56 protein-coding genes and 3 tRNA genes (2 of these 59 running past the window's edge) are annotated in these 54,257 nt (G+C 69.4%); 31 read left to right on the top strand and 28 right to left on the bottom strand.

Going from position 1 to position 54,257, the window contains the following annotated elements; translation table 11 throughout:
* Positions 1–2,081, top strand: partial view of a M16 family metallopeptidase gene (locus tag ACJ7VY_RS14640; protein ID WP_409475924.1) — the 3' portion only. It extends 637 nt beyond the left edge of the window; 2,081 of the gene's 2,718 nt are visible here — the last part of the coding sequence; the start codon falls outside the window, past its left edge; it ends in the stop codon at positions 2,079–2,081.
* 99 nt (positions 2,082–2,180) lie between these two features.
* Here ACJ7VY_RS14640 and ACJ7VY_RS14635 read toward each other — a convergent pair whose 3' ends face one another.
* On the bottom strand, positions 2,181–3,731 hold the full coding sequence (locus ACJ7VY_RS14635) for a diguanylate cyclase domain-containing protein (RefSeq protein WP_409475923.1): 1,551 nt from the start codon (positions 3,729–3,731) through the stop codon (positions 2,181–2,183).
* A 112-nt stretch (positions 3,732–3,843) separates the two neighbouring features.
* Between ACJ7VY_RS14635 and ACJ7VY_RS14630 the strand changes: the two genes are divergently transcribed.
* Positions 3,844–4,476, top strand: a complete 633-nt coding sequence (locus ACJ7VY_RS14630) for an NAD-dependent dehydratase (protein ID WP_161614931.1) — start codon at positions 3,844–3,846, stop codon at positions 4,474–4,476.
* Positions 4,477–4,502: 26 nt separating this feature from the next.
* Here the strand turns inward: ACJ7VY_RS14630 and ACJ7VY_RS14625 are convergent, their stop codons facing one another.
* From ACJ7VY_RS14625 to pdhA, 8 genes are all read right to left on the bottom strand, one after another.
* Complete coding sequence (locus tag ACJ7VY_RS14625; protein WP_409475922.1) at positions 4,503–5,267, bottom strand: SDR family NAD(P)-dependent oxidoreductase; 765 nt, start codon at positions 5,265–5,267, stop codon at positions 4,503–4,505.
* Positions 5,268–5,319: 52 nt separating this feature from the next.
* Positions 5,320–5,706, bottom strand: coding sequence for a VOC family protein (locus tag ACJ7VY_RS14620; protein ID WP_240212403.1), 387 nt, complete (start codon positions 5,704–5,706; stop codon positions 5,320–5,322).
* Between the two features lie 30 nt (positions 5,707–5,736).
* The gene (locus tag ACJ7VY_RS14615) at positions 5,737–6,369 is read right to left on the bottom strand and encodes a DUF998 domain-containing protein (RefSeq protein ID WP_409475921.1); all 633 of its coding nucleotides are present in this window, start codon (positions 6,367–6,369) and stop codon (positions 5,737–5,739) included.
* Positions 6,370–6,400: 31 nt separating this feature from the next.
* Positions 6,401–6,739: a hypothetical protein gene (locus tag ACJ7VY_RS14610; RefSeq protein WP_312345864.1), complete on the bottom strand. Its 339-nt coding sequence runs from the start codon at positions 6,737–6,739 to the stop codon at positions 6,401–6,403.
* A gap of 207 nt (positions 6,740–6,946) precedes the next feature.
* Entirely contained in the window at positions 6,947–8,308 is a 1,362-nt protein-coding gene (locus ACJ7VY_RS14605; RefSeq protein ID WP_409475920.1) for a dihydrolipoamide acetyltransferase family protein, read from the bottom strand.
* 1 nt (position 8,309) lies between these two features.
* Positions 8,310–8,660, bottom strand: coding sequence for an SH3 domain-containing protein (locus ACJ7VY_RS14600; protein WP_182335426.1), 351 nt, complete (start codon positions 8,658–8,660; stop codon positions 8,310–8,312).
* Between the two features lies 1 nt (position 8,661).
* A complete protein-coding gene (locus ACJ7VY_RS14595) occupies positions 8,662–9,648 on the bottom strand; it encodes an alpha-ketoacid dehydrogenase subunit beta (RefSeq protein WP_104940285.1) in 987 nt (328 codons plus the stop codon).
* 82 nt (positions 9,649–9,730) lie between these two features.
* Entirely contained in the window at positions 9,731–10,819 is a 1,089-nt protein-coding gene (gene pdhA, locus ACJ7VY_RS14590; RefSeq protein WP_313248731.1) for a pyruvate dehydrogenase (acetyl-transferring) E1 component subunit alpha, read from the bottom strand.
* A gap of 277 nt (positions 10,820–11,096) precedes the next feature.
* Between pdhA and ACJ7VY_RS14585 the strand changes: the two genes are divergently transcribed.
* The 4 genes from ACJ7VY_RS14585 to ACJ7VY_RS14570 all read left to right on the top strand — a co-directional run bounded on the left by ACJ7VY_RS14585 (position 11,097) and on the right by ACJ7VY_RS14570 (position 15,519).
* A complete protein-coding gene (locus tag ACJ7VY_RS14585; RefSeq protein ID WP_312345852.1) occupies positions 11,097–11,978 on the top strand; it encodes a tryptophan 2,3-dioxygenase family protein in 882 nt (293 codons plus the stop codon).
* 199 nt (positions 11,979–12,177) lie between these two features.
* Complete coding sequence (locus ACJ7VY_RS14580) at positions 12,178–13,668, top strand: peptide MFS transporter (protein WP_104939743.1); 1,491 nt, start codon at positions 12,178–12,180, stop codon at positions 13,666–13,668.
* 19 nt (positions 13,669–13,687) lie between these two features.
* Positions 13,688–14,275 (top strand): thioredoxin family protein, encoded by a 588-nt coding sequence (locus ACJ7VY_RS14575; protein WP_409476821.1) that lies wholly within the window; start codon positions 13,688–13,690, stop codon positions 14,273–14,275.
* A gap of 119 nt (positions 14,276–14,394) precedes the next feature.
* Entirely contained in the window at positions 14,395–15,519 is a 1,125-nt protein-coding gene (locus tag ACJ7VY_RS14570) for a hypothetical protein (RefSeq protein WP_313248730.1), read from the top strand.
* Between the two features lie 97 nt (positions 15,520–15,616).
* Here ACJ7VY_RS14570 and ACJ7VY_RS14565 read toward each other — a convergent pair whose 3' ends face one another.
* Positions 15,617–16,111 (bottom strand): MarR family winged helix-turn-helix transcriptional regulator, encoded by a 495-nt coding sequence (locus ACJ7VY_RS14565; RefSeq protein ID WP_104939739.1) that lies wholly within the window; start codon positions 16,109–16,111, stop codon positions 15,617–15,619.
* 125 nt (positions 16,112–16,236) lie between these two features.
* Here ACJ7VY_RS14565 and hppD point away from each other — a divergent pair, with 125 nt between their 5' ends.
* Both hppD and hmgA read left to right on the top strand, forming a co-directional pair.
* Entirely contained in the window at positions 16,237–17,352 is a 1,116-nt protein-coding gene (gene hppD, locus ACJ7VY_RS14560; RefSeq protein WP_409475919.1) for a 4-hydroxyphenylpyruvate dioxygenase, read from the top strand.
* A 68-nt stretch (positions 17,353–17,420) separates the two neighbouring features.
* Positions 17,421–18,716, top strand: a complete 1,296-nt coding sequence (gene hmgA, locus ACJ7VY_RS14555) for a homogentisate 1,2-dioxygenase (protein ID WP_409475918.1) — start codon at positions 17,421–17,423, stop codon at positions 18,714–18,716.
* Position 18,717: 1 nt separating this feature from the next.
* Here the strand turns inward: hmgA and ACJ7VY_RS14550 are convergent, their stop codons facing one another.
* Entirely contained in the window at positions 18,718–19,224 is a 507-nt protein-coding gene (locus tag ACJ7VY_RS14550) for a hypothetical protein (protein WP_409475917.1), read from the bottom strand.
* Positions 19,225–19,641: 417 nt separating this feature from the next.
* On the opposite strand from ACJ7VY_RS14550, the gene ACJ7VY_RS14545 reads away from it, so the two are divergent.
* A complete protein-coding gene (locus tag ACJ7VY_RS14545) occupies positions 19,642–22,500 on the top strand; it encodes a TonB-dependent receptor domain-containing protein (protein WP_161615171.1) in 2,859 nt (952 codons plus the stop codon).
* Positions 22,501–22,560: 60 nt separating this feature from the next.
* Here ACJ7VY_RS14545 and ACJ7VY_RS14540 read toward each other — a convergent pair whose 3' ends face one another.
* The 6 genes from ACJ7VY_RS14540 to ACJ7VY_RS14515 are packed head-to-tail and all read right to left on the bottom strand — an operon-like array spanning position 22,561 to position 28,438.
* Positions 22,561–22,911, bottom strand: a complete 351-nt coding sequence (locus tag ACJ7VY_RS14540; RefSeq protein WP_409475916.1) for a Na+/H+ antiporter subunit G — start codon at positions 22,909–22,911, stop codon at positions 22,561–22,563.
* Entirely contained in the window at positions 22,911–23,153 is a 243-nt protein-coding gene (locus tag ACJ7VY_RS14535) for a K+/H+ antiporter subunit F (RefSeq protein ID WP_237723598.1), read from the bottom strand. The genes ACJ7VY_RS14540 and ACJ7VY_RS14535 overlap by 1 nt, the downstream gene beginning before the upstream one ends.
* Before the next feature lie 38 nt (positions 23,154–23,191).
* A complete protein-coding gene (locus tag ACJ7VY_RS14530; protein ID WP_104939734.1) occupies positions 23,192–23,698 on the bottom strand; it encodes a Na+/H+ antiporter subunit E in 507 nt (168 codons plus the stop codon).
* Positions 23,695–25,239, bottom strand: coding sequence for a monovalent cation/H+ antiporter subunit D (locus ACJ7VY_RS14525; protein ID WP_409475915.1), 1,545 nt, complete (start codon positions 25,237–25,239; stop codon positions 23,695–23,697). Before ACJ7VY_RS14525 ends, ACJ7VY_RS14530 begins: the two co-directional genes overlap by 4 nt.
* A complete protein-coding gene (locus ACJ7VY_RS14520; RefSeq protein ID WP_104939732.1) occupies positions 25,236–25,610 on the bottom strand; it encodes a Na+/H+ antiporter subunit C in 375 nt (124 codons plus the stop codon). The genes ACJ7VY_RS14525 and ACJ7VY_RS14520 overlap by 4 nt, the downstream gene beginning before the upstream one ends.
* Positions 25,610–28,438, bottom strand: coding sequence for a monovalent cation/H+ antiporter subunit A (locus tag ACJ7VY_RS14515; RefSeq protein ID WP_409475914.1), 2,829 nt, complete (start codon positions 28,436–28,438; stop codon positions 25,610–25,612). The genes ACJ7VY_RS14520 and ACJ7VY_RS14515 overlap by 1 nt, the downstream gene beginning before the upstream one ends.
* Positions 28,439–28,822: 384 nt before the next feature.
* Between ACJ7VY_RS14515 and ACJ7VY_RS14510 the strand changes: the two genes are divergently transcribed.
* Positions 28,823–29,683, top strand: coding sequence for an NAD-dependent epimerase/dehydratase family protein (locus ACJ7VY_RS14510; protein WP_409475913.1), 861 nt, complete (start codon positions 28,823–28,825; stop codon positions 29,681–29,683).
* A 94-nt stretch (positions 29,684–29,777) separates the two neighbouring features.
* Here the strand turns inward: ACJ7VY_RS14510 and ACJ7VY_RS14505 are convergent, their stop codons facing one another.
* Together ACJ7VY_RS14505 and ACJ7VY_RS14500 are read right to left on the bottom strand one after the other, a co-directional pair.
* Positions 29,778–30,257 carry a DUF962 domain-containing protein gene (locus ACJ7VY_RS14505; protein WP_161615166.1) on the bottom strand — a complete coding sequence of 160 codons (480 nt, stop codon included), beginning with the start codon at positions 30,255–30,257 and terminating at the stop codon, positions 29,778–29,780.
* Between the two features lie 58 nt (positions 30,258–30,315).
* The gene (locus ACJ7VY_RS14500; protein WP_161615165.1) at positions 30,316–31,242 is read right to left on the bottom strand and encodes a phosphoribosylaminoimidazolesuccinocarboxamide synthase; all 927 of its coding nucleotides are present in this window, start codon (positions 31,240–31,242) and stop codon (positions 30,316–30,318) included.
* A gap of 144 nt (positions 31,243–31,386) precedes the next feature.
* Here ACJ7VY_RS14500 and ACJ7VY_RS14495 point away from each other — a divergent pair, with 144 nt between their 5' ends.
* The 14 genes from ACJ7VY_RS14495 to ACJ7VY_RS14430 all read left to right on the top strand — a co-directional run bounded on the left by ACJ7VY_RS14495 (position 31,387) and on the right by ACJ7VY_RS14430 (position 42,126).
* The gene (locus ACJ7VY_RS14495) at positions 31,387–31,716 is read left to right on the top strand and encodes a J domain-containing protein (RefSeq protein ID WP_104939728.1); all 330 of its coding nucleotides are present in this window, start codon (positions 31,387–31,389) and stop codon (positions 31,714–31,716) included.
* Positions 31,717–31,727: 11 nt separating this feature from the next.
* The gene (rpe, locus tag ACJ7VY_RS14490) at positions 31,728–32,402 is read left to right on the top strand and encodes a ribulose-phosphate 3-epimerase (RefSeq protein WP_240212382.1); all 675 of its coding nucleotides are present in this window, start codon (positions 31,728–31,730) and stop codon (positions 32,400–32,402) included.
* A gap of 2 nt (positions 32,403–32,404) precedes the next feature.
* Complete coding sequence (locus ACJ7VY_RS14485; RefSeq protein WP_054667848.1) at positions 32,405–32,890, top strand: GNAT family N-acetyltransferase; 486 nt, start codon at positions 32,405–32,407, stop codon at positions 32,888–32,890.
* 328 nt (positions 32,891–33,218) lie between these two features.
* Positions 33,219–33,461, top strand: a complete 243-nt coding sequence (locus ACJ7VY_RS14480) for a hypothetical protein (RefSeq protein ID WP_409475912.1) — start codon at positions 33,219–33,221, stop codon at positions 33,459–33,461.
* 87 nt (positions 33,462–33,548) lie between these two features.
* Positions 33,549–33,815 (top strand): hypothetical protein, encoded by a 267-nt coding sequence (locus tag ACJ7VY_RS14475; RefSeq protein ID WP_409475911.1) that lies wholly within the window; start codon positions 33,549–33,551, stop codon positions 33,813–33,815.
* A 54-nt stretch (positions 33,816–33,869) separates the two neighbouring features.
* Entirely contained in the window at positions 33,870–34,550 is a 681-nt protein-coding gene (locus ACJ7VY_RS14470) for a winged helix-turn-helix domain-containing protein (protein ID WP_409475910.1), read from the top strand.
* Complete coding sequence (locus tag ACJ7VY_RS14465; protein WP_409475909.1) at positions 34,550–35,941, top strand: ATP-binding protein; 1,392 nt, start codon at positions 34,550–34,552, stop codon at positions 35,939–35,941. The genes ACJ7VY_RS14470 and ACJ7VY_RS14465 overlap by 1 nt, the downstream gene beginning before the upstream one ends.
* Before the next feature lie 226 nt (positions 35,942–36,167).
* Positions 36,168–37,643 (top strand): anthranilate synthase component I, encoded by a 1,476-nt coding sequence (gene trpE / locus ACJ7VY_RS14460; protein WP_409475908.1) that lies wholly within the window; start codon positions 36,168–36,170, stop codon positions 37,641–37,643.
* Between the two features lie 10 nt (positions 37,644–37,653).
* The gene (locus ACJ7VY_RS14455; protein WP_409475907.1) at positions 37,654–38,415 is read left to right on the top strand and encodes a hypothetical protein; all 762 of its coding nucleotides are present in this window, start codon (positions 37,654–37,656) and stop codon (positions 38,413–38,415) included.
* Between the two features lie 10 nt (positions 38,416–38,425).
* Positions 38,426–39,010: an anthranilate synthase component II gene (locus ACJ7VY_RS14450; RefSeq protein WP_104939721.1), complete on the top strand. Its 585-nt coding sequence runs from the start codon at positions 38,426–38,428 to the stop codon at positions 39,008–39,010.
* The gene (locus ACJ7VY_RS14445; protein WP_240212375.1) at positions 39,004–39,522 is read left to right on the top strand and encodes a DUF1543 domain-containing protein; all 519 of its coding nucleotides are present in this window, start codon (positions 39,004–39,006) and stop codon (positions 39,520–39,522) included. The genes ACJ7VY_RS14450 and ACJ7VY_RS14445 overlap by 7 nt, the downstream gene beginning before the upstream one ends.
* Before the next feature lie 13 nt (positions 39,523–39,535).
* Complete coding sequence (trpD, locus tag ACJ7VY_RS14440; protein WP_240212374.1) at positions 39,536–40,567, top strand: anthranilate phosphoribosyltransferase; 1,032 nt, start codon at positions 39,536–39,538, stop codon at positions 40,565–40,567.
* A 51-nt stretch (positions 40,568–40,618) separates the two neighbouring features.
* On the top strand, positions 40,619–41,413 hold the full coding sequence (gene trpC / locus ACJ7VY_RS14435; RefSeq protein WP_161614962.1) for an indole-3-glycerol phosphate synthase TrpC: 795 nt from the start codon (positions 40,619–40,621) through the stop codon (positions 41,411–41,413).
* Positions 41,410–42,126, top strand: a complete 717-nt coding sequence (locus tag ACJ7VY_RS14430; protein WP_409475906.1) for a haloacid dehalogenase-like hydrolase — start codon at positions 41,410–41,412, stop codon at positions 42,124–42,126. Before trpC ends, ACJ7VY_RS14430 begins: the two co-directional genes overlap by 4 nt.
* Before the next feature lie 30 nt (positions 42,127–42,156).
* Here ACJ7VY_RS14430 and ACJ7VY_RS14425 read toward each other — a convergent pair whose 3' ends face one another.
* Together ACJ7VY_RS14425 and crp are read right to left on the bottom strand one after the other, a co-directional pair.
* Positions 42,157–42,915 carry a sulfite exporter TauE/SafE family protein gene (locus tag ACJ7VY_RS14425; protein ID WP_161614961.1) on the bottom strand — a complete coding sequence of 253 codons (759 nt, stop codon included), beginning with the start codon at positions 42,913–42,915 and terminating at the stop codon, positions 42,157–42,159.
* A 214-nt stretch (positions 42,916–43,129) separates the two neighbouring features.
* On the bottom strand, positions 43,130–43,819 hold the full coding sequence (gene crp, locus ACJ7VY_RS14420; RefSeq protein WP_104940282.1) for a cAMP-activated global transcriptional regulator CRP: 690 nt from the start codon (positions 43,817–43,819) through the stop codon (positions 43,130–43,132).
* A 156-nt stretch (positions 43,820–43,975) separates the two neighbouring features.
* Between crp and speD the strand changes: the two genes are divergently transcribed.
* Together speD and sugE are read left to right on the top strand one after the other, a co-directional pair.
* Complete coding sequence (gene speD / locus ACJ7VY_RS14415) at positions 43,976–44,770, top strand: adenosylmethionine decarboxylase (RefSeq protein WP_054667806.1); 795 nt, start codon at positions 43,976–43,978, stop codon at positions 44,768–44,770.
* A gap of 161 nt (positions 44,771–44,931) precedes the next feature.
* Entirely contained in the window at positions 44,932–45,246 is a 315-nt protein-coding gene (sugE, locus tag ACJ7VY_RS14410) for a quaternary ammonium compound efflux SMR transporter SugE (protein WP_104939716.1), read from the top strand.
* A gap of 393 nt (positions 45,247–45,639) precedes the next feature.
* On the opposite strand, the gene coq7 is transcribed toward sugE, so the two are convergent.
* Positions 45,640–46,284: a 2-polyprenyl-3-methyl-6-methoxy-1,4-benzoquinone monooxygenase gene (gene coq7, locus ACJ7VY_RS14405; RefSeq protein WP_409475905.1), complete on the bottom strand. Its 645-nt coding sequence runs from the start codon at positions 46,282–46,284 to the stop codon at positions 45,640–45,642.
* Between the two features lie 195 nt (positions 46,285–46,479).
* Here coq7 and rplM point away from each other — a divergent pair, with 195 nt between their 5' ends.
* Together rplM and rpsI are read left to right on the top strand one after the other, a co-directional pair.
* A complete protein-coding gene (gene rplM / locus ACJ7VY_RS14400; protein WP_056932810.1) occupies positions 46,480–46,908 on the top strand; it encodes a 50S ribosomal protein L13 in 429 nt (142 codons plus the stop codon).
* 2 nt (positions 46,909–46,910) lie between these two features.
* Positions 46,911–47,303, top strand: coding sequence for a 30S ribosomal protein S9 (gene rpsI / locus ACJ7VY_RS14395; protein WP_054667799.1), 393 nt, complete (start codon positions 46,911–46,913; stop codon positions 47,301–47,303).
* A 185-nt stretch (positions 47,304–47,488) separates the two neighbouring features.
* On the opposite strand, the gene ACJ7VY_RS14390 is transcribed toward rpsI, so the two are convergent.
* The 3 genes from ACJ7VY_RS14390 to ACJ7VY_RS14380 all read right to left on the bottom strand — a co-directional run bounded on the left by ACJ7VY_RS14390 (position 47,489) and on the right by ACJ7VY_RS14380 (position 47,854).
* Positions 47,489–47,563: transfer RNA gene (locus ACJ7VY_RS14390), tRNA-Gln, on the bottom strand.
* A gap of 108 nt (positions 47,564–47,671) precedes the next feature.
* A tRNA-Gln gene (locus tag ACJ7VY_RS14385) sits at positions 47,672–47,746 on the bottom strand.
* A 31-nt stretch (positions 47,747–47,777) separates the two neighbouring features.
* Positions 47,778–47,854 (bottom strand) — tRNA-Met (locus ACJ7VY_RS14380).
* Positions 47,855–47,974: 120 nt separating this feature from the next.
* On the opposite strand from ACJ7VY_RS14380, the gene ACJ7VY_RS14375 reads away from it, so the two are divergent.
* The 3 genes from ACJ7VY_RS14375 (at position 47,975) to bfr (ending at position 49,528) form a co-directional block, all read left to right on the top strand.
* A complete protein-coding gene (locus tag ACJ7VY_RS14375) occupies positions 47,975–48,595 on the top strand; it encodes an RNA pyrophosphohydrolase (RefSeq protein WP_056932809.1) in 621 nt (206 codons plus the stop codon).
* 106 nt (positions 48,596–48,701) lie between these two features.
* On the top strand, positions 48,702–48,911 hold the full coding sequence (locus ACJ7VY_RS14370) for a bacterioferritin-associated ferredoxin (RefSeq protein WP_104940281.1): 210 nt from the start codon (positions 48,702–48,704) through the stop codon (positions 48,909–48,911).
* Between the two features lie 146 nt (positions 48,912–49,057).
* The gene (gene bfr, locus ACJ7VY_RS14365) at positions 49,058–49,528 is read left to right on the top strand and encodes a bacterioferritin (protein WP_104939714.1); all 471 of its coding nucleotides are present in this window, start codon (positions 49,058–49,060) and stop codon (positions 49,526–49,528) included.
* Between the two features lie 177 nt (positions 49,529–49,705).
* Here bfr and ACJ7VY_RS14360 read toward each other — a convergent pair whose 3' ends face one another.
* The 3 genes in view from ACJ7VY_RS14360 to ACJ7VY_RS14350 are tightly spaced (at most 31 nt apart) and all read right to left on the bottom strand, a layout consistent with a single transcriptional unit that may run on beyond the window.
* Positions 49,706–51,991: an ATP-binding protein gene (locus tag ACJ7VY_RS14360; RefSeq protein WP_409475904.1), complete on the bottom strand. Its 2,286-nt coding sequence runs from the start codon at positions 51,989–51,991 to the stop codon at positions 49,706–49,708.
* A gap of 1 nt (position 51,992) precedes the next feature.
* A complete protein-coding gene (locus tag ACJ7VY_RS14355; RefSeq protein WP_409475903.1) occupies positions 51,993–53,810 on the bottom strand; it encodes an EAL domain-containing protein in 1,818 nt (605 codons plus the stop codon).
* Positions 53,811–53,841: 31 nt separating this feature from the next.
* Positions 53,842–54,257, bottom strand: partial view of a DUF4126 domain-containing protein gene (locus tag ACJ7VY_RS14350; protein ID WP_161614956.1) — the 3' portion only. Its footprint extends 223 nt past the window's final position; the window shows 416 of its 639 coding nt (coding positions 224–639); its start codon lies off the right edge, out of view; its stop codon occupies positions 53,842–53,844.

Below are 54,257 nucleotides of genomic sequence, written 5' to 3'. Positions count from 1 at the left end.
ACAACGCGCTGCTGATCGTGGCCGGCCGCATCGACGCCGACAAGGCGCTGGCGCGCGTGGCCGCGCATTTCGGGCCGCTGAAGAAGCCGGCGCGCGTGCTGCCGGCGTTCCATACCGTCGAGCCGACCCAGGACGGCGAGCGCGAGGTGACGGTGCGCCGCAGCGGCGACCTGTCGCTGGTGGCCACCACCTACCACGTGCCGGCGCTGGCGCAGGCCGACAGCGCGGCGCTGGCGGTGCTGGGCAACGTGCTCGGGCATACGCCCAGCGGGCGCCTGCACAAGGCGCTGGTGGAAACCAAGCTGGCGGCGGGCGCGGGAGCCGGCAGCATGAGCATGCGCGATCCGGGGTTGTTCAACGTGATCGCGGTGCTGCCCAGGGACGGCGACGCGGCCAAGGCCGAAGCCGAGCTGCTGCGGCAGGCCGAAGCCATCGCGGCCCGGCCGGTGACCGGGGAGGAAGTGGAGGCGGCCAAGCAGCGCATCGCCAACGACCAGGAAAACCTGCTCAACAACGTCAACGCGGTGGCAATGGCGTTGTCGGAGTACCAGGCGGCCGGCGACTGGCGCCTGCTGTTCGTGCAGCGCGACGCCATCGCCAAGGTGACGGCCGCGGACGTCAACCGGGTGGCGGCGGCATACCTTAAGCCGAGCAACCGCACGCTGGGCCGGTTCGTGCCCACCGATGCGCCGGACCGCGCCGAGGTTCCCGCCGCGCCGGCGATCGCCAGCGTGGTCGACGGTTACACCGGCCGGGCGGCGGTTGAGGCGGGCGAGACGTTCGAGGCGACGCCGCAGAATATCGCCGCGCGCACGCGGACGTTCACCCTGGGCGAGGGCCTGAAGGTGTCGCTGCTGCCGCGCCGGACGCGCGGGCAGACGGTCACCGTCAATGCCAGTTTCGAGTTCGGCAACGAACAGGCCGCCACCGGGCGCGACACCGCCGCGCAGTGGGTGGGATCGATGCTGCTGCGCGGCGCGGCGGGGCTGAGCTACGAACAGCTCGTCGCCCGCTTCGACGCGCTCAAGACCGAGGCGTCCATCGGCGGCAACCTGCAGGGCGCGCAGATCCGCCTGAGCGGCAAGCGCGAAACCCTGGCCGAGGCGCTGGCACTGGCCGCGCAGGTGCTGCGCCAGCCGGACTTCCCGCAGGACCAGTTCGAGCAGCTGCGGCTGCAGGCCATCACCGGGATCGAGGCGCAGCGCAAGGAGCCGGGCATGCAGGCGTCGATGGCGATGGCGAGGTACTTCGATCCGTGGCCGGCGGGCCATCCGCTGCACGCCGATTCGCTGGACGAGTCGCTGGCCAAGCTCAAGGCGTTGAAGCTGGACGACTTGCGCGCCTGGCACCGCGATTTCTACGGGACCGCCAGTGGCCAGATCAGCGTGGTGGGCGACTTCGATCCCGACGCGGTGAAGGCGCAGCTGCAGGAACTGTTCGCCGGCTGGAAGTCGCCGGTGCCTTACGCGCCCATCGCCACGCGCTACCAGCCGCGCGCCGCGCACCGCGAGAGCTTCACCACGCCGGACAAGCCCAACGCGGTGCTGCTGGCGCGGCAGAACCTGTCGCTCAACGTGGCCGACGCCGACATGCCGGCGCTGAGCATCGCCGTGGACATCCTGGGCGGCGATCCGCTCAAGTCGCGCCTGGCCGACCGCATCCGCCAGCGCGAAGGCCTGAGCTACGGCGTGAGCGCCGGCCTGCGCGCGGACGACAGCCGCGTCGGCCGCGACGACAACGGCAGCCTCACCGTGCAGGCCATCGCCGCGCCGCAGAACATGGGCAAGGTCGAGACCGCATTGCGCGAGGAGCTGGCACGGCTGGTGGCCGACGGGGTGACCGCGCAGGAAGTGCGCGATGCGGTGGCCGCGCGCATCGTGCAGCGCGAACAGTCGCGCGCCAGCGATGCCGCGGTGGCCGGCCTGCTGCAGGGCCTGCTCGATTACGACCGCACCATGGCGTTCGTGATCGAGCGCGACGCGGCCTACCAGGCGCTGACGGTCGAGCAGGTCAATGCCGCCATCCGCAAGCACCTCAAGCCGGAGAGCCTGAGCGTGTTCGTGGCCGGCGACTTCAAGTAACGCCGCTTCAGGCAAAAGGATGCCGGGGCGGCCATGTGCCGCCCCGGTCGTATCGATGGAAGCGCGTCCGCGGGGCCGCGGTCCGCGTCGGCGGCAGGGTCAATCGGCGTTGCCGACCCGGTCGCGACCGGCCTGCTTGGCCGCGTAGAGCGCGCGGTCGGCGCGCTGCAGCAGGGCGTCGGCGGATTCGCCCGGGCGCCATTGCGCGACGCCAGCGCTGAAGCGCACGTGCACGCGCTGGCCCTCGTGCTGGAACGGGCGGTGGGCCAGTGCTTCCTGCAACCGCCGCAGCTGCGCGTCGGCCTGCTCCTGGGGCATGCCGGGCAGGACCAGCACGAACTCATCGCCGCCGAGGCGGGCGACCTGGCCGTGGCTGCCCAGGCGGGTCTGCGCGGTCGCCACCAGGTGGCGCAGCGCATGGTCGCCACCGGCGTGGCCATGGTCGGCGTTGGTGCGGCTGAAGTGGTCCAGGTCCAGCATCGCGATGCTGAGCAGCGGCTGCGCGCCACCCATCGCTTCGGCCAGGACGTCCTGCAGGCCCCGCCGGTTCAGCGCGCCGGTCAGCGGGTCGGTGCGCAGCTGGCTGCCGGCTTCCTCCAGCTCGCGCTCGAGCTGCTGCACCCGCTGTTCGGCGGCCAGCGCCTCGGCGCGCGCGCTGGCCAGGCGGTCGCGCGCGCGCAGCGCCTGCGCCTGCACGCGCGCGGTGTCCTGCAGTACGTTCTGCAGCAGCTGGCCCAGGTCGGCCAGGCTGCGCGCCTGGCGCACCGCCACCGCGTAGCTGGCGATGCGGTCGTGGTAATCGCCGGTTTCCGAGGCCATGCCTTCGACCTGCTCGACGAAGTCGACCATCAGGTCCTTCATCGCCGCCTTGGATTCCTCGATGCCCTGGCGCAGCACGCCCTGGCGGTAGATCACCTCGCGCAGGTCGTTGCGGGTGCGTTCCAGCGAGATGCGGTCCAGCGGCCCGGCCAGCACCTGCCGCACGTTGCCGATCTGGCCATGCAGCCAGCTGCCGCCGTCGATCAGCTCGGCGATGTTGTGCAGCAACAGGTCGAACAGGTTGAGCAGCAGGTCGTGCTGCTCGTGCAGGACATCGTTGCGCACGCCCACCTGGTGGCACAGCTCGCGCAGGTGCTGTTCCACCGGTTCCAGCGATTGCCCGGATTGCCAGCCGCGCAGTTCCTCGCCCATGCGCCGTGCCTGGGTCTCCAGTTCCGGCGCCTGCTGCAGCAGGCTGGACAGCACCGCGCCGAGGGTGTTGCGCAGCATGTCGCGCAGCCGCTCGGCTTCGCTGTTGCCGGCCTGCGCCGGTTCCAGGTCGATGGTGCGGATGTACTTGTCGATCAGCTGGCGCAGCAGGCGGCCGTAGCGTTCCCATTCCTGGCCGTCGTTGGCGCTCTGCAGCAGCCGCCCGAGATCGCCGAGCTCCCCGGGCAGGCTGGACATGCCCTGGGCGAACGCGTGCAGCAGCGCATCGGGCGCGTGGGCGTGGCCGAAGATCCCCTGCAGCGGCGTCGTGCCGTGGCCGTGCGCGGCGGCTTTCGGCGCCGGCGCGGCCGCTGCCGGGGCGCCGGCCATGACCTGGCGGCGTGACAGGATGCGTCCCAGTCCGGCAGGCTTGGAGGGCGGAATGTCGGTGCTGTCGGCCATCGCGAGGCGGTTCCGGACGGGCTGTGCGGACGGGCCGCGGGCGGGGGATCGATGTCCCCCATTATCGGCGAGGCGGATGCCGGCTTGAGCTGCCGGGCAGAGGAGGAGCGGGATGCGCGTACTGCTGGCCGGAGCGACCGGCCTGGTGGGGTCTCAGGTGCTGCAGCGGCTGCTGGCCGATACCCGCTGCACGGCGGTGGTGGCACCGGTGCGGCGGCCGTTGCCGCTGCAGCATCCACGGCTGTCCGCCCCGTTGCTGGATTTCGACGCGCCGCCGCTGCAGGCGCCCTGGTGGCAGGTGGATGCGGCGATCTGCACGCTGGGCTCGACCCTGAAGCAGGCCGGCTCGCGGCAGGCGTTCGCGCGCATCGACCATGGCTACCCGCTGGCCATCGCCCGCGCGGTGAAGATGCACGGCTGCACGGTGTTCGCGCTGAATTCGGCGATGGGCGCCAACCCGCGCTCGGCGTTCTTCTACAACCGGGTCAAAGGCGAACTGGAGCGCGACCTGCGCGCACTGGGGTTCGCGTCGCTGGCGCTGGTGCGGCCGGGGCTGATCGGCGGCGCGCGCTCCGAGCCACGCCCGGGCGAGCAGGCGGCGGCGCGGGTGCTGGGTGCGCTGGGGCCGGTACTGCCGCGCGCATGGCGCATCAACCCGGCCGGGCGCATCGCCGCGGCGCTGGTGGAGGCGGCGCTGGCGCCGGCGCCGGGGGTGCGGGTGATCGGCTCGGCGCAGCTGGCATAGCCGCCGCGCGCCGGGAGCGGCCGCGCTCAGGCCGGCAGCGACTGGCCGCCATCCACCGCCAGCACCTGCCCGGTGATCCAGCGGGCGGCGGGCGAGCACAGGAACACCGCGGCCGCCGCCACGTCGGCAGGGTCGCCGAAGCCACCGAACGGAATCCGGTCGCGGACGCTGGCGTACAGCGCCGGTTCGGAGGTGCGGCGCTGGTCCCACAGGCCGCCGGGGAACAGGATCGAGCCGGGGGCGATGGCGTTGACGCGGATGCGCTCGCGCGCCAGCTCGGTGGCCAAGGTGACGGTGTAGTAGTCCAGCGCGGCCTTCGCGGTGGAGTAGGCGGTCGCGCGCGGGGTCGGCACGCGCGCATTGATCGAGCTGACGTTGAGGATGGCCGGCATCGTGCTGCGCCGCAGGTATGGCAGCGCCAGGCGGTTGCTGCGCACCGCGGCCATCAGGTCGATGTCGAAGCCGGCCTGCCAGCTGGCGTCGTCGTTGCCGTTGCCAAACCCGGAGGCATTGTTGACCACGATGTCGATGCCGCCGAGCGCGGCGGCGGCGGCCTCGATCCAGGCTTCGATCTGTGCCGGGTCGGCCAGGTCGCAGGCGTGCACGTGGACGTGGGCGTGGGCGGCAGTGGCCTGGAGTGCTTCCCGTGCGTGCTGCAGGCCGTCGTCGCCGCGTGCGCACAGGCCCAGGCGCGCGCCGTGCCGCGCGAACGCGGTGGCGATGGCCAGGCCGATGCCACGGCTGCCGCCGGCGATCAGGACGCGGGCATCGCGCAGTGGGTGAACCGTCATCGTGGCGTCTTCCGCGGGAACCGGTGGGTATTGTCGCCGCAAAGGCCGCGGTTCACGGCCAGGTCGTGGCCGGCTGCCCGTTGTCGGGGTGCTGCATGCGCACCACGCAGAAACGGTGGCCGGTCGGCGCTTCCATCACCCACCAGCGCTTGACCAAGCCGATGCGGCGCGCGCCCAGCGCTTCCAGCCGGTCGGCTTCGGCGTCGATGTCGTCCGCTTCGATGTCCAGGTGCACGCGCGGGGGATGGCTGACGCGCTGCACTTCCACGTGCAGGCCGCCGGGGGCGCCGGACAGTTCGGCGTACTGCGCGCCGTCGGTGTCGGTCTCGGGGGTGCGCGGTGCCAGCCCCAGCGCGGCGCTCCAGAAGCGGGCGGCGGTGCCGGCGTCGGTGTCCTGGCAGTCGATGATGAAGCCGGCCAGGCGGCTGCGGTGGGCCATGCGCGTGCTCCTGCGGTGGGAACCGCGAGCTTACGCCCCTGCCATGGGCGGGTGCGTGGTGGCGGTGGCCCGCGCCGGCCCACCGAGCCGCCACGCGGCGCCGCACAGCACGCCATAGACCAGCCATTCGGCCAGCCGTTGCAGCAGCCCGCGCCAGGCCTGCAGTTCGGGCAGGGCCATCAGCACGAACAGCAGCAGCCAGCTGGCCGCCAGCCCGGCCCACAGCAGGCGGATGCGGGCCGGCAGTCGTGGCGCGGTGGCCAACAGCAGCAGGCCCAGCGCGGTTCCGCCGTAGGTGAGCATGCCCAGCAGGGTGTGCAGTTGCTGGTCGAGACTGCCGGTCGCCGGGCAGCCGAGATCGCAGGGCGCCAGCGCCGAGCCGATCCAGGCCAGTGGTTCGCACATCAGCAGCCAGTAGCCGAGCCGGCTGGCGCCACGGACCGGCGCCAGCCGCGCGCAGGCCAGCAGCAGCCAGGCGGCGAGCAGGCCCACCGGAACGAAGCCGGCCAGGCTGATCAGCCGCGCATGCGCGCTGCCGCTGGCGCCCAGTTCGCTGATGTACTGGGCCATGTGCGAATAACCGGGCTTGAGCAGCGCGCCGCCGAACAGCATGCCGAGGTAGGCGAGCACCAACAGCGGCACGATCCGGCGCGGGTGGGACATGGCGGCCGCGGGGTGGGTGCCGGAGGCCGGATCAGCGCGCTGCGCTGGCCAGGAACAGCTCGACCTTGCCGCAGGACGGGCAGGCATGCAGGTCGAACGCCTCGCGGTTCACCAGCAGTTCGCCGAGGTTGCCGAGCAGGAACGGCAGCGCCTGCGAGCCCTCGTGGAAGCGCTTGCGTCCGGCGAACACCATCGGCGTGCCGGGGCAGCGCAGGCAATCGATCAGGCGCGGCGGCCGGGCCGCCGGATCGGCGTTGTCGGGGCGGAAGTCCGGGTCCGCGCTGCCATCGACGCGGGTGCCGCAGTTCCAGCACTGCTCGAACGTGTCTTCGTTGCTTTCCCTGCAGTGGCTACAGATCCAATGGGTCATGGTCACGCCTGTCCTGTGCGATGCGCGCATCGTAGCGTGACCCGGGGCGTCGTGGTGACCGGCGCGCGGGCCGCGCCAGGGTAAGCGGCCGGGCGCATCGCCGGCGGTGCCCGCCGCGGTCGCGGGCGTTGTCGCCATCGAGTACGGAAAAAAAGCCCGCATTGCTGCGGGCTCAAGTTCTGCTGCAAAGCGTTCGCCCGGGGGCGCTCAGTGCGGCCGCGCCAGATCGTCGATCAGCACGCGCAGGAAGCGCGCGGCCTCGCCGCCGGTGCAGGCGCGGTGGTCGAACGTGACCGACAGCGGGATGACCTTGTGGGTTTCCACCCCGCCCATCACCGGCGTCACCTGGAAGCGGGCGCGCCCGGCGGCGACGATGGCCACGCACGGCGGCACCACCACCGGGGTGGCATAGCGGCCGGCGAACATGCCGAAGTTGGACAGGCTGATGGTGTAGCCGCTCAGTTCCGACGGGGCGATGCTGCGCTCTTCCACCTGCTGGCGCAGGCGGTTGATGCCTTCGCGCACGCCGCGCGCGTCGAGCATGTCGGCGTTGCGCAGGGCCGGCACGAACAGGCCGTCGTCGGTGTCCACGGCAATGCCGATGTCCACCTGCGCGTGCAGGGTGCGGGTGAGGGTGTCGCCATCGAACCAGGCGTTCATCGCCGGCACCGCCTGGCAGGCGGCGACGATGCCGCGCACCAGTCGCGAGGTCATGTCGTTGCCCGGTGCCCAGGCATGGATGTCGGCATCGTCGGTCAGCGTGGTCGGCACGACCTTGCTGTGCGCGTCGGCCATCACCCGCGCCATGTTGCGGCGCACGCCCTTGAGCGGCTCCGGCTGGCCCTTGGCGACCACGCCCGGGGGCGCGGTGCGCATCGGCCTGCCGGCGGCGGACAGCGGCGTGCGTGCGGCATCGGCACGCACGGCCGGCGCCGGCGCGGCGGCCTGGACCGCCTGCGGTGCCGCTGCCGGCGCGCTGCCGACCTTGGCGGTGCCGGCCTCGGCGGCCTGCTTCACGTCGCTCATCGTCACCGCGCCGTCGGCGCCGGTGGCACGCACCCGCGCCAGGTCCACGCCGAGCTTGCGCGCCATCGCGCGCACCGCCGGCACCGCCTTGACCCCGCCCACGGCCACGGCCTGTTCGGTGTGCACGGCGTTGGAGCTGACCATCGCCCCGACCACGGTGCCTTCATCGGCACGTTCGGCGGCAGCGGGAGCCGGCGCCGCGACAGGCGCGGGCGCCGCAGCGGCCGGTGTCGGTGCCGGTGCCGGTGCGCCGTGGTGGTGGCCGGTGTCCTGGCCTTCGGCGCGCTGCGGCAGGTTCGGATCGATCTCGAACTGGGCCAGCATGTGCCCGGTCACCACGATGTCGCCGGCGCCGCCGGCCAGCTTCAGCACCTTGCCGGAGACCGGCGACGGCACTTCCACCACCGCCTTGGCGGTCTCCATCGACACCAGCGGCTCGTCCAGCTTGATCACGTCGCCTTCCTTGACGAACCACTCCACGATGGTCGCGTCCGGCAGGCCTTCGCCCAGGTCGGGCAGGTTGAAGTTCTTGGTCTGGCTCATTTCAGGGGGTTTCTTCCAGTAGTTCCAGGTCGCGTGCCGGCAGCCAGCCGAGCGCACCATTGGCGCGTTCGGCCCACCACCAGCCACCGTGTTCGTGATGCAGTCGCACCATCTCGCCGCTGTCCACGTCCAGCTCCTGCGCGGTGTAGTCGCGCAGCGCCTCGGCGCGGCCGTCGCCGAGCACGCGCAGCCACGCCACCGGCGCCCAGCCGGCGCGGTTGTCGGCGGTGCGCACCCAGGCGAAGTCCGGCCATTCCTCGTCGCGCACGCCGAGCTCGACGATCTCCCCGGCGTGGAAACGCAACGGCACCGGGTACTGGCTGCGGTAGGCGTTGAGCAGTCGCGCGCGCATGTCAGCCGGCCGCCACCGCGCGCCTTGCCGCCGCCACGATCCGCTCCACGCTCGGCAGGTACTTCATTTCCAGCCGGAACAGCGGGATGTGGGTGTCGTAGCCGGTGACGCGCTCGACCGGCGCCAGCAGGTCGTACATCGACTCCTCGGCCAGGCGCGCGGCGATTTCGGCACCGAAGCCGGCGGTCTTGGGCGCTTCCTGCACGATCACGCAGCGGCCGGTCTTGGCCACCGACTCGGCGATGGTGGCGAAGTCCAGCGGGCGCAGCGTGGCGACGTCGATGACCTCGGCGCTGATGCCTTCGCCGGCCAGCTTGTCGGCCGCTTCCAGCGCTTCCTTGACCTGCGCGCCCCAGGCCACCAGGGTCACGTCGGTGCCGTCGCGCAGCACGAAGCACACGTCCAGCGGCAGCGCCTCGCCGTCGTTGGCGACCACTTCCTTGTACTGGCGGTAGATGCGCTTGGGCTCCATGTAGATCACCGGATCCGGCTCGCGGATCGCCGCCAGCAGCAGCCCATAGGCGCGCTGCGGGCTGGACGGCAGCACCACGCGCAGGCCCGGCACGTTGGTGAAGATGGCCTCGTTGGCCTCGCTGTGGTGTTCCGGTGCGCGGATGCCGCCGCCCCACGGCACGCGCAGCACCATCGGGCAGTGCAGGCGGCCGCGGGTGCGGTTACGCATGCGCGCGGCGTGGCAGATGATGTGGTCGACCATCGGGTAGACGAAGCCGTCGAACTGCGCTTCGGCCACCGGCTTCATGCCCTGCACGGCCAGGCCGACGGTGAGGCCGGCGATGGTGGTCTCGTCCAGCGGGGTGTCGAGCACGCGCTGCGCGCCGAACTTCTGCTGCAGGCCGGCGGTGGCGCGGAACACGCCGCCGTTGACGCCCACGTCCTCGCCCAGCACCAGCACCGACGGGTCGTGCTCCATTTCCCAGGCCAGCGCCTGGGTCACGGCTTCGATCAGGGTGATGGGGGTGGCGGTCATGGGGGTCTCTCCGCTGGCGCCGGTCGCGCCGTGGTCGCTGGCAAGGTCGTGGCCGGCCGGGACGCCGGTGCTGCGCTTGATGTCATCCATGGCGCTGCTCCAGGGCGATGGCCGCGGCGCGCTGGGCCAGCAGGTCCGGCGGCGGGTCGGCGTACAGGTGGTCGAACATGGCTTCCACCGGCTGCACCGGGCAGTTGAGGTAGGCATTGACCTCCTCGTCCACGCGCGCGCCGCATTCGGCGATCCAGTTCTTTTCTTCTTCCTCGCTCCACACGCCCTGCGCGGTCAGGTACCTGCGCAGGCGGATCAGCGGCTCCTTCAGCCACGCGGCCTTGACCTCGGCGTCGTCGCGGTAGCGGCGCGCGTCGTCGGCGGTGGTGTGGTCGGACAGGCGGTAGGTGAGGAACTCCAGCACGGTGCCGCCCTGGCCGGACAGGGCGCGCTCGCGCGCCTGTTCCATCGCCGCCAGCACCGCGATCAGGTCGTTGCCGTCCACCTGCAGGCAGAACAGGCCGCCGGCCAGGCCCTTCTGGGCCAGGGTCTGGGCGCCGGTCTGGGCCGAACGCGGCACCGAGATCGCCCAGCCGTTGTTGACCACGCACAGGATCAGCGGCAGCTGGTAGGCGCCGGCCGAGTTCACCGCGGCGTAGAAGTCGGTCTTGGAGCTGCCGCCGTCGCCGCACACGGTCACCGCCACCTGCGGCTTGCCCTGCAGCTTGAACGACAGCGCCGAGCCGGCCGCGTGCAGGCACTGGGTCGAGATCGGCACGCAGATCGGGAAGTCACGCGCGGCGTCGCTGTCGCGGTCGTAGTCGCTGCCGCGCTCGTCGCCGCCCCAGTACATCAGCACGTCGCGCGGGCGCACGCCGCGCATGAACATGGCGCCGTACTCGCGGTAGCTGGGGGCGAACACGTCGCCGGGCTTCATCGCCGCGCCGATCCCGACGTGGGCCGCTTCATGGCCCAGGCAGGAGGCGAAGGTGCCGAGCTTGCCGGTGCGCTGCAGGGCCACGGCCTTGGTGTCGAACACCCGGGTGGCCAGCATCTGCCGGAACAGGGGCAGCAGCGCGCGCGGATCGCGCAACGAGGCCGGCAGGTCGTCGCGTACCAGGGTGCCTTCGGCATCCAGGTACTGCAGGTAGTCGATGTGGAACTGGGCGGAAACCGTCATTGCAGCAACACCTTGGACAGATGGTTTCAAATGATAGGAATTGCGCATGGTAAGGAATCGGGCGGGAAAAGCCGTCCTGCGCCGCAGCACGAAATCCGTGCGCCGGCCCATGGGCGGCCGCCGCGGCACGTGGATCCAACGCATTCAGCCAGCCGCCGCGGCCACCGGCCGATTGTCGCGCCGGTTGCAATCGCAAGTGTTCGCTTTCCGTTTGCGCGGGCAGCGGCCGCCGCCCGGGCCGGGTTACCCTTTGCGCCCCACGCAGATGGCAAGGCCGATGACCGTAGAACAGAACCAGCGTGAGCTCGAAGCCGGCATCCACACCGACCTGCACGGCCGGCTCACCTATGGCGGCTACCTCTGCCTGGACCGGCTGCTGTCGGCGCAGCAGCCGTTGTCCAGCCCGGCGCACCACGACGAGATGCTGTTCATCATCCAGCACCAGACCTCGGAGCTGTGGCTGAAGCTGCTCGACCATGAACTGCGCGCGGCCATCGGCTTCCTGCAACGCGACCAGGTCTGGCAGTGCCGCAAGGTGCTGGCGCGCGGCAAGCAGGTGCTGCGCCAGCTGACCGAGCAATGGTCGGTGCTGGAAACCCTGACCCCGTCCGAGTACCTGGGCTTCCGCGACGTGCTCGGTCCGGCCTCCGGGTTCCAGTCGCTGCAGTACCGCTGCATCGAGTTCCTGCTGGGCAACAAGAACGCGGACATGCTGGCGGTGTTCGACTACGACCCGGAGGGGCAGGGGCGGCTGCGCCGGACCCTGGAGGCGCCGAGCCTGTACGAGGAGTTCCTGCGCTACCTGGCGCGCTTCGGCCATGCGCTCCCGCCGGAGTATGCCGGCCACGACTGGACCCGCCCGCATGTCAGTGATCCGGCGCTGCGGCCGGTGTTCGAGCGCATCTATCAGGACACCGACCGCTACTGGCGCGAGTATTCGCTGTGCGAGGACCTGGTGGACCTGGAGTCGGCGTTCCAGCTGTGGCGCTTCCGCCACATGCGCACGGTCATGCGGATCATCGGCTTCCGCCGCGGCACCGGCGGCTCCAGCGGCGTGGGCTTCCTCAAGCAGGCGCTGGAACTGACCTTCTTCCCGGAGCTGTTCGAGGTGCGCACCAGCATCCGCGGCGACACCGGGCCGGCCCCCGCCGGCGCCTGAAACGCCAGCGTATTCAGCATGTTGCGCGCGGCCGCCGGCGGTCACGGCCGCTGCCGGCGGCGCGCGGCCCGGGCCGCGGGCGCGGCGCTTGTGGATTTGACGTGAAGCCGGCGCTTCGGTGATCCTCGCGCGTCGTGCCGATTCCGGCCGACTTCCTTTGCATCATCTGCCCAACGAATCACTCAGGGGGAAACCCAGCATGAGCGCTGCCGCGCCGAATTCCGCATCCACCCCGGCGCCCGTGCCGGAGTTCAAGAACCTCCTCGGCCACCCGCGTCCGCTGTGGATGCTGTTCATGACCGAGTTCTGGGAACGCTTCGCGTTCTACGGCATCCGCTGGGCGCTGGCGCTGTACATCGTCGCCCAGTTCGCCGAGAGCCAGGCCGGGGCCAGCAAGCTCTACGGCGCCTATCTGGCGCTGGTCTACGCGGCGGCGCTGTTCGGCGGTTTCGTCGCCGACCGCATCATCGGCTACCAGCGCTCGATCCTGATCGGCGCGGCGGTGATGTCGCTGGGCCTGTTCCTGATCGCCATTCCCGACGACCGCGTGTTCCGCATCGGCCTGGCCACGATCATCGCCGGCAACGGCCTGTTCAAGCCCAACATCTCCAGCATGGTCGGGCAGCTGTACGGCATCAATGATTCGCGCCGCGACTCGGGCTTCACCATCTTCTACATGGGCATCAACGCCGGCGCGCTGGTCGCCCCGGTGCTGACCGGCATCCTGGCCGACAAGCTGTTCGGCACCGAGGCCATGCCGGCCTACAAGTACGTGTTCATCGCCTCGGGCATCGGCATGCTGATCAGCCTGGTGTGGTTCTGGATCGGCCGCCGCCAGCTGGGCAGCGTCGGCGCGGCCCCGGCCGGGGCGGGCATTGGCCGCACCATCGCGGTGCTGGTCGGCGCGCTGGTCGCGGTGCCGGTGGCCTATGGCCTGCTGACGATCGACGCCGGCATCCTCGGCTGGATCCTGGGCGCGCTGTTCACCGCGCTGTGCGTGATGATCCTGGTCGAGGGCATCCGCGAGGGCAAGGTGGCGCGCGACCGCTCCATCGCCATGCTGATCATCTTCGTGTTCAACGTGCTGTTCTTCATGTTCTTCGAACAGGCCGGCAGCTCGTTCAACTTCCTGGCGCAGAACATCGTCGACCGCGACCTGGCGGGCTGGATCTTCCCGATCGGCTGGTTCCAGTCGGTGAACTCGGTGGCCATCCTGGCGCTGGGCCCGATCTTCGTGTGGCTGTGGACCGCGCTGGGCAAGGCCAACCCGTCGATCCCGCGCAAGTTCGGCCTGGGCCTGATCTTCAACGGCCTGGCCTTCCTGCTGCTGATGTACGCGCTGTCCTCGCTGGTCGACGACGCCGGCAAGATCCCGTTCTGGACCCTGTTCATGGTCTACGTGATCCAGACCGTGGGCGAGCTGTGCCTGTCGCCGATCGGGCTGTCGATGACCACCAAGCTGGCCCCGCTCAAGGTCGTCGGCCTGGCGATGGGCGGCTGGTTCCTGTCCACCGCCATCGGCAACAACCTGTCGGGCATCTTCGCCGCGGTGGTCAGCGGTGAAAGCGGCATGACCGTCGAGTCGGCGCTGAAGGGGTATACCTTCGGCTTCTGGTCGCTGCTGGGCGCCGGCGTGCTGCTGTTCCTGATCGCGCCGCTGGTGCAGAAGCTGATGCATGGCGTGAAGTGAGGAAACGACGATGAAGCGGATGTCCGGTGGAATATCCCTGCTGCTGGCGGCGCTGCTGGGGGGCTGTGCGCAGCCACCGGCACCGCCGGCGGAGAAGGTGCAGCCGCTGGATACCTCCGAACAGAAGGCGCCGGTGGCCGATACCAGCCAGCCGGTCGCCTCGGGCAATACCCCGGCCGCGGCGGATATCGCCGCCGTGGCCGCGCTCAACGCGCAGTTCGATCCCGCGCGCGACCCGGTCGCCGACTTGGAGACGGCCAAGGTCGAGGCCCAGCGCGGCGGCAAGCGGATCGTGCTGGACGTGGGCGGCGAGTGGTGCTCCTGGTGCCACCTGATGGACGCCTTCATGGAAGGCGACTCGGAGATCCGCCGCTTCCGCGACGCGCATTACGTGTGGATGAAGGTCAACTACAGCGAGGACAACGAGAACGCGGCGTTCCTGTCGCGCTTCCCCGCCATCACCGCCTACCCGCACCTGTTCGTGCTCGACGCCGAGGGCCAGCTGCTGCATTCGCAGTTCACCGGCGAACTGGAGAAGGGCAAGGGCTACGACCGCGCCCGCTTCTTCGCGTTCCTCAAGCAATGGGCGCCGCCGGCCACGCCCTGAGCAGGGCGCGGACGAGGCAAGCGACGGCGCCGCAGGGCGCCGTTTTCGATCCACACTTCATTTCCGTGGCCAGCGGCCGCTAACGGGAGCATTCGCTTGCTCGCCGGGGCCGATTGCCGATGTCGCTTCCTTCCGATGCCACCCCCGAAACCAGCGTCCCGGCCGCCGCCGGGGCGACGGGCACGGGCCTGCCCACGGTGGACGCGCTGATGGACGAGCAGCCACCCGCCGATACCGATGCCGATGCGCCGGCGCCGCGCTACCGGCTGCCGCAATCGGCGGTGCCGCCGACCATCATGCTGCAGGCCGCGGTGGCGCGGCTGGTGGAGCAGAAGGAGCGCATCGACCGGCTGGCCCGCGAAGGCCTGCTCGACGGCCTGTTCCCCGCCGAGTGGAGCGCGGTGCCGGGCAACGAGCTGCGCGCGTTCGTCGCCTCGGTGGTGCCGTTCGCTTCGGACAGCGTGCGCGGCGAGACCGTCGCCGCGCGGGTGCCGTTGAAGTACCTGCTGGGCCAGTCGCATCGCTGGGGCAGGGATGACGTCGCCGAGCCCCGTTCGCTGAGTGCGTTCCTGGCCAGCGACGAACGCGCCGCCGCGGGCGCGGCCGATGCGGCCGAGGTGATGCTGCTGGGGCCGCTGGGGCTGGGCTGGGCCCAGGTCGGCCGCAGCCGGGTCGGCTTCCTGCGTGCGATGGGGGCCGAGTCGCTGGCCGCGCGGGTCACCGCGTTGCCGTACCCGGCGCCGGAACAGCTGGCGCTGTACCAGGTGAGCGTCGCCGGCGCCACGCAGGTCTGGTGCGTGCTGGACAACCGCAGGCTGCGCGCGCTGTCGGCGCCATCGCTGAGCGTCCCGTTGTTGACCGCCTACGGCGTCGTCGCGCCACAGGCGTGGCCGGCGCAATGGCCCGATCCGGTCGAGGTGGATGCCGAACTTGGCCTGGCCAGGGCTGGCAAGGGGGCCCATGAGGTTGACCTGGTCAGGCTGGTGGACAAGATCCAGCGCAGCCGGGCCGGCGAGGCCTGGAGCAGCGCGAGCCTGATGCAGCTGCATACCTGGGTGCCCCGCTGGCGCTTCTTCCTGGCCTCGTTCATCGGCCTGCCGGCGGCACTGCTGCTGATCGCGGCGCTGGCCCTGCCCGGCCGCGTCGAGGCCGCGGCGGTGGCGGCGGCGCTCGGCTTCGCCGGTGGCGCCATTGCCGCGCTGGCCGCGCCGTGGATCTACGCGCGCCGCAAGTTCCTGAGCTGAGCAGAGCGGTGGATGCGCAGCCTGCGCCGCATGGGCTGCACCGGGACCGTGTCCTGCCGGGCTTGCCCCGTCTCCACGGGAAAGGCCGCCAGGTGTCTCAATCCAGGGTCATCTGCGCCAGGCCGGCATCGGCCAGTCGGGTGATGAGCCGTTCCAGCACCTGCTCTTCTTCCTCGGTGAGCACCGACATCAGCTTGCGGGTGATCTCCATCACCATCGGCGCGACGGTCTCGTAGACCTCGAAGCCGGCCGCCGACAGCGCCAGCACCGAGCGGCGGCGGTCGTCGCCATGGGTCTCGCGGCGGATGAAGCCGCGCTCCAGCAGGCGCGCCACCGCGCGGCTCACCGCGACCTTGTCCATCGCCGTGCGTTCGGACACCTCGCTCGCCGAGGAGCCGGGGTACAGCGCCAGGATGGTGATCACGCGCCATTCCGGGATCGACAGGCCATAGCGCTCGCCGTACAGGCGCGCGATGTTGCCGCTGACCCGGTTGGACAGCACGCTGATGCGGTAGGGCAGGAACTGTTCTAGATCGAGCAGCACGTGCGAGGCACGGATGCTGGTGGACTTGCTGTAATCGGAAGCGCTCATGCTGCAGTGCACCTTGATGGTGGTTTCATGTGAAACTATAACCTTCGGTTCTGACCCGCGTTCGCCGCGTGTCTTCCTGTATTGCGCCGCCGGCTGCGGCGACGACCCACTTCCGGAGGCAACCCATGAACACCCACGTCCACGCCGCATCCAACGCGCCCAACCTGGGCATGCAGGTGACCACCTTCGAGAACCCGATGGGCATCGACGGTTTCGAGTTCGTCGAATTCGCCGCGCCGGCCGGTCAGGCCGCCGGGCTGCACGACTACTTCAGGAACATGGGATTCACTGCCGTGCTCCGCCATCGGCAGCGTGCTATTACCGTCTACCGTCAAGGCGGCGTCAACTTCCTGGTGAACGAGGAGCCGGATTCGTTCGCCGCCGACTTCGCCGCCAAGCACGGCCCGTGCGCCTGCGGTTTCGCCATCCGCTTCCGGAAGCCGGCCGCCGAGGTGCTGTCCGCGGCGCTGGGCAACGGCGCCGAGGAAGTGACCCTGCTGGCCGACACCCGCGCGGTGCCGGCGCCGGTGATCAAGGGCATCGGCGACTGCATGCTGTACCTGGTGGACCGCTATGGCGGGGCCGGCAGCATCTACGATGCGGACTACGTGCCGGTGGACGGCGCCGAGCAGGACCCGAAGGGCTTCGGCCTGACCTTCATCGACCACCTGACCCACAACCTGTACCTGGGCAACATGCAGAAGTGGTCGGATTACTACGAGCGCCTGTTCAACTTCCGCGAGATCCGCTACTTCGACATCAAGGGCGCCAAGACCGGCCTGGTGTCCAAGGCGATGACCGCGCCGGACGGCATCGTGCGCATTCCGCTCAACGAGTCGTCCGACCCGAAGAGCCAGATCAACGAGTACCTGGACGCGTACAAGGGCGAGGGCATCCAGCACATCGCCTGCTTCACCGACAACATCTATGACACCGTCGAGGCGATGCGCGCGCACGGCATCGAGTTCCTGGACACGCCGGACACCTACTTCGACGTGGTCGACCTGCGCATCCCCGACAATGGCGAGGACGTGCCGCGCCTGCGCAGGAACAAGATCCTGATCGACGCCGACCCGGAAACCAAGCAGCGCAAGCTGCTGCAGATCTTCACCCAGAACTGCATCGGCCCGATCTTCTTCGAGATCATCCAGCGCAAGGGCAACGAAGGTTTCGGTGAAGGCAACTTCCAGGCGCTGTTCGAGAGCATCGAGCGCGACCAGATCAAGCGCGGCGTGCTGTAAGCAAAGCGCTCCAGGCCCCTCTCCGGCAGGGAGAGGGCTCTGAAAACAGCAAACAGGCAGGCAGCTCCATGCTCAGCAACGATTATCAGACCGGTTTCGGCAACGAGTTCGCCACCGAGGCGGTGCCCGGCACCCTGCCGGTGGGGCGCAACTCGCCGCAGCGCGTGGCCCACGGGCTGTATGCCGAGCAGCTGACCGGCACCGCGTTCACCGCGCCGCGCGGCAGCAACCGCCGCAGCTGGCTGTACCGCATCCGCCCGGCGGCCATGCACGGCGAGTTGACCCCGTTCGCGCAGCCGTGCCTGCACGGCGATTTCAGCCACGCGGCGGTGTCGCCCAACCAGCTGCGCTGGAACCCGCTGCCGCTGCCGCAGGCGCCCACCGATTTCGTCGAGGGCCTGTACACCATGGGCGGCAACGGCTCGCCCGAGGCGCATGCCGGCGCCGCGATCCACCTGTACGCGGCCAACGCCGACATGCGCGGCCGCTACTTCTACAACGCCGATGGCGAGCTGCTGGTCGTGCCGCAGCTGGGCCGGCTGCGGCTGCGCACCGAGATGGGCGTGCTGGAGGTCGAACCGCAGCAGATCGCGGTGATCCCGCGCGGCGTGCGTTTCGCGGTGGAGCTGCCGGACGGGCAGGCGCGCGGCTATGTCTGCGAGAACTTCGGCGCGCTGCTGAAGCTGCCCGACCTCGGCCCGATCGGCAGCAACGGCCTGGCCAACCCGCGTGATTTCGAAACGCCGGTGGCCGCGTACGAGCACCTGGAGGGCGATTTCGAACTGGTTGCCAAGTTCCAGGGCCGGCTGTGGCGCGCCGCCATCGGTCATTCGCCGCTGGACGTGGTCGGCTGGCATGGCAACTACGCGCCGTACCGCTACGACCTGCGCCGCTTCAACACCATCGGCTCGATCAGCCATGACCATCCGGACCCGTCGATTTTCCTGGTGCTGCACTCGCCCAGCGACACGCCCGGCACCAGCAACCTGGATTTCGTGATCTTCCCGCCGCGCTGGCTGGTGGCCCAGGACACGTTCCGCCCGCCGTGGTTCCACCGCAACATCGCCAGCGAGTTCATGGGCCTGGTGCATGGCGCGTACGACGCCAAGGCCGAGGGCTTCGTGCCGGGCGGCTGCTCGATCCACAACTGCATGACTGGCCACGGCCCGGACGCGGCCACGTTCGACAAGGCCTCCGCCGCCGACCTGTCGCGCCCGGACGTGATCACCGACACCATGGCGTTCATGTTCGAGACCCGTGGCGTGATCCGCCCGACCGAGCAGGCCATCGCCGCCGCGCACCGGCAGCGTGACTACCAGGCCTGCTGGAGCGGGCTGCGCGACAACTTCGCGCCGCCGCGGTGACTCAGGCCGGCAGCGGTGTGTCCAGCACCGCTGCCAGGCAAGACTCGGGCAGTACTTCGCGCAGGCGCTCGCGCACGCGGCCGACGTAGCCGTCCGACGCCATTGCCGGCAACTGCGCCAGCGCCAGCCGCAGCGCATGCACGGTATCGTCTTCGCCGCGGGTGGCCTGCAGCAGCTGGTGCAGGCGCGCGGCGGCGGGGTGGCGCTGCAGTGCCAGCATGTCCAGCAGGTAGATGCGCGCGGCCACCAGCGAGCGGCGCCGTGCCGCCGCCGATGGTACGGCGTCGGGCACCGCTGCCGGCGCCGGTTCCGGCTGTGCCATGTGCAGGTAGCCGTCACGCTGCAGCCGCGCGATCAGGGCCGGGGCGTCGTCACCGAGCAGGGTGACCAGTTCGGCCAGATCGCGCTTGCCGTCGCACAGGATCAGGGCGCGGCGCTGGCGCAGGTCCAGCGGGGCACGGTGGGCCTGGAGGGCGGCATGCGCGAGGTCGGTCTTGCGCGGTTGCATGGGCGGAAGGGCGATGCGGCGCGGAGCCCCAAGCCTGCCCGTCGCAGGTGAAAGCGTGATGACATGGGCTATCGGGAACGCGCATTTGGTCAAGGTTCCAGCGGCACTGAAAGTCGTGGTGCTTTCGCCCTATATCCGTCATTTATTCCCGCCAGGTGGCTTGCCTGCAGTCCATGTCGATGGAGGCATGGCTCCGCAAGGTAGTGTGATGCTTATCACTTCTGGCGCGTTGGTCTTGGCCGGCCCCGTATCAGCCGGAGTTTGCTGAGTCAGGTTTGGGGTGTTAGCTTCCCATTAAGCGCTGCCATGTGGATTCGACGCTGCAATGGTGTCGAAAGGGGGCCATGCGCTGTCCGGGGGCGGCGAGGGAGATTCGCCGCAGAAGAGGTATCCATTCAAAGATCCAGGGGTTAATCGATGAAGACACGTAAATTGTGTGATGCGATTCTCGTTGCATTGATTGGTACGGCTGGGCTTGCAGGCACGGCAGCCGCGCAGGACGCGGAAACAAAACCCGACGCCAAGATGCTCGACACGGTCACCGTGACCGGCACCCGCATCAAGAGCCAGACCATGACGGCTTCCAGTCCCGTGGCGGAAATCGACCGGGAGGCCTTCAAGAACACGGGTGCGACACGTGCGGACGATCTGATCAACCAGTACCCGCAGATGGCGCCCTACTTCGACAATTTCGCGAATAACGGCGCGCAGTCGTATCCGACGGCGGATCTGCGCGGCCTGGGGCCGGGCCGCACCCTGACCCTGGTGAACGGGCACCGCCTGCCGCCGGGCACCTTCGAATCGCGCGATATCAGCATCGTGCCCGCGGCACTCATCAAGCGTGTCGATCTTCTGACCGGCGGTGCCTCGGCCGTTTATGGCTCCGACGCGATCGCCGGTGTAGTCAACTTCGTCCTGGATACCAATTTCGAAGGTATCAGTCTTAATGCCGGCACCTCGGCCTACCGGCACAAGAACGACAATTCCTATCTCCGCGGGAAAATGGACGAGGTCGGGTATACCTATCCGAGGGGCGATTCGGGGTTTGACGGAATCTCGCGGAATGTGGACATCGCCATCGGTGGCAAGTTTGGCGAAGGCAAAGGCCACGCGATGGCATGGATGACCTGGCGCGAGAACGACGCGTTGATGCAGGGCGATCGCGATTACTCTTCCTGTGCCCTGAATGCGAGCGGCACTGCCTGTGGTGGCTCGGGAACCGCGCCGATCCCCAATTTCTACATCTATGACGCCGACTACGTGCTTTCGGATACGGGCGGCGCCGCGCACTTCGATCCCACTACCGGCAAGTGGGCGCCGGACATGGGCCAGCTGTACAACTACGCGCCCATCAACTATTACCAGCGCCCCGATACCCGTTATAACTTCGGCGCATCGGTTCGCTATGACGTTAATGACTATTTCCGTCCCTACGCGGAAATGATGTACGTCAACAAGAAGAGCAGCATCCAGGTCGCGGAGTCCGGCACGTTCTTTGCTCAGACGCTTTCGATCGCGTGCGATGACCCGCTGATCAACACCATGTGTTCGGATCTGGGACTTTCGGACGCCGAACCGCTGGAGATCTATGTTGGCAAGCGCAACAACGAAGGTGGCGCCCGCAGGACCAGCGACGATACCAATTCATGGCGTCTGATCGGCGGTGCCGAGGGTTTCATCAACGACACCTGGAGCTACAACGCCTCGTACGCTTTCAGTCGTACCGAGAATACCAATATCGGGCGCGGCGACTTCCTGTCCGACCGCGTCGCGTCGGCGCTGCTGGGCTGCCCGGCGGGCTCCTTCGCCGGCTGCGTTCCCTACAACGTCTGGGTACCGAATGGGGTCACCAAGGAGGCGGCCGAGGCATTGCAGGGCGTCAGCATGGTGTCGACCAGTACCTCGATGAAGGTACTGAACGCCTATGTGAGCGGAGACCTGGGATGGGGTTTTCCCACGGCCGACAACGATCCGATCAAGCTCGTGTTTGGCTATGAATGGCGAAAGGAACATTACGAGGTCGAGGCCGACAGTAATTCCGCGTCCGGCAACTTCACGGGCGCTGGTGGACCCGTGACCGCGATCAATGGCGATGTGAGCGTGCGCGAACTGTTCATGGAAAGCGCGGTGCCACTGGCGCAGGACATGGGGCTGCTGCGGAGCCTGTCGCTGGACCTGGGCTTCCGCGCATCCGACTACAATCTGTCCGGTCGCGCCAATACCTATAAGGTCGGCGCCAATGCCGAGCTGGGCCCGGTGCGCCTGCGCGGTGGCTTCAACCGCGCCATCCGCGCCCCGAACATCGGTGAGCTGTTCTCGCTGCAGTCGATCTCCCTGTGGGAAGGCGAAGATCCGTGCGCTGGTTCCAACCCGGTCTATACCGCGGCACAGTGCGCCAATACCGGCGTGACCGGCGCCCAGTATGGGAACATCCCGGCCAGTCCCGCCGACCAGTACAACCAGTATGCGGGTGGCAACCTGGAGCTGACGCCGGAGAAGGCCAAGACCTGGACGCTGGGTGCGGCGTACAGCCCGATCGATGGCCTGGATCTCAGTCTTGATTTCTACGATATCAAGATGACCGATCGCATCGCCGATATCGGCGCCTCCACGATCCTCGAGTTGTGTGGCAGTACCGGCAACCCGACGCTGTGCTCGATGATCCACCGCCGTAGTGGAAGCGGTGATCTTTGGATCGGCAATGATGTGGCGACCACGGGTTACATCGAGAACCTGACCGGCAACTTCGGCAAATCGCATCACCGTGGGTTCGACTTCACCGCGGCCTATGGTTGGGATGCCCTGGGTGGCCGATTCAACACGACCTTCGTTGGTACCCGTACGCAAAAGGTTGAGATCGACAACCTGCCCGAGATCGCAGGCACGAAGTTCGATTGCGCTGGCAAGATCAATGTGTCCTGCCTGAATCCGAAGTGGCGCCATATCGCCAATGCCAGCTTCGCGCGTGACTGGTACAGCGTCAATCTGCGCTGGCGTTACACCGCCGGTGTCGATTATGTGAATGCCGTCACCGGCAGCAAGCTCAGCACGGACAAGCTGTTGGTGGCCAATGGGAACAAACTCAGCGCAGCCAACTACTTTGACCTGTCGGCCAACTTCGACATCGGTCCCATGGTGTGGACGATGGGCGTCAACAACATCGCGGACAAGGAACCGCCGATGGTCGGCAACGCGCTGGCGCTCAACGGCAATGCTCCGGGTGGCTACGACCAGGCCGGCCGCTACTTCTTCACCAGCGTCAGTGTGAAGTTCTGATGTGAGTTGGCGTCGCCGGCAGCGCGTGCGCTGCCGGCGACGCTCAGTGAAGCCGGGCGGCTAGCCGTCCTGTTTCCCATCGCCCGCGTCCTGGTTTTCGCCCGGCACTTCCGGCCGGCTTTCCATCATCAGCGACAGGGCCGCCTTGGCCATCATGTGGGCGCTCACCGGTGCGGTGATGAACAGGAACACGGTGATCAGCAGCTCGCGCGGCTGCGGATCCTCGCCGAGGAAGATGTGGTACGCCACCGAGCACACCAGCACGCAGCCCACGCCCAGCGTGCTGGCCTTGGTGGGGGCGTGCAGGCGCTTGAAGAAGTCCGACAGCCGGACCAGGCCGAGCGCGCCGACCAGGATGAAGAAGCAGCCGAACAGCAGCAGCGCCGACAGCACGAAGGGCAGCACGGCCATCATTCGACGATGTCCCGGCGCAGCACGAACTTGCTCAGCACCACGGTGCTGCAGAAGCCGAGCATGGCGATCACCAGCGCGGCCTCGAAGTAGACCGCCGAATTGAGGTACATGCCGAACAGCATCAGTTCGGCGATGGCGGTAACCGAAAGCGTGTCCAGGGCGAGGATGCGGTCGGGCACCGTCGGCCCGCGCAGCAGGCGCCACAGCGCCAGCAGCATCGCCAGCGCGACCATGTGCATGCACACCACCACGGTGGTCTGGAAAACCAGGAGTCCGGTCACGGGAAGATCTCCATCAGCGGCGCCTCGTAGCGGGACTTGATCTCGGCGATCAGGGCCTGCGGGTCCTCCAGGTGCAGCACGTGCACCAGCAGGTAGCGGCGGTCGTCGGACAGGGCGGAGGACACCGTGCCCGGGGTGAGGGTGATGAGGCTGGTCAGCGCGGCGATGCCGTGGATGTTGCCGATGTCCAGCGGCACCCAGATGAACCCCGGGGTGAGCCTGCGCTCGGGCCCCAGCACCTGCGCGGCGACGCGGAAGTTGGACAGCAGGATGTCCCACAACATCACGCATACCAGCCGCGGCAATGGCCGCAGCGTGCCGATGCGGGCGAACTCGCGGTCAAGGCGCGCGGCGAACAGCGGAATCACCACGCCCAGCAACATGCCGAGCAGCAGCTGGCCGAGGTCGAAGCTGGCGGACATGACCAGCCAGAACGCGACCACGGTGATCGACAGCGCGGGCGAGGGGAACAGCCGCCGCAGCAGGGGCCGGCGCGCGCTCATGGCAGCCTCGATTGCGGCGTGGCGCCGCGCACGTCGTGCAGGTATTGCTGCGGCGCCAGCAGCTGCGCGGCAATGGCGTCGGTCTGCCGCATCAGCGGCGCGGCGAACACGCTCATCGCCAGTGCGCAGGCCAGCAGCGCGGTGGTGGCGGCGGTCTCGAACGGTCGCGCCGGCACTTCGCTCGCGGGTGCTGGCGGCGCGTCGTCCTCGCCGGGCACGTGCCAGAACAGGCGGATGCCGCTGCGTACCAGGCCGATGATCACCAGCAGGCTGCTGCCCAGTACCGCCGCCCAGACCAGTCCGGTATGCGCGTCGGGCACCGCCGACAGCAGCGCGGCCTTGGCCAGGAAGCCGGCCAGCGGTGGCAGCCCCGCCACCGCCACCGCGCCGACCAGGAACAGCAGGCCGGGGATGGTCTTGCCCGGCAGCGCGGCGGCCAGGTCGCGTTCGCCGCGTTCGCCGGCGCGCCAGCGCCGGCGGCGGATCAGGTCGGCGACCAGGAACAGTGCGGCCGCGGTGAACGTGCTGTGCGGCAGGTAGTACAGCCCGGCCGAGATGGTCCCGGCGTTGCCCAGCGCGAAGGCGATGAACAGGGTCGCCGCCGAAACCACCACCAGGTACGCCACCTGCGCCCGCAGCCGGGTCGCCGCCAGTGCGCCCAGCGCGCCCAGCAGCAGGGTGCCGATGCCGGCCCACAGCAGCCAGCCGGCGCCATAGCCGGCCAGTGCGCCGGCGCCCTCGCCGAACCACAGCGTGCCGACGCGCAGCACCGCGTACAGGCCGACCTTGGTCATGATCACGAACAGCGCCGCCACCGCCGCCGGTGCGCGCGCATACGATTCGGGCAGCCACAGGTACAGCGGCAGCAGCGCGGCCTTGGCGCAGAACACCACCAGCAGCAGGCCCAGCGCGGCCTTGGCCAGCTTCAGGTGGGTCGGCGGAAGCTCGGCGATGCGCTGCCCGATCTCGGCCATGTTGAGCGTGCCCAGGGTGGCATAGAGCATGCCCAGTGCGATCAGGAACACGGTCGAGGCCGAGACGTTGAACACCACGTAGTGCAGGCCGATGCGCAGGCGCAGGCCGCGGCCGCCGGACAGCAGCAGGCCGTAGGAGGCGATCAGCAGCACCTCGAAGAACACGAACAGGTTGAAGATGTCCCCGGTCAGGAAGGCGCCGTTGAGACCGACCAGCTGGAACTGGAACAGGGCATGGAAGTGCGGCGCGCGGCGGTCCCAGCCGGTGCACGCATGCAACAGGCAGGCCGCGGCCAGCAGCAGCGTGGTGCCAAGCATCCAGCCGGCCAGGCGGTCGGCGACCAGGGCGATGCCCAGCCGCGCCGGCCAGTCGCCCAGCAGGTACACCATGGTCTCGCCCTGGCTGGTGGCGGCGATCAGCAGCCCTTCGACCAGTGCCAGTACCACCATGCTGGCCCAGGCCACGCTGCGCTGCACCTTCGGCCCGTAGCGCCGGTGTTCGACGAACAACGACAGCGACGCGCCCAGCAGCGGTACCAGGACCGGCAGAATCGGCAGGTGGTTCATGCGCCCTCCCGGTTGCCGGCGTCGCGGCCGTCGTCGGGCTCGTGCGCGTCGACGTGGTCGCTGTGGTTGTCGCTGCGGCTGCGTATCGCCAGCACGATGCTGACCGCGGTCATGGCGAAGGCGATGACGATGGCGGTCAGCACCAGCGCCTGCGGCAGCGGGTCGGTGTAGTGCGCCAGGTCCGGGGCCACGCCGTCCTTGAGCACCGGCGCCTTGCCGCTGGCCAGGCGCCCGGCGCTGAAGATCAGCAGGTTGGTGGCATAGGACAGGAAGGTCATGCCGAGGATGACGTCGAAGCTGCGCGCGCGCAGCAGCAGGTACACGCCGATCGCGGTGAGCACGCCAATCGCGCTTGCCAGGGCCAGTTCCATCAGTGCATCTCCCCGGTGCGCGGCGAACGGCGGTGGATGTCGATCTCGCCATGGCGCGCGCTGCGCGTGCGCGACGGCTTGACCGTGCCCATCATCGACAGGATCAGCATCACCCCGCCGAACACCACCAGGTACACGCCGGTGTCAAAGCCTATCGCGCTGGCCAGCGGCAGCTCGCCGATCAGCGGCAGGTGCAGGTCGAGGTGGCCGCTGGTCAGGAACGGAACCCCGAACAGCATCGACGCCATGCCGCTGAGCACGGCGACCAGCAGGCCCACGCCGATGCAGCGGATGTAATCGAAGCCGAAGCGCGATTCCACCGACACCGTGCCCTGGATCACGTACTGGATCAGCAGCGGCACCGCCAGCACCAGCCCGGCGATGAAGCCGCCGCCCGGGGCGTTGTGGCCACGCAGGAACAGGAAGATCGACACGGTGAGGGTGAGCGGGAACATGATCTGCGCCAGGTCGGCCGGCACCGGCAGCTTGATCGGCGGGCCGGGCATGATCTGCTCGGGCGCCATGCGCGCGCGGCGCAGCAGCGCATGCACCACCAGCGCGGCGATGCCGAACACGGTGATTTCACCGAAGGTATCGAAGCCGCGGAAGTCGACCAGGATCACGTTCACCACGTTGCGGCCGTAGGCCTCGGGCAGCGCGCGCTGCAGCATCTCGCCGGCCACGGTGTTGGGCGGCAGGGTCATCATGGTGTAGGCCAGCGCGGCCAGGCCGCCGCCGGCGACCACCGCGATCAGCGCGTCGCGGCGCTTGCGCCACGGCGTGCGCTCGGGTGGCGACTGCGCCGGCAGGTAGTTCATGCCCAGCAGCATCAGCACCAGAGTCACCATCTCCACCATCAGCTGGGTCAACGCCAGGTCCGGCGCGGACAGGAACACGAACGCCAGCGCCACCATCAGCCCGGAACCGCCCACCACGATCACCGCCAGCAGGCGCTGCCGGTACAGGAACAGCGCGCCCAGGGCGCAGGCCAGCATCACCAGCCACAGTGCCCAGCCCAGCAGCGGCATCGGCTGCGCCGCCGGCCAGGCCGGCCATGCCGGGGCGGCGGCGTACGGCGCACCGGCCACGATCACCGCCACCAGCACCAGCGCCAGCAGCATGCGCTGCAGGCTGCCGTCCGCCAGCGCGTGGGTGATGCGCTGGGCCAGCCCGAACAGCGCGTCCATGCCGCGCTGGAACAGCAGCTTGCCGACCGGGCGGTTGCGCGCGGCATACAGGTCGGTGCGCCGGCGCAGGCCGGCATACAGCGCGATGCCGCCGGCCACGCCGACCGCGCTCATCGCCAGGGGCAGGTTGAAGCCGTGCCAGACCGCCAGGCTGTAGACGGGCATCGCAGCGCCGAGGATCGACTGCGCGGCGGCGTGCAGCACGGGGGCCACGGTCAGCGCCGGGGCAATGCCGACCGCCAGGCAGATCAGCACCAGCACCTCCACCGGGACCTTCATCCAGCGCGGCGGTTCGTGCGGCACCCCCTCGATGTCGAGCGGGCCCTTGCCGAAGAAGGTGTCGTGGACGAAGCGCAGGCTGTAGGCGACGCCGAGGATGCCGGCCAGCAGCGCGGCCGAGCTCATCGCCGTGCGCATCCACTGCGGGCCGCCGGTGGCCAGCGCCTCGGCGAACAGCATTTCCTTGGACAGGAAGCCGTTGAGCAGCGGGATGCCCGCCATCGCCAGCGAGGCGATGATCGCCAGCGTGCTGGTGATGGGCATCAGCCGCCGCAGGCCGCCAAGGCGGCGCATGTCACGGGTGCCGGTTTCGTGGTCGATGATCCCCGCGGCCATGAACAGCGAGGCCTTGAAGGTGGCGTGGTTGAGGATATGGAACACGCCGGCGACCACGGCCATCGGCGTGGACAGGCCGAACAGCAGGGTGATCAGGCCCAGGTGCGAGATCGTCGAATAGGCCAGCAGGCCCTTGAGGTCATGCTGGAAGATCGCATTCCAGGCGCCGACCAGCAGGGTGATCGCGCCAATGCCGCTGACCAGGTAGAAGAACAGTTCGCTGCCGGCCAGCGCCGGGTGCAGCCGCGCCAGCAGGAACACACCGGCCTTCACCATCGTCGCCGAGTGCAGGTAGGCCGATACCGGGGTGGGCGCGGCCATCGCATGCGGCAGCCAGAAATGGAACGGGAACTGCGCGCTCTTGGTGAAGATGCCGGCCAGGACCAGCAGCAGCGCCCACGGATACAGCGTGCTGCCACGGATCAGGTCGCCCGAGGCCAGCACCACGTCCAGGTCGAAGCTGCCGACGATGCGGCCGATCAGCAGTACGCCGGCCAGCAGCGCCAGCCCGCCGCCGCCGGTGACGACGAACGCCATGCGCGCGCCCTCGCGGGCGTCGCGGCGGTGCGACCAGAAGCCGATCAGCAGGAACGAACTGATGCTGGTCAGCTCCCAGAACACCATCAGCAGCAGCAGGTTGCCGGACAGCACCATGCCCAGCATCGCGCCCATGAACAGCAGCAGGCAGCTGTAGAAGCGGCGCGTACTGTCCTGCGCCGAGAGGTAGTAGCGCGCGTACAGCACCACCAGCGCGCCGATGCCCAGCACCAGCCCGGCGAACATCCACGCCAGCCCGTCCAGGCGCAGGGTGGCCTCCAGCCCGATCCGCGGCAGCCAGGGCCAGCTTTCGCGCAGTACCGCGCCGTCGAGCACGGCCGGGGTCATCGTTCCCAGCAGCACCAGGCCCAGCAGGGGTGCGGCACCGGCCACCCACGCCGCGGCCGTGCGCGACAGGCGGCCATGCAGGGCGATGAGCGCGGCCATCAGGAATGGCAGCGCGAGCAGCAGGGGGAGAACGGATGTCATGCAGGGAATGCGGGATTCGCGAGCAGGTCCAGCAGTCTAGCAGGCGCTTTTTTGCCGCCGGAACCCCGTAGATGAACGAGCCGTTCGGGTTCGCGGTCCGCGCCGGGCGCCCCGGGTGGCCGGCGTCCGCGCCCCGGCAGCAGGCCCGGCCGCCCCCGGCGGAACGGGCCGGCGCGGCGCTGCCGGAGGGCGGACGCGCGTGCGCTGCGGCGCGCCTGGCAGGCGCGGTGACCGGCCCGCCAGGCACCGGCAACGGCGCGTCGGGTGTTCGCGCCGCGGATGCCATCGCGGTGCCCGTGGCGATGGCCGTGCGCGGACATGGCGCGTCGCTGCGCCGCCATCGCCTATGCTGTCCGCATGGAAGCAGGGCAACACGCAGAAGACATGCCGCGGCGGGCACTGGTGTTCGGCGGCAGCGGGCAGATCGGCGAACGGCTGCTGGCCGGGCTGCTGGCCGATGGCTGGAGGGTGCAGGCCGTGTCGCGCGCGCGGCGTGCGGCCGCGCCGGGGCTGAGCTGGCGACAGGGCGACCTGTCCGGCGACTGGCGGGACGATGGCCCGTTCGATGCGGTGTTCAGCTGCGGCCCGCTCGACCACTTCGCGCGCTGGTACCAGGCCGCGGACATCGCCGCGCCGCGGGTGGTCGCGTTCGGCTCGACCAGCGTCGAGGTCAAGCAGGACTCGCGCGAACCGGCCGAGCGCGATGTCGCCCGCCGCCTGCGTGAGGCCGAGGCCACGCTGTTCGCCGCCGCACGCGCCCGTGGCGTGGCCGCCACGGTGCTGCGGCCGACCCTGGTCTATGGCGCCGGCCGCGATGCCACGCTGACCGCGATCGCGCGGCTGGCCACCCGCAGCGGCGTGTTCGTGCTGCCGGCCGGGGCCGACGGCCTGCGCCAGCCGGTGCACGTGCAGGATCTGGCCGACGCCGCGCTGCAGGTGTTGCGGCATCCGGCCACCGCCGGGCACGCCTATGCGCTCGGCGGTGGCGAGCGCCTGGCCTATGCGGAAATGGTGCGGCGGGTGCTGGCGTCGCTGCAGCCGCCGCCGCGGCTGTTGCGGGTGCCGGCGCCGCTGTTCCGCGGGGCGTTGGCGATGGCCCATGCCATGGGCCGCCTGCGCGGCATGAACGCCGCCGCGCTGGCACGCATGCGCGAGCCGCTGGTGTTCGATATCGACCCGGCACGCCGCGACTTCGGCTATGCGCCACGCCCGTTCCATCCCACCCGGGACATGTTCGGGCTGTAGTGCGGGGCTTGCCCCGCACGGGCTTTGGCGCGATGTCGCATGCGCGGCGGGCCCCGCATCCACGGTCCCGGGCCTGCCCGCGGGTGCGCGCCGCTCAGTACTTCCAGCCGAACTGCCGGTACAGCTTGGCCAGCACCCAGATCGGCCCGATCAGCAGATAGGTCAGGTCGGTGAGAAAGCTGGGCCGGCGGCCTTCAATGTGGTGGCCGATGAACTGCGCGATCCAGGCGACGACGAACACGCCGACGCCGGCGTACAGCAGGCCGCGCACGCCGATGCGGTCCTCCAGCAGCCGGCACAGGCAGCCGGAGACGAAGAACAGGATCAGCATGCCGATGCCCAGCGGCCGCGACAGGCGGTTGTAGTACGCCCATGCGCCGAACATCGCCAGCGCCGCCCAGATGCCGTTCTGGAACCAGGGCAGCAGCGGCGGGATGCACCACAACAGGGCGATCACCGACCACAGGATGGCCGGCACCGCGACCACGTGGATGGCCTGGTTGACGGGATTGCGGTGGTCGCCGGAATAGCTGGCGAACCAACGGTCGATGGGGCGTGCGGCACTCATGTCCATGCGGCCTCTTCTCCCGGCAGGGGCGGTGGCGCGCGCCCCGACGGGCGCGCGGGGGAACTCAGTCGATGTGGATGCCCGCCAGCTTCTGCAGGGCCTCGGCGTACTTGTCGCGGGTGCGCGCGATCACCTCGGCCGGCAGCGCCGGGCCCGGGGCGGTCTTGTTCCAGTCCAGCGTTTCCAGGTAGTCGCGCACGAACTGCTTGTCGTAGCTCGGCGGGCTGGTGCCGACCGCGTACTCGTCGGCCGGCCAGTAGCGCGAGGAGTCGGGCGTGAGCATCTCGTCCATGATGTACAGGCGGCCGTCGGCGTCGGTGCCGAACTCGAACTTGGTGTCGGCCAGCAGGATGCCGCGCTCGGCCGCGTACTCGGCGGCGAACTTGTAGATGCGCAGGGTCGCGTCGCGCACCTTCTCGGCAAGCTCGGCGCCCACCGCCTTGACCATCGCGTCGAAGTCGATGTTCTCGTCGTGGTCGCCCACCGCGGCCTTGGTGGACGGGGTGAAGATCGGCTCGGGCAGCTGCTGCGCCTGCTGCAGGCCGTCGGGCAGCTTGATGCCGCTGACCTGGCCGGTGCGCTGGTAGTCCTTCCAGCCGCTGCCGATCAGGTAGCCACGGGCGATGGCCTCCACCGGCACCGGCTTGAGCCTGCGGGTGACCACCGCGCGCCGGGCGTACAGCGCCGGGTCCACGCCGTCGGGCAGCACGCTGGCCACGTCGATGCCGGTCAGGTGGTTGGGCATCAGGTGCGCGGTCTTGGCGAACCAGAAATTGGACACCTGGCACAGCATCTCGCCCTTGCCCGGGATCGGGTCGGGCAGCACCACGTCGAACGCGGACAGGCGGTCGGTGGCCACGATGAGCAGGTAATCGCCGGCAGGCGTGTCGGCCGGCAGGCGTTCGCGCGGGATATCGAATACATCGCGCACCTTGCCGCGGTGGCGCAAGGGCAGGCCGGGAAGATCGGATTGCAGCAGCGTGGTCGGCACGGGCACTCCTGGAACTTGGCGATGAAGCCGTCGGCACAGGACCCGGGGGGCCCGCGGCGGGACGGCGGGCGGCCTAGTGTAAGGCCGTCCGGGGCGGCTGTGGCATAAAATACGGCCCCGATCTTCAAGGCCACGGCCCCGCCCATGCGCTGGTACGGAAAACTGCTGGGATTCATCGCCGGCGCCCTGCTGTTCAGGCCCAACCCGCTGTTCGGCGCGGTGGTGGGCATGCTGCTGGGGCATGCGTTCGACAGCGACTGGTTCAGGCTCGGCAAGGACCTGCCCTACCGCGAGCTGGGGGTGACCCGCGAGGCCAGCGATGCCGAGATCGACCTGGCCTACCGCCGCCTGATCTCCCAGTACCACCCCGACAAGCTGGCCGGTGCAGCGCCCGAACTGCGCGCCCAGGCCGAGAAGAAGGCCCGGCAGATCAACGCCGCCTACGACCGCATCAAAACCCTGCGCAAGCGCTGAAAGGCCCCGTCATGTCCAACTGCATCATCGCCCCGTCCATCCTCTCGGCCGACTTCGCCCGGCTCGGCGAGGAGGTCGACACCGTCCTCGCCGCCGGTGCCGACTGGGTCCATTTCGACGTGATGGACAACCATTACGTGCCCAACCTGACCATCGGCCCGATGGTCTGCCAGGCGCTGCGCAGGCATGGCGTGACCGCGCCGATCGACGTGCACCTGATGGTCGAGCCGGTGGACCGCATCGTGCCGGACTTCGCCGAGGCCGGCGCCAGCCTGATCAGCTTCCACCCGGAAGCGTCGCGGCACGTTCACCGCACCATCCAGCTGATCAAGGCACATGGCTGCAAGGCCGGTCTGGTGCTGAACCCGGCGACCCCGGTGGAAGTGCTCGACTGGGTGCTGGAGGACCTGGATCTGGTGCTGCTGATGTCGGTCAACCCCGGCTTCGGCGGCCAGGCGTTCATTCCCTCGACCCTGGAAAAGCTGCGCGCGGTGCGGGCGATGATCGACAAGCTCGGCAAGCCGGTGATCCTGGAAGTGGACGGCGGGGTCAAGGCCGACAACATCGGCCAGATCGCCGCCGCCGGCGCCGACGCCTTCGTCGCCGGCTCGGCCATCTTCAACGCCCCGGACTACGCGCAGGTGATCGCGCAGATGCGCGCCAACGTCGCCGCGGCGCGGGGTTGAGCATGGCTGCCGGCCTGCACATCCGTCCGGCCACCGCCGATGATGCGGGCCTGATCCTGCATTTCATCCGCGAACTGGCGATCTACGAAAGGGCCGAATCGTCGGTGCAGACCGACGAGGCCGGGATCCGCGCCAGCCTGTTCGGTGCCGATGCCAAGGCGCAGGCGCTGGTCTGCGAGCGCGACGGGCAGGCCATCGGCTACGCGGTCTACTTCTACAACTATTCCACCTGGCTGGGCCGCAACGGCATCTACCTGGAAGACCTGTACGTCAGCCCGGAACATCGCGGCTGCGGGGCGGGCAAGGCACTGCTGCAGCACATCGCGCGCCTGGCGGTGGCGCAGGGCTGCGGCCGCTTCGAGTGGTCGGTACTGGACTGGAACACGCCGGCGATCGACTTCTACCGCGCCGCCGGCGCGCTGCCGCAGGACGAGTGGACCGTGTATCGGCTGCAGGGCGACGCGCTGCGGCGGTTCGCCGAGGGCTGAGGCACGGCATGGGTGCCGGCGTCGCGGTAACCGCTGCGCCGGCCGGCACCGGCAAAAAGAAGGCCGTGGCATCGTTGCCACGGCCGGGGGAATTCGTGGGAGGCTGATCCTGCCTCCATCCATCGTCCCTGCTATGGCCTTCCATGCTCCGCCGGTTCGATGACGCGGCGATGACGGCCGCGTTGCGGTTGCGTGGCGGATGCACATTACAGCGCGTTCATGCCTGCGCCACGCTCCGGTTAGCCGGCGCGGCGCAATCTGTCGGCGATGGTTGGAAACGCCATCTTTCCGAACTTCCACGCTGTAGCCCGCCCAAAGGATCACGCACATGAAGACCTCCGCCCTGCTCCTCGCCGTCGGCCTGGCCCTGGGGGCCGGCACCGCGTTCGCCGCCCAGTCGACCCCGGCCACCCCCGCCACGCCCGCCACCCCGGCGGCCCCGGCCATGCAGATGGCGCCGGCGGCCAAGACCGCCACCGCGCCGGCCACCAAGCACCACGCCAAGAAGCACCACCACCACGCCGCCGTGGCCAAGCCGGCAACGCCCGCCACCCCGGCAGACGGCAAGTAAGTCCCCGGCCCGGGAGGGTCACGCCGGTCCGTCGGCCGGCGTGATCCGCCTGCGTCCGGTCGAGTCACCGTGACCGAGGGCAGGGCCATGAACACCAGCATCCATCACCCGTATTCGCTGGCGGCCCTGGTCATGCTGGCGGTCCTGGGGGGCACGGGGTTGCCCGGTACACCTGCGGCCCCGGCTACGCCCGCGGGCGCCAGTGCGCCGGCTTCCGCACCCCGCCCGGCAACGGCAAAAGTGCTGCCGCGCTGCCTCAAGCGCAGCGCGCTGGGCAAGTGCGAGCGCCGCGCGCCAGCCACGTCCGGCGGCAACCGCGCCGCCCCCGTGGCAACGCCCACTCCGACCCGCTGAACCGCGCCGCCGCCGGCGCTATGCTTGCCCGACCCAGGCCACAGCCACGCCGTCATGCGCATACTGGTCGTCGAGGACGATACCCAGATTTCGGCCTACATCGCCAAGGGACTGCGCGAGGACGGGCACGTCGTCGACTGCGTGGACAACGGCCGCGATGGCCTGTTCATGGCCACCACCGAAACCTACGCGGCGGTCGTGCTGGACCGCATGCTGCCCGGCCTGGACGGGCTCACCGTGCTGCGCACGCTGCGCGGCGCCGGCAATACGGTGCCGGTGCTGCTGCTGACCGCGCTGGCCGATGTCGACCACCGGGTGGAAGGTCTGCGCGCCGGTGCCGACGACTACCTGGTCAAGCCGTTCGCGTTCGCCGAACTCAGTGCCCGGCTCGATGGTCTGTCGCGGCGCGCTCCGGGGGCATCGCCGGCCGCCGTGTCGACGCGGCTGCAGGTGGCCGACCTGGAACTGGACCTGCTGCGCCGCACCGCCTCGCGCGCAGGCCGTGCCATCGAACTGCTGCCGCGCGAGTTCATGCTGCTGGAGTACCTGATGCGTAACGCCGGCCGCGTGGTCACCCGCACCATGCTGCTGGAGTCGGTGTGGAACTACCACTTCGATCCGCAGACCAACGTGATCGACGTGCACATCAGCCGCCTGCGGCAGAAGATCGACCATGGCTTCGCCACGCCGCTGCTGCATACGGTGCGCGGCGCCGGCTACCGGCTCGACGGCTGATGCGCCTGCTGCGCTCCACCACCTCGCGGCTGGCGCTGGCGGTGTCGGTCGCGTTCCTGCTGGCGTTCATCGTGCTCGGCACCGGCGTCTATGCCGCGGTGTCCGCCCTGCTCGAGCGCGACGCGCACGAGGTCGTGCGTACCGACGCGGCCGGGCTGCGCGATCTCTACCGGCACGCCGGCTACGCGCGGCTGCGCGAGGAACTGCAGGGGCGTATCGGCACCCCGGACGACCCGGACATGGTGTACATGCTGCTGGACGCGCGCGGCGAGGTCATCGTCGGCACGCTGGCGAGCGTGCCGGGCTGGACCGCGCATGCGCGCTGGCTGGAGTTCACCGACGTCGAGGCCGACGACGCCCCGCGGGTGGTCGCGCACCAGCAGCGGCTGGACAACGGCCAGTACCTGGTCGCCGGCCTGCGCATGCGTTCGGAGGACGGCTTCCTGCGCCTGATCCTGCACTCGGCGCTGGCCGCGCTGCTGGCGGCGGCGGTGATGGGGGCGATGGTCGGCGGCTGGACCTCGCGCTGGGTGGCGCGCCGGCTCGGCAGCCTGGACCGCACCGCCGAGCGGGTGGCGGCCGGCGAAATGGACCTGCGCGTGCGCAGCGATGGCAGTGGCGATGCCTTCGACCGCGTCGCGCTGCGCTTCAATGGCATGCTCGACCGGATCCAGGCGCTGCTCGACGCGGTGCGCCACGCCACCGATCACATCGCCCATGACCTGCGCACCCCGCTGAGCCGCCTGCGCACCCGGCTGGAGGCGATGCGCGCGGTACCGGCCATTGCCGCGTCGCCGGCGGCGCTGGCCGAACTGGAGTCGGGGCTGGCCGAGGCCGACGGCCTGCTGCAGTCTTTTTCCGCGCTGCTGCGGCTGTCGCGGATCGAGGCGCAGGCGGCGACCACCGACGATGCCACCGTGGTCGACCTGGACCAGCTGGTCGCCGACGTGGTCGAGCTTTACCAGCCGGTTGCCGCGCAGCGCGGCATGCGCCTGTGCGTCTCCGGCGTGCCACTGCAGGTGGCGGGCGACCCCGACCAGCTGTTCCAGGTGCTGGTGAACCTGCTCGACAACGCACTCAAGTACGGGCCCACCGGCGGTACCGTCAGCGTGGACACGGCGGTGGACGGCGAGCATGCCGTGCTGCGCATCCGCGACCAGGGCCCGGGCATCCCCGAAGGCGACCGCCAGCGCGTGTTCGATCGCTTCGAGCGCTTGCAGGCCGACCGCGGCCAGCCCGGTACCGGGCTGGGCCTGAGCCTGGTGCGCGCCATCGTCAGCCGCCATCGCGGCACCGTTGTGCTGTCCGCGGGCGACCCGGGCCCGGGCGGCACCCCGGGGTTGTGCGTGACCGTGCAGCTGCCACGGCGGCCGCCCGCTGCCCTGGCCTGAGGTCCGTGGAGGGGCGCCGCGCACCCCCAGGCGGGCTTGGACAGTTGCCTGTGCAAGCGTTCCGGCCGGGCGTCGCGGCCCCCCGCTGCGGCCCATTTGCGGTACAGTTGCGCGGTGTCCATTCTGACGACCAAGCGTTCCCTTTCTTCCGCTCGCCGCTGGTGGCGATGGTGGCCCGTTGCCGTCGTCCGTACCGCCACCGTCGATTCCCGGAAGGAAAGCCGTCTTGATCACGCAAGAGCAGTTCCAGCAGCAGGCCGCTGAAGGCCATACCCGCATCCCCGTCGTCCGCGAAGTGCTGTCCGACCTGGACACGCCGCTGTCGGTCTACCTCAAGCTCGCCGACGGCCCGCATACCTACCTGTTCGAATCGGTCGAGGGCGGCGAACGCTTCGGCCGCTATTCGATCATCGGCCTGCCGGCGCGGCGCATCTACAGCGTCCGCGGCCATACGCTGGAAGTAAGCGAACTGGGTGAAGTGATCGAACGCCGCGAGGTCGCCGACCCGCTGGCCGAGGTCGAAGTCCTGCGCGCGCAGCACTCGGTGCCACAGTTCGATGGTCTGCCGGGTTTCACCGGCGGCCTGGTCGGCTGGTTCGGCTTCGAGTGCATCCAGTACATCGAGCCGCACCTGGGCGCGGGCGACAAACCCGACGAACTCGGCACGCCGGACATCTACCTGATGCTCTCCGAAGAGCTGGCGGTGTTCGACAACCTCAAGGGCCGGCTGTACCTGATCGTGCATGCCGACCCGGCGCAGCCGCAGGCCTGGGTCTGCGCCAACCGCCGCCTGGACGAACTGGCGCACCGGCTGCGCCAGGGCGGGGCCGGCTACCCGCAGGCGCAGGTGTCCGATGCCATCGACGAGCAGGACTTCCAGTCGTCCTTCACCCGCGAGCAGTACCACGCGGTGGTGCGCAAGGCGCAGGAGTACGTGCTCGCCGGCGACATTTTCCAGGTGGTGCCGAGCCAGCGCCTGCGCGTGCCGTTCCGTGCGCGGCCAATCGACGTATACCGCGCCCTGCGTGCGCTGAATCCGTCGCCGTACATGTATTTCATTGATGTTGGCGGCACCCAGGTGGTCGGCTCCTCGCCGGAAATCCTGGCGCGGCTGCGCGATGGCATCGTCACCGTGCGTCCGATCGCCGGCACCCGTCCGCGCGGCGCCACGCCGGAGCAGGACAAGGCGCTGGAGGTCGAGCTGCTGGCCGATCCCAAGGAGCGCGCCGAACACGTGATGCTGATCGACCTGGGCCGCAACGACGTCGGCCGCATCGCCGAGCCGGGCACGGTGAGGGTGGGGGAGCAGTTCGTGATCGAACGCTACAGCCACGTCATGCACATCGTCAGCGAAGTCACCGGCACCTTGAAGGCCGGGTTGAGCTACAGCGACGTGCTGCGCGCCACGTTCCCGGCCGGCACCGTCAGCGGCGCGCCCAAGATCCGCGCGCTGGAGATCATCCGCGAGCTGGAGCCGGTCAAGCGCAACGTCTATTCCGGCGCGGTCGGCTACATCGGCTGGCATGGCGACGGCGACACCGCCATCGCCATCCGCACCGCGGTCATCCAGGGCGGTTACCTGTACGTGCAGGCCGGTGGCGGCGTGGTCTACGACTCCGACCCCGACGCCGAGTGGCAGGAGACCATGAACAAGGGCCGCGCGCTGTTCCGTGCGGTGGCGCAGGCGGCGAAAGGGCTGTGAGGTGAACGGCATGGCCGCCAATTGCCTGCCAGTCGTCCTGCTCGCTGCAGTGACGGGAGCGGCGACGACGGTGTCCGCTGCGCAAGCCGCTGGCACCGTGGATGGCGCGCAGGCGGCGGTCCGTGCCGAAGGCAGGGTCGTTCATTACGACGGCCGGATAACGCAGGCCTCCGTTGCCGCGGTACGCATGCTGCTTGAGGCCGACGGCTCGTTGAAGGAACTGGCGATCCGCTCGGCCGGCGGCGATGTCGAAGCCGGGCTGGCGCTGGGCGGGCTGGTCCGTGACCGCGGCCTGGACGTGCGCGTCGTCGGTGATGTCTGCATGTCGTCCTGCGCGAATTACGTGTTTCCGGCAGGTCGGCGAAAGATCGTGGAAAGCGGCGCGCTGGTGATCTGGCACGGCTCCATGATCCAGAAGAATCTGCTTGAGGATTTTGATTACTCGGGCGTGCAGAGGCAGCTCGGCCGGCCACCTACCTGGTGGGAGCGGTGGTCCATGAAGCGGACGGCCAGGCAGTGGCTGCGCAGGATCTCGGCCGAGCAGGCCGCGTTCTACGCCAGGATCGGAGTCGATCCGCGGATAACGGTGCTCGGCCAGCTGCAGGACTGCGGGTGCAACTGGACCGTTACGGTCGCGGACATGGCGAAATTTGGAATCGATTCGGTGGCGGCCGACCCCGCTTATGGCATGCCCGGCTACGGGCGCTGGGACGGGGAATGGCGGCTGGTGGCCGACCACCCGCAGCCGCTCGCCGCAACAGGACAACGATGAGAGACGAACCATGCTGTTGATGATCGACAACTACGACAGCTTCACCTTCAACCTCGTGCAGTACCTGCAGATGCTGGGCGCCGAGGTGAAGGTGGTGCGCAACGACGCGCTCAGCGTCGAGCAGATCGCCGCGCTCAATCCCTCGCACATCGTGGTGTCGCCGGGGCCGAAGACGCCCGACGACGCCGGCGTGTCGCTGGAGGTAATCCGTCGGCTCGGCCCGACCATCCCGGTCTTCGGCGTGTGCCTGGGCCACCAGAGCATCGGCCAGGTGTATGGCGGTGACGTGATCCGCGCCGGCAACATCATGCACGGCAAGACCTCGCCGATCCGCCACGAGGGCAAGGGCGTGTTCGCCGGCCTGCCGGACCGCTACGAGGCCACGCGCTATCACTCGCTGGTGGTGGACAAGAACACGCTGCCGGACGTGCTGGAGATCACCGCCTGGACCGAGAACCCGGACGGCTCGATGGAGGAGATCATGGGCCTGCGCCACCGCCAGTACCCGGTGGAAGGCGTGCAGTTCCATCCCGAGTCCATCCTCACCCAGCACGGCCACGCGCTGATGAAGAATTTCCTGGACCGCACGTGCTGAGCGGCACCGAAGCGCTGCGGCTGTTCGTGGTAATGCTCGGCGGCCGCCATGCGCGCGCCAACACCGAAGTGCATGACGTGGTGTTCGCCGTGGCCCCCGGTATCGAGCAGAGCTACCCGCAGCTGCGCCAGCAATGGTTCGGCGATGCGGCGGGGCTGCACCTGGATTCGTGGATGACGGTCGATGGCGTCGAGCAGTGGCAGGTGCGCCTGTCCGCGGACGTGCCGGCCGCCGATGCACCGCGGCTCTACTTCGTGAACCTGGGCGGCTACGTCGCCGGCGAGTTCGGCGAGGCCCACCGCTACCTGCTGGTGGTCGCCGACGACCCGGCCGACGCCAAGCGCAAGGCGCTGCGGCAGGCCGGCGCGGCATGGATCAAGCCACACCGCGACGCCCTGTTCGAGGTCGACAGCTGCCTGCCCGTCGGCCCCATCGGCGGCCTGCACGTGCACCTGGTTCCCGGCGCCCACGAAGGCATCCGCTGCCAGAGCGATTACATCGTCATTTCCTGATCCTGGAGTTTTCATGACCATCACCGCGCAGGAAGCCCTGCAACGCACCATCGAGCACCGCGAGATCTTCTTCGACGAGATGGTCGACCTGATGCGGCAGATCATGCGTGGCGAGGTGTCCCCGACCATGACCGCGGCCATCCTCACCGGACTGCGGGTGAAGAAGGAAACCGTCGGCGAGATCGCCGGCGCGGCCACGGTGATGCGCGAGTTCGCGCTGCCGGTGGCGGTGGCCGACAAGACCCACCTGGTCGACATCGTCGGCACCGGCGGCGACGGCTCGCATACCTTCAACATCTCCACCTGCTCGATGTTCGTGGTGGCCGCGGCCGGCGCCAGGGTGGCCAAGCACGGCAACCGCAGCGTGTCGTCCAAGTCCGGCAGCGCCGATGCGGTGGAGGCGCTGGGCGCGGCGATCGAGCTGCAGCCGGACCAGGTGGCCCGGCTCATCGAACAGACCGGCATCGGCTTCATGTTCGCGCCGATGCACCACCCGGCGATGAAGGTGGTGGCGCCGGTACGCCGCGAGATGGGCGTGCGCACCATCTTCAACATCCTCGGCCCGCTGACCAACCCCGTGGGCGCCACCAACATCCTCATGGGCGTGTTCCACCCCGACCTGGTGGGCATCCAGGCGCGGGTGCTGCGCGAGCTCGGCGCGGAGCGTGCGCTGGTGGTGTGGGGGCGTGACAACATGGATGAGATTTCGCTCGGCGCCGGCACCCTGGTCGGCGAGCTGCGCGACGGCAAGGTGCGCGAGTACGAGATCCACCCGGAGGATTTCGGCATCGCCATGTCGGCCAGCCGCAACCTCAAGGTCGCCGATCCGGCAGAGTCCATCGCCATGCTGCGCGGCGTGCTCGACAACCAGCCCGGCCCGGCCAACGACATCGTCGCGCTCAATGCCGGCGCCGCGCTGTACGCTGCCGGCGTGGCCGACAGCATCGCCGATGGCCTGGCGCGGGCGCGCGCGGTCATCGCAGACGGCAGCGCCCGCGCACGCATGCAGCAGTACGTCGCCGCCAGCCGCGCGCTGGCCGGTTGAGCGCCCCCCGTCTTCCCCTACCGCCGTACCGCATTCCAGGAAAGCAGAGCCATGAGCGACATCCTCAACACCATCCTTGCCCGCAAGACGCAGGAGGTGGCCGAGCGCAGTGCCCGCGTGCCGCTGGCCGAGCTGAGGGCGCGCGTGGCCGACGCGCCGCCGGTGCGCGGTTTCGCCAGTGCGCTGCAGGCGGCCATCGCCAACGGCGACCCGGCGGTGATCGCCGAAGTCAAGAAGGCCAGCCCGTCCAAGGGCGTGATCCGCCCCGACTTCCGCCCCGCGGAGATCGCGGTGAGCTATGAGCTGGGCGGCGCCAGCTGCCTGTCGGTGCTCACCGACGTGGACTTCTTCCAGGGCGCCGACGCCTACCTGCGGGAGGCGCGCGAGGCCTGCACGCTGCCGGTGCTGCGCAAGGATTTCGTCATCGACCCCTATCAGGTGGTCGAGGCCCGCGTGCTGGGCGCGGACTGCATCCTGCTCATCGTTTCGGCGCTGGACGACCGCCAGCTGGCCGGGTTGTCCGACCTGGCGATGCAGCTGGGCATGGACGTGCTGGTGGAAGTCCATGACATCGACGAGCTGGAGCGCGCGATCCAGGTGCCGGTACCGCTGGTGGGCATCAACAACCGCAACCTGCGCACCTTCGAGGTATCGCTGGACACCACCCTGTCGATGCGCGCGGCGGTGCCGCGCGACCGCCTGCTGGTCACCGAGAGCGGCATCCTCGGCCCGGGTGACGTCAGGACCATGCGCGAGGCCGGCGTCAACGCCTTCCTGGTCGGCGAGGCCTTCATGCGCGTGGAGGAGCCGGGCGAGGGCCTGCGTCAGCTATTCTTCAGCGCATGACCGAGTCCTACCCCGTTCCCCACGACGACGCGCAGCTGGTCGTCTTCGATTTCGACCACACCCTGTACGACGGCGATTCCGGCAGCCACCTGTTCGCCTGGCTGATCCGCCGCAACCCGCTGCGGATGCTGGCGGCAGTGCTGGCCACGCCGCTGTTGGGCCCGCTGGTGGCGCTGCTGCCGACACGCCGTTTCGGTATCTCCGGCTACGTGTGGATCGCGACGTTCGGCCTGCACCGGGCGCGCGAGTTCAACGGCATCATCGACCAGTACGTGCGCGCGCACGAGCCGGCCATCCGCGCGCGCCTGCTGCCGCGCGCGCTGGCGGTATTCGCCGCGCATCGCCGCGCCGGCGACCGGGTGGTGGTCGCGACCGGTGCGCCGCCGGAGCTGGCGCGGGCCATCCTGGCCTTCGTCGCGCACCAGGACGTGCCGGTGGTCGGCAGCGAAGTGGGGCCGCGGCTGGGCGCCATGGGCGCCACCCGCCACTGCCACAACGAAGAGAAGATGCGCATGCTGCGCGAGCGCGGCTATGGCGACATCGCCATCGCCTATTCGGACAGCACCGCCGACCTGCCGCTGCTGCGCGCGGCCAGGGCGCCGGTGGTGGTCAACCCCAAACAGGCGCGGGTGGCCTATTTCCGCCGGGTGCTGCCGGCCGGCACCCGCATCCTCAACTGGGGCTGCGTCGACCGCGGCGGCGAACCGGCCTGAGCGGCGCTGCCGGCCGGTGGCCGGCGGCGGTCATCCCAGCCAGCGGTGCAGCGCGTGTCCGATCTGGAACAGGCTGATCGACAGCACCAGCACGCCCACCGCCACCAGCACCCAGCGCTCCTTGAGGCGCTTGACCAGCAGCGCCGCCACCGGCGCGGCCATCATCCCGCCCACCAGCAGTCCGGCGACGATGGACAGGTGCTGCAGCCCCATCGACAGCAGGAAGGTGGCCGAGATCGACAGGGTGACGATGAACTCGGCGGCATTCACCGTGCCGATGGTGGTGCGGGCCTGGCCGCCGCGCGCGAGCAGGGTCGAGGTCGCCACCGGCCCCCAGCCGCCGCCGCCACTGGCGTCGAGCAGGCCGGCGAAGAAGCCCAGCACCGGTACCCGTTGCACCTCGCTGCGCGGGGTGAAGCGGCCGGCCGCGCGGGCCAGGATGAAGATCGCCAGCGCCAGCAGGTAGAGATAGATGAAGGGGCGGATGAACTCGCCGGGCAACTGGGTCAGGACATAGGCGCCCAGCGCGCCGCCGACCGCCCCCGGCAATGCCAGGCGCAGGAACAGCCGCCGGTCGACATTGCCCGCTGCCAGATGCGATACGCCGGACGCGCCGGTGGTGAACACCTCGGCCGTGTGGATGCTGGCGCTCACCGCCGCCGGCGGCAGGCCCATGCTCAGCAGGACCGACGAGGACACCAGCCCGAACGCCATGCCCAGCGCGCCATCGACCAGCTGTGCCCCGATCCCGATCAGGATGAACCAGTAGAACTCGCTTCCAAATTCCATCACCGGAGCCTGTTCGCTTGGGGCGGATGCGTCAAGGAGATGGGAGGCGGGACGTAGCTGCCCTGCCTTGAGGCGGGCGAAGCCGAGTTCCCGCCGGAACAGCCCCCTTTGGCAAAGGGCGCACGCCGGCAGGCGTGGGGATTCGGGTGTCCAGTACGCCGGGGCCCAAAGTCTGCTTTGCAGACTTTTGCGTTGAAAGTACGTCTACGCGCTTTCAACGCGTTCCGTACAGCACGATGGTCTTGCCGCGCGCGTGCAGGATGCCGTCGGCCTGCAGCTTCTTGAGCACGCGCCCGGCCATTTCCCGCGAACAGCCCACCAGCCGGGCGATCTCCTGGCGCGACACGCGCAGCTGGGTGCCCTGCGGATGACTCATCGATTCCGGCTCGCGGGCCAGGTCGTGCAGGGTGCGCACGATGCGGTCGGTCACATCCAGGAACGCCAGGCGGCTGGCCTTGCGGCTGGTATGCAGCAGGCGCCGTGAAATCTGCGAGCCGATGGCGTACAGCAGCCGCGGGGCGTCGCTGGACAGCGGCCCGAGGAACAGCTGGTGCAGCCGTTCGTAGCTGATCTCGGCCAGTTCGCAGGGGGTACGGGTGCGCAGGATCACCTCGCGCTTGTCCGATTCGATGAACAGGCCCATCTCGCCGACGAACTCGCCAGCGCCGAAGTAGCCCAGCACCAGCTCGCGGTCCTCGTCCTCCTCGGCGATGATGCTGACCGAGCCGCTGACCACGTAATACATGGTGCCGGCCGGGTCGCCCGGGCGGAACACATCGGTGCGCGCCGGATAGCGGCGGCGGTGGCTGTGGGCCAGGAACCGATCGATGGTGGCGATGTCCAGGGCCAAGGGGCTGGAGGCGAGGCGCACGGTAGGCACGGTGTTGGCGATCCCTGGACTCATGATGACGTTCATGTTCGTGTTTATGAACTTGTCTTAACGGACAAGCTTAGCGACGCCGGCCATAAGGGGCAAACGCCTGTTGGCCGCGCACGTTTCGCCAGGGGGCGGTTTGCCCCATAATTGCCCCCTTTCCCACCATTCACAGGACCGACCGCCGTGGTCAAGCCGTTGCCTCGCCTGAGGTTGCAGGGTTTCAACAACCTCACCAAGGCGCTGAGCTTCAACATCTATGACGTCTGCTATGCGCGTACCGAAGAGGAGCGCCAGCGTTACATCGAGTACATCGACGAGGAATACAACGCCGATCGACTCACGCAGATCCTCACCGATGTGGCCGAGATCATCGGCGCCAACATCCTGAACATCGCCCGTCAGGATTACGATCCGCAGGGTGCGTCGGTGACCATCCTCATCTCCGAGGAGCCGGTGATCGACAAGAAGGCCGCGGGCAAGGAGCTGATTTCCGACGCCGTGGTCGCGCACATGGACAAGAGCCACATCACCGTCCATACCTATCCCGAGACCCACCCGCAGGAAGGCATCGCCACCTTCCGCGCCGACATCGACGTCGCCACCTGCGGCGTGATCTCGCCGCTGAAGGCGTTGAACTACCTGATCGAGAGCCTCGAGTCGGACATCGTGATCATGGACTACCGCGTCCGTGGCTTCACCCGCGACGTGAAGGGCAAGAAGCACTTCATCGACCACAAGATCAACTCGATCCAGAACTTCCTGGCCAAGAACATCAAGTCGCGCTACGAGATGTTCGACGTCAACGTCTACCAGGAAAACATCTTCCACACGAAGATGCACCTGAAGGACTTCGACCTGGACCAGTACCTGTTCGAGGAGAAGGCGAAGAACCTGTCGTTCAAGGAGCGCATGAAGATCGAGGCGCTGCTGCGCCGCGAGATCGAGGAGCTGTTCCACGGTCGCAACCTGGCCGAGTGACGGTTACATGCGGTTCGGGGAGCGGTTGCTAGCCTGCCGCTCCTGAAATACCCGGCGGGACGGCCCGCCCCGTGGAGCGATCCGCGGACCACAGCCGACGGCGGCCCGGTGCTCACGCACCGGGCCGCTTCTTTTTTGTCCCGTACCCAAGGAGGAAACCCGTGGCCTGGATCTATCTGCTGGTGGCCGGTCTGTTCGAAGTCGTCTGGGCGATCGGCCTGAAGTACACCGAGGGCTGGACCCGCCTGTGGCCCAGCGTGGGCACCCTGGCCGCGATGGGGGTCAGCTTCTGGTGCCTGTCGCAGTCGCTCAAGTCGATCCCGATCGGCACCGGTTATGCGATCTGGACCGGGATCGGCGCGGTCGGCGCCGCGGCGCTGGGCATCGTGCTGTTCGGTGACAGCGCCTCGTGGCCGCGGCTGCTGTGCATCGGGCTGATCGTGTCCGGCGTGATCGGGCTGAAAGTGGTGGGGTGATCCTGGCCGCGGCGCGGCCAGGCCCCGGGGCTTGTGTGGCCAGCCCCGGGGCCCGCCGCGGGTCGGCCCATCCCGCGCGCCTTCGGTGCACCGGCTATTGCAAAGGCCGCGGCGCACCGGACGGGTTGCAGGCTTCGTGCGTTCCGCTGTGTGGGCTGGGGTGCGCGGGGGCTGGCCGGCGCTGGCCTTTGCCGGCCGGGCGGCCGGTGCCATCACTGCGCGGATCGGCAGTGGCAGGGGCGGGGCGGCGGGTGCTGCCTCCGCGGGCGCCGCGCTGAACCCGGCCGGGGCGTCGGGTTCGCCTGTCCCCGCGGCGATCGTCGCGCCTGCCTGGAGAAAGGCGGTGCTGCAGGGGGCTCCGGGCGCTCCAGGCGTTGCGCCGTGGGCCTGGATTCAGAGGCGATAGGCGATGGCTTTCATGGCCCGCGAAGCCAGTGCCATCACCGTCGGGATCGGTGGCGGCAGGAGTCGCGCGCCGGCGTGTTCGGCATGGTCGGCGTGGCGCGCCTCGTCGATCTTCATGACCTTGAGGATCTCGCGGCTGCGCTGGTCGGCCGCTGGCAGGGTCTCCAGGTGTTCGTCCAGGTGCGCCTCGACCTGGCGCTCGGTTTCCACCACGAAACCCAGGTTCCAGCCGTCGCCGCGCAGCCCGGCGAGGGTGCCGATGGCATAGCTGCCGGCATACCACAGCGGGTTGAACAGGCTGGGGCGGCTGTCGAGCTCGCGCAGGCGGTCCGCACACCAGCCCAGGTGGTCGGTCTCTTCCTGCGCCGCTGCCAGCAGGTGCGCGCGGGTGGACGCATCGCGGGCGACGGCCGCCTGTCCAAAATACAGCCCCTGTGCGCAGACTTCGCCGACGTGGTTGATGCGCATCAGGCCCGCGGCGTGGCGCCTTTCCTCGGGTTCCAGCACCACGTCCGGGGTGTCGCCGGCCGGGTTGGGCCGGCGCGCCGGCGGGTTGCCGAACACCGTGTCCAGGGCGCGCTGGGCCTCGGTCAGCAGGCGATCCAGGGGCGTGAAGACGCGGTCGGTGATCATGGCGTCCAGGCGGGGTGGGGGGGAGAGCCGGATTCTCGCCGCTGTCCCCAGGGCTGCCAAGGCCGGGCGGGCGGCGGCTTGCGTGAGCCGGCCGCGGCCGGTACAATCCCGCCTCTTGTGTTTCACCTTCACAACGCGTGGCAGAGTTCCGGCAGTGCAGCGCCGCAATGAGCCCGACCTAACCTGAGTTCTTTCATGAGCACTTTCACCGCAAAGAACGAGACCGTCCAGCGTGACTGGTATCTCGTCGACGCCTCGGGCAAGACCCTGGGCCGTCTGGCCACCGAGCTGGCCCGCCGCCTGCGTGGCAAGCACAAGCCGGTCTACACCCCGCACGTCGATACCGGCGACTACCTGGTTGTCATCAACGCAGAAAAGATTGTCGTCACCGGCAAGAAGCTGCAGGACAAGCAGTACCACCGCTTCACCGGCTACATCGGCAACCTGAAGACCGAGACCCTGGCCCAGGCGCTGGAGCGCCACCCGGAGCGCGTGATCGAGATCGCTGTCAAGGGCATGCTGCCGAAGGGCCCGCTGGGTCGCGCCATGTACCGCAAGCTCAAGGTCTACGCCGGCGCCGAGCATCCGCACGCCGCCCAGCAGCCGCAAGTTCTGGATATCTAATCATGGCTATCACGCAAAACTACGGCACTGGCCGCCGCAAGTCCTCCACCGCCCGTGTGTTCCTGCGCAAGGGTTCGGGCAACATCACCGTCAATGGCCGTCCGCTGGACGAGTTCTTCGGCCGTGAGACCGCGCGCATGATCGTGCGCCAGCCGCTCGAGCTGACCAAGAACACCGAGAGCTTCGACGTCATCGTCACCGCCACCGGCGGCGGCACCACCGGCCAGGCCGGTGCGATCCGCCTGGGCATCGCCCGCGCCCTGGTCGAGTACGACGAAGGCCTGAAGTCCGAGCTGCGCAAGGCCGGCTTCATGACCCGCGACGCCCGCGAAGTCGAGCGCAAGAAGGTTGGTCTGCACAAGGCCCGCCGCGCCACCCAGTTCTCCAAGCGCTGATCCATCGCGCCTGGCGTGGGATCCTCCGGGACCCTGCTGGGAAAACAAAAGCCCGGCCTTGGCCGGGCTTTTGTCGTTCAAGGGTGGCGCGAAGGCCATGCCGCGCGGGCGCCCGGTCGAGGTGCCTGCCGATGGCAGGAGGGGCAAAAAGAAAGGCCTGATCTTTCGATCAGGCCTTTGCTGTTTGGCAGCCCCGGAAGGATTCGAACCTCCGAATGCCTGAGTCAGAGTCAGGTGCCTTACCGCTTGGCGACGGGGCTAGGCAGGGGTGGATTATCGCATGCCGCGGCGGCCGAGGCCAACAGGCGTGGCAAGACCGCTGGAGCAGGCAAAAAAAGACCAGATCTTTCGATCTGGTCTTCGGTATCTGGCAGCCCCGGAAGGATTCGAACCTCCGAATGTCTGAGTCAGAGTCAGATGCCTTACCGCTTGGCGACGGGGCTGTGGCTTTCAGGAGCCGGGCTCCTGCTCCCTTGGTGGCTATGGGTGGACTCGAACCACCGACCCCAGCATTATGAGTGCTGTGCTCTAACCGGCTGAGCTACATAGCCTCAGGGAGCCCGCAATTCTGCGTATCGGCGGCTTGCCTGTCAACTGTTTTTTCCACGCTTGTGGCATTGCAGCGGCCATGGCAGAGTCCAAGCCAGTAGAAATATTTAGGAGTCCGCATCGTGATCGATCCGGACGGCTATCGACCGAACGTCGGCATCGTGCTGATGCGGGAAGACGGACAGGTGTTCTGGGCACGACGCGTGCGCCGGGATGGCTGGCAGTTCCCGCAGGGTGGGATGAACTCCGACGAGACCCCGGTCGAGGCCATGTATCGCGAGTTGCAGGAAGAAACCGGCCTGTTGCCTGAACATGTCGAAGTGCTCGGGGCTACCCCGGGCTGGCTTCGCTACCGGTTGCCCAGTCGCGCCATCCGCCGCACCGAGAAGCAGGTCTGCATCGGCCAGAAGCAGGTCTGGTTCCTGCTGCGGCTGACCGGCGACGAGGGCCATGTGCGCCTGGACCATACCGAGGCCCCCGAGTTCGACCATTGGCGCTGGGTGGATTTCTGGTATCCGGTCGAGCATGTGGTGATGTTCAAGCGCGGGGTCTACGCGCGTGCGCTGCGGCACCTGGCGCCGCTGGCGCGTGGCATCGCCGGGCAGGGCGTTACCGCGATGCCGAAGAGCGCCCAGGAGGCGTGGATGCCGGGCCATGCGGCGGGCCATGAGCGCCCGCGCAAGCGGTCCCGCAAGCGCGGCTATTGGCCGCGCAAGGCGCAGGGCGAGGGGCCGACGGCCTGACCGGCGGCGTCTGATCGAGAACGATTCAGGATTTTAATTGACAATCGTTCTCGTTTTCGATGAAATGGTGTCCGGCCACTCCCGGCCGGTCTTGCCCAGCGCCCCCGTGTACGTCTGCATCTGCAACGGTGTCACCGACCACCAGATCCGCGAAGCGGCCGACAACGGCTGCAGTTCGGTTGCCGAACTGACGATGCGTACCGGCTGCGGTTCCAACTGCGGTTCCTGCCTGGAGATGGCGGGCGAGCTGCTGGCCCGGGCACGCGCGGCGCGCGACCTGCCGCTGCCGATCCTCGGCCTGGCCAGGGTGGCCTGAAGAACGTCGCGGCGCACCGCCGCGGGGTGACCTCGCGGGACGCTGCCGCCATCGCGGCCGGACCAATGCATACGATTCGCGTTCCTTCATCGCCGCACGCGTGACGCTACAGTGCGCGCGTTCAACGCGTGCAGGAGCAACCCCCCATGAAAGGCGACGCCAAGGTCATCGAATTCCTCAACAAGGTGCTCTACAACGAGCTGACCGCGATCAACCAGTACTTCCTGCACGCCAAGATGCTGAAGAACTGGGGCCTGAAGGAACTGGCCGAGCACGAGTACAAGGAATCCATCGACGAGATGAAGCATGCGGACGCCTTGTCCGACCGCATCCTGTTCCTCGAGGGGCTGCCGAATTTCCAGGCGCTGGGCAAGCTGCGCATCGGCGAGAGCCCGGTGGAAATCCTGCGTTGCGACCTGGCGCTGGAAACCTCGGCCGTGGCGGTGCTGCGCGAAGCCGTGGCGTACGCGGAGAGCATCGGCGACTACGTCAGCCGCGAGTTGTTCGTGAAGATCCTCGATTCCGAGGAAGAGCACATCGACTGGCTGGAAACCCAGCTCGACCTGATCGAGCGCATCGGCGAACCGAATTACCTGCTGACCAAGCTGGACGATTGAACCTGCGGCCCGGCGCCGCGCCGGGCACTGCCGGCTCCCCGGCTACGGCGCGTCCGCGCCGCCGTGTGCCACGGCATCCCTCACCTGCGCAGTGCGGTGCTGCCTGCGCGGCGGTGATCTCACTCCCTTGCCCGCACGCGCGCTCGGGCGTGACGCGCGCATGCGCATGAGCCGGGTTCAGGCCTGCACGGCGCGTTCGCCGCGCATGTCCGACTGGTAGCCGATCAACGCCAGCCGCGCGCGCGCGAACTCGGCGATGATCAGCGCGACCATGACCGCCGGGCGTTCCAGCTTGCCGGCGCGGGCAGCCAGTTCGACCCGGCGCGCGGCGGCCGACAGTGCCAGCGCGCCGACGTTGGCGCTGGCCGATTTGAGGCTGTGCGCCAGTTCACGCAACTGCTCCAGGTCGGGAGCGACCGCGGCCTCCTGCAACTGCCGCACCAGCGGGGTGGTGTCGTCGAGGAACACGTCGATGATGGTGGCGGTCTCGGCGCCGGCGATCTCGCGCAGTTCGTCCAGCACCTCGCGGTCGAGCACCGGCAGGGCGGTGGACTGCGCGGCCGAGGCCGGGGCTTCCTCGAGCTGGGCCGGTGCCGCCTGCGGCGGTTCGTCGCCGGCGGTCGGCGCGGGTCCGCACCAGCGCAGCAGGCAGGCCTGCAGGCCTTCGCGCGAAATGGGCTTGGACAGGTAGTCGTCCATGCCCGCGTCCAGGCAGCGCTGGCGGTCGCCGACCATGGCGTTGGCGGTCATGGCGATGATCGGCAGGCGTGCGGCCTGCGTGGCGGCCTCGTGCTCGCGCCAGCGGCGGGTGGCGGCGTAACCGTCCAGGACCGGCATCTGGCAGTCCATCAGCACCGCCTGGTAGGGGGTGGCGTGCAGCTTGTCCAGCGCCAGCTGGCCGTTGATGGCGGTGTCCACTTCGCAGCCGAGCACGCCCAGCAGCTTCTGCGCCACCAGCAGGTTGACCGGGTTGTCCTCGACCAGCAGCACCCGCGCGCCGGCCAGCCCGCCGGCGCGTGCCGGCGGCGGCATGTCGGCATGCGGCGCTTCCGCTGTGGTGGCGGGCGTCTGCTGGAGCGGGAGCGGCGCGCGGGTGGCCGGTTCGCTCAAGGCCGTCCGCAGTGCCGCATCGGCCGCCTCGCGCGCGATCACGCGCGCACCGTCGTGCAGCTCGGCCGGCAGTGGCGCATCGCCCTGCAGCCAGACCAGGCGGTGCTCGCCGCTGGCGCGCTGCAGCGCCGCCACCCCCAGGCGCAGCGACGGCAGGTCGCCGATGACGGCATGCCAGGGCTGCGGCGTGCCGCCGGCGCGCAGCAGGTCCAGCGCTTCCTGCACCGTGTCCACGCTGCGCACGTCGAACCCCCAGTTCGGCAGCACCAGCTCCAGCCGCTGGCGCAGGCGCGCGTCGGTGGACACCAGCAGCACCCGGGGATGGGCGGCATGCGCGGGCGCGCGCAGGTCGCCGATCACCTTCAGCAGCGGAATCTCGAACCAGAAGGTCGAACCCTGGCCCGGTACCGAGTCCAGGCCGATCTTGCCGTGCATCAGGTCGATGATGCGCTTGCAGATGGCCAGCCCCAGGCCGGTGCCACCGTACAGGCGGGTGGTCGAGGCGTCGGCCTGGGTAAAGGCGCTGAACAGGCGTTGCTGCTGGTCGGCATCGATGCCGATGCCGGTGTCGCGGACCTCGAAGCGCAGCAGGTGCTGGGCATTGGTCTCGCCCATGCGCCGCACCTGCACCTGGATGCCGCCGCGCTCGGTGAACTTGATCGCATTGACCATCAGGTTGCTGAGGACCTGGCGCAGGCGCACCGGGTCGCCGCGCACCGCCAGCCGCACCGCCGGATCGAGCGCCAGGGTGATGTCCAGCCCCTTGTGCGCCGCCGAACGCCGCATCAGCTGCAGCAGCGAATCGAGCAGTTCGCGCAGGTTGAAGGTGGTGATCTCCAGCTCCAGCCGCTGCGCTTCGAGCTTGGAGTAGTCGAGGATGTCGTCGACGATGCGGAACAGCGCACGCGAGCTTTCGCTGGCGGTGTTGAGCATCTCGCGCTGCTCGGCGCCCAGCGGCCCCTGCGCGACCATCTCCAGCATCGGGATGATGCCGTTGAGCGGGGTGCGGATCTCGTGGCTCATGGTGGCCAGGAACTCGCCCTTGGCCAGCATCGCCGCTTCGGCGTCCTGCTTGGCCTGCAGCAGTTGCTGCTCCAGCTGCACATGGCGCTGCTGTTCCTGGCGCAGGCGCTGCAGCTCGCGCTCGTTGTCGCGCGCGCGCCGCGCGAACGCGGCGGAGGTTTCGGCCAGGGCGCGCGCGGCGAGCGCCGCCAGCAGCGCGCACAGGCAGGCAAACCCGGCCAGGACGGTGGACACCGCGTGCGCCGGCAGCGGCGGCGGCAGCCACTGCGCCGCGCCCGCGGCCAACGCGAGCATCGCCGAAGCCATGGCCCAGCGGTTGGCTGCCCGCATGTCAGAGCACCGTGTTCTGGAAGTCGAAGTCCAGCTCGCTGCCGACCGACTGCACCACGTTGCCCTGGATGAAGTCGATGCCGCTCATCCACATCGCGGCGGCGGCCTGCGGGTCCTCGATCTGCTGGCCGATGATCTGCAGCCCGGCGCGGTGCGCGGCGTCGATCGCGCCACGCAGCTCGTCGCGCAGTTTCTGGCTGGCATGGCTGCCGGCGAAACGCCCGGCCATGCGCACGAAGCCCAGCGGCAGCTGGGTCATCAGCGCGTTGGCCTCGTCGCCGGGTTCGAACTGGCTCAGGCAGAACTGCACGCCGGCGGGCATCAACCGCTCGCAGAACTGCTGCAGCGTCACCGCGTGCACCAGCGCGTCGCCCAGGCGCACGTCGATGACCAGCGAGCTGCCGGCGATCTGCCGGTCGGCGATGGCCTTGAGCAGCCAGCCGGCGAAGGCCTCGCGGGCAAGGCTGCGCAGCGACTGCGACACGAACAGCCGCATCGGTGGCACGGCGTGCTGGTAACGGTGCAGCAGTCCCAGCGCGTGGTCGAGCACCTGCTGGTCGAGGTCGCCGATGCGCCCGGCCGCTTCGGCCGCCGGAATCACCTGGCCGGCCGACAGCAGGGTGCCGTCGTTGCGGCGCAGGCGCAGCAGTACCTGGTACTGCGCGGTGTCGCTGCCGGCGACGGCCACGATCGGCTGGTAGGCCAGCTCGATCTGGCCTTCCAGCAGGGCCAGGTGTTCCTGCGCGGCAGCGTCGCCGTTGCCCTGGTAGGCGGCCACGCCGTCGGCGAGCAGCCGCGCCTGCAGGGCGGTGCGCTCGACCGCCTCCAGCGCGACGCCGGCATCCTCGAAGCCCTGCGACAGGCGGGCGTGGCCGACCGCGCAGCGCAGGTGCAGCGATTCGTCATCGCGCACCACGAACGGGTGCGCGGACAGTGCCTGGCGTACCGAACGGGCCAGCGCCTCGACCGCGTCCTCGTCCATGCCGCGGCCCAGCAGCAGGAAGCTGTTGTCGTTCAGCCGCGCCAGCAGGTGCGGCCGCGCGGCTTCGGCCAGGCGCCGGCCGGCCTGCACCATCAACCGTTCGAAGGCGGCATAGCCATAGCGTTCGCGCAGGCCCAGCGCGCTGGCGATCTCGATGAACATCAACCCGCCGGGCTCGGATCCGGCCAGTGCCGTATCCAGCTGCAGCATCAGGTTGTGGCGCGTGGGCAGGCCGGTCTCCGGGTTGCTCAGCGCTACCCCTTCGGCCGTGCCCCGCGCCTGCTGGCGCGAGCGGCGGATGCGGTTGGCCACCGCGGCGACCAGGTGGCGCGGGCGGATCGGCTTGGTGAGGAAGTCGTCGGCGCCGCTGTCGAGCACCTCGAACTGGCGCTCGGGGTCCGGATCGCCGGTCAGGAACACGATGGGCAGCAACTGCTGCTGCGGGTTCTGGCGGATCAGCGCGGTCAGGCGCATGCCGTCGAGCCCGGGCATGTGCAGGTCCATCAGGATCAGGTCGGGGCGGTGCTCGACGATCGCCTGCTGCACGCCTTCGGCGTCCATCTGCACGATGGCCTGCATGCCGGCGCCGTGCAGCACGCTCTGCGCGAACAGGGCCTGCGAGCGGTCGTCCTCGACGATCAGCACGCGATAGGGCGTTTCGGCCGCTGCGGCGGCCTGGCCCGACTCGGGCGCGGTGGCCGGCGCGGCGGCGATATGCGCGCGGACCGCCTCGGCCGGCGGCGCGTTCTCCACGCTCCAGCGCTGCCAGTAGTCTGCCGGCGGGACCTCCGCGCGCGTCAGCCGGGCGGAGGAAGTGGGTGTGTCGTTGCTTGCCATCGGTACTCCCCGTATGCCGTGGATTATGCGGTCAACGAGCCGGTGGCAGCGAATGGTCCCTGGCCGGTGCCGCTGGCGCGGCCGGCGGTGGTGCGGCGAACAGGCGCTTGACCCCGCGCCAGAGCGCGCGCCACACCAGCCATACGGTGAGCGCGCCCAGCAGGCTGGCGCCGACCACCACGGCCAGCGCCAGCCACGGGTGGGCCAGCGCCAGGGCCAGGCCGGCAATCACCACGCCGTCCTCGGCCACCGATGCGGCCCAGTTGCTGGCCGGCTCCGGGGAAGTGTTCAGCAGTGCGCGGGTGCCGGCCTTCAGGCCGTGGCTGGCCAGCGCCACGCCGGCGCCGGCGGCGAGCGCGCCGGCACCCAACTGCCCATCCGGGGACAACGTGGCCGCGGCCAGGAAGGCTCCGGCCGGTACCCGCGCCAGGGTCTGCAGCAGGTCCC

The organism is Stenotrophomonas sp. Y-13, assembly GCF_046267925.1.
In the GTDB taxonomy this organism is placed as follows: domain Bacteria; phylum Pseudomonadota; class Gammaproteobacteria; order Xanthomonadales; family Xanthomonadaceae; genus Stenotrophomonas; species Stenotrophomonas acidaminiphila_A.
Note: the sequence above shows the minus strand (reverse complement) of the source record. Positions and strands in the feature narration are given on the sequence as shown.

Bases quoted from the DNA above. Each gene is read 5' to 3' on its own strand.
- ACJ7VY_RS14635 (WP_409475923.1), bottom strand. From the start codon at position 3,731: ATGGCCGACAGCACCGACATTCCGCCCTCCAAGCCTGCCGGACTGGGA.
- ACJ7VY_RS14630 (WP_161614931.1), top strand. From the start codon at position 3,844: ATGCGCGTACTGCTGGCCGGAGCGACCGGCCTGGTGGGGTCTCAGGTG.
- ACJ7VY_RS14625 (WP_409475922.1), bottom strand. From the start codon at position 5,267: ATGACGGTTCACCCACTGCGCGATGCCCGCGTCCTGATCGCCGGCGGC.
- ACJ7VY_RS14620 (WP_240212403.1), bottom strand. From the start codon at position 5,706: ATGGCCCACCGCAGCCGCCTGGCCGGCTTCATCATCGACTGCCAGGAC.
- ACJ7VY_RS14615 (WP_409475921.1), bottom strand. From the start codon at position 6,369: ATGTCCCACCCGCGCCGGATCGTGCCGCTGTTGGTGCTCGCCTACCTC.
- ACJ7VY_RS14610 (WP_312345864.1), bottom strand. From the start codon at position 6,739: ATGACCCATTGGATCTGTAGCCACTGCAGGGAAAGCAACGAAGACACG.
- ACJ7VY_RS14605 (WP_409475920.1), bottom strand. From the start codon at position 8,308: ATGAGCCAGACCAAGAACTTCAACCTGCCCGACCTGGGCGAAGGCCTG.
- ACJ7VY_RS14600 (WP_182335426.1), bottom strand. From the start codon at position 8,660: ATGCGCGCGCGACTGCTCAACGCCTACCGCAGCCAGTACCCGGTGCCG.
- ACJ7VY_RS14595 (WP_104940285.1), bottom strand. From the start codon at position 9,648: ATGACCGCCACCCCCATCACCCTGATCGAAGCCGTGACCCAGGCGCTG.
- pdhA (WP_313248731.1), bottom strand. From the start codon at position 10,819: ATGACGGTTTCCGCCCAGTTCCACATCGACTACCTGCAGTACCTGGAT.
- ACJ7VY_RS14585 (WP_312345852.1), top strand. From the start codon at position 11,097: ATGACCGTAGAACAGAACCAGCGTGAGCTCGAAGCCGGCATCCACACC.
- ACJ7VY_RS14580 (WP_104939743.1), top strand. From the start codon at position 12,178: ATGAGCGCTGCCGCGCCGAATTCCGCATCCACCCCGGCGCCCGTGCCG.
- ACJ7VY_RS14575 (WP_409476821.1), top strand. From the start codon at position 13,688: ATGTCCGGTGGAATATCCCTGCTGCTGGCGGCGCTGCTGGGGGGCTGT.
- ACJ7VY_RS14570 (WP_313248730.1), top strand. From the start codon at position 14,395: ATGTCGCTTCCTTCCGATGCCACCCCCGAAACCAGCGTCCCGGCCGCC.
- ACJ7VY_RS14565 (WP_104939739.1), bottom strand. From the start codon at position 16,111: ATGAGCGCTTCCGATTACAGCAAGTCCACCAGCATCCGTGCCTCGCAC.
- hppD (WP_409475919.1), top strand. From the start codon at position 16,237: ATGAACACCCACGTCCACGCCGCATCCAACGCGCCCAACCTGGGCATG.
- hmgA (WP_409475918.1), top strand. From the start codon at position 17,421: ATGCTCAGCAACGATTATCAGACCGGTTTCGGCAACGAGTTCGCCACC.
- ACJ7VY_RS14550 (WP_409475917.1), bottom strand. From the start codon at position 19,224: ATGCAACCGCGCAAGACCGACCTCGCGCATGCCGCCCTCCAGGCCCAC.
- ACJ7VY_RS14545 (WP_161615171.1), top strand. From the start codon at position 19,642: ATGAAGACACGTAAATTGTGTGATGCGATTCTCGTTGCATTGATTGGT.
- ACJ7VY_RS14540 (WP_409475916.1), bottom strand. From the start codon at position 22,911: ATGGCCGTGCTGCCCTTCGTGCTGTCGGCGCTGCTGCTGTTCGGCTGC.
- ACJ7VY_RS14535 (WP_237723598.1), bottom strand. From the start codon at position 23,153: ATGCACATGGTCGCGCTGGCGATGCTGCTGGCGCTGTGGCGCCTGCTG.
- ACJ7VY_RS14530 (WP_104939734.1), bottom strand. From the start codon at position 23,698: ATGAGCGCGCGCCGGCCCCTGCTGCGGCGGCTGTTCCCCTCGCCCGCG.
- ACJ7VY_RS14525 (WP_409475915.1), bottom strand. From the start codon at position 25,239: ATGAACCACCTGCCGATTCTGCCGGTCCTGGTACCGCTGCTGGGCGCG.
- ACJ7VY_RS14520 (WP_104939732.1), bottom strand. From the start codon at position 25,610: ATGGAACTGGCCCTGGCAAGCGCGATTGGCGTGCTCACCGCGATCGGC.
- ACJ7VY_RS14515 (WP_409475914.1), bottom strand. From the start codon at position 28,438: ATGACATCCGTTCTCCCCCTGCTGCTCGCGCTGCCATTCCTGATGGCC.
- ACJ7VY_RS14510 (WP_409475913.1), top strand. From the start codon at position 28,823: ATGCCGCGGCGGGCACTGGTGTTCGGCGGCAGCGGGCAGATCGGCGAA.
- ACJ7VY_RS14505 (WP_161615166.1), bottom strand. From the start codon at position 30,257: ATGGACATGAGTGCCGCACGCCCCATCGACCGTTGGTTCGCCAGCTAT.
- ACJ7VY_RS14495 (WP_104939728.1), top strand. From the start codon at position 31,387: ATGCGCTGGTACGGAAAACTGCTGGGATTCATCGCCGGCGCCCTGCTG.
- rpe (WP_240212382.1), top strand. From the start codon at position 31,728: ATGTCCAACTGCATCATCGCCCCGTCCATCCTCTCGGCCGACTTCGCC.
- ACJ7VY_RS14485 (WP_054667848.1), top strand. From the start codon at position 32,405: ATGGCTGCCGGCCTGCACATCCGTCCGGCCACCGCCGATGATGCGGGC.
- ACJ7VY_RS14480 (WP_409475912.1), top strand. From the start codon at position 33,219: ATGAAGACCTCCGCCCTGCTCCTCGCCGTCGGCCTGGCCCTGGGGGCC.
- ACJ7VY_RS14475 (WP_409475911.1), top strand. From the start codon at position 33,549: ATGAACACCAGCATCCATCACCCGTATTCGCTGGCGGCCCTGGTCATG.
- ACJ7VY_RS14470 (WP_409475910.1), top strand. From the start codon at position 33,870: ATGCGCATACTGGTCGTCGAGGACGATACCCAGATTTCGGCCTACATC.
- ACJ7VY_RS14465 (WP_409475909.1), top strand. From the start codon at position 34,550: ATGCGCCTGCTGCGCTCCACCACCTCGCGGCTGGCGCTGGCGGTGTCG.
- ACJ7VY_RS14455 (WP_409475907.1), top strand. From the start codon at position 37,654: ATGGCCGCCAATTGCCTGCCAGTCGTCCTGCTCGCTGCAGTGACGGGA.
- ACJ7VY_RS14450 (WP_104939721.1), top strand. From the start codon at position 38,426: ATGCTGTTGATGATCGACAACTACGACAGCTTCACCTTCAACCTCGTG.
- trpD (WP_240212374.1), top strand. From the start codon at position 39,536: ATGACCATCACCGCGCAGGAAGCCCTGCAACGCACCATCGAGCACCGC.
- trpC (WP_161614962.1), top strand. From the start codon at position 40,619: ATGAGCGACATCCTCAACACCATCCTTGCCCGCAAGACGCAGGAGGTG.
- ACJ7VY_RS14430 (WP_409475906.1), top strand. From the start codon at position 41,410: ATGACCGAGTCCTACCCCGTTCCCCACGACGACGCGCAGCTGGTCGTC.
- ACJ7VY_RS14425 (WP_161614961.1), bottom strand. From the start codon at position 42,915: ATGGAATTTGGAAGCGAGTTCTACTGGTTCATCCTGATCGGGATCGGG.
- crp (WP_104940282.1), bottom strand. From the start codon at position 43,819: ATGAGTCCAGGGATCGCCAACACCGTGCCTACCGTGCGCCTCGCCTCC.
- coq7 (WP_409475905.1), bottom strand. From the start codon at position 46,284: ATGATCACCGACCGCGTCTTCACGCCCCTGGATCGCCTGCTGACCGAG.
- rplM (WP_056932810.1), top strand. From the start codon at position 46,480: ATGAGCACTTTCACCGCAAAGAACGAGACCGTCCAGCGTGACTGGTAT.
- rpsI (WP_054667799.1), top strand. From the start codon at position 46,911: ATGGCTATCACGCAAAACTACGGCACTGGCCGCCGCAAGTCCTCCACC.
- bfr (WP_104939714.1), top strand. From the start codon at position 49,058: ATGAAAGGCGACGCCAAGGTCATCGAATTCCTCAACAAGGTGCTCTAC.
- ACJ7VY_RS14360 (WP_409475904.1), bottom strand. From the start codon at position 51,991: ATGCGGGCAGCCAACCGCTGGGCCATGGCTTCGGCGATGCTCGCGTTG.
- ACJ7VY_RS14355 (WP_409475903.1), bottom strand. From the start codon at position 53,810: ATGGCAAGCAACGACACACCCACTTCCTCCGCCCGGCTGACGCGCGCG.